The 56,058-nt window shown below is 66.3% G+C and carries 58 protein-coding genes and 2 pseudogenes (2 of these 60 running past the window's edge); 33 read left to right on the top strand and 27 right to left on the bottom strand.

The genetic code is table 11. The features are described 5' to 3' along the window. The 3 genes in view from ABIA65_RS13470 to ABIA65_RS13460 are tightly spaced (at most 38 nt apart) and all read left to right on the top strand, a layout consistent with a single transcriptional unit that may run on beyond the window. Positions 1-428, top strand: partial view of an acyl-CoA dehydrogenase family protein gene (locus tag ABIA65_RS13470; protein WP_354523859.1) — the 3' portion only. The gene continues 814 nt to the left of window position 1, outside the view; 428 of the gene's 1,242 nt are visible here — the last part of the coding sequence; its start codon lies off the left edge, out of view; the stop codon is at positions 426-428. A 38-nt stretch (positions 429-466) separates the two neighbouring features. Continuing rightward, positions 467-808: a DMT family transporter gene (locus tag ABIA65_RS13465; RefSeq protein WP_354523858.1), complete on the top strand. Its 342-nt coding sequence runs from the start codon at positions 467-469 to the stop codon at positions 806-808. A gap of 2 nt (positions 809-810) precedes the next feature. Beyond that, the gene (locus ABIA65_RS13460) at positions 811-1,134 is read left to right on the top strand and encodes a DMT family transporter (protein WP_241405644.1); all 324 of its coding nucleotides are present in this window, start codon (positions 811-813) and stop codon (positions 1,132-1,134) included. On the opposite strand, the gene ABIA65_RS13455 is transcribed toward ABIA65_RS13460, so the two are convergent. After that, positions 1,103-2,302 (bottom strand): MFS transporter, encoded by a 1,200-nt coding sequence (locus ABIA65_RS13455; RefSeq protein WP_354523857.1) that lies wholly within the window; start codon positions 2,300-2,302, stop codon positions 1,103-1,105. The two genes, ABIA65_RS13460 and ABIA65_RS13455, sit on opposite strands and share 32 nt — an antisense overlap. A 21-nt stretch (positions 2,303-2,323) precedes the next feature. Here ABIA65_RS13455 and lysA point away from each other — a divergent pair, with 21 nt between their 5' ends. Then, the gene (lysA, locus tag ABIA65_RS13450) at positions 2,324-3,607 is read left to right on the top strand and encodes a diaminopimelate decarboxylase (RefSeq protein WP_354523856.1); all 1,284 of its coding nucleotides are present in this window, start codon (positions 2,324-2,326) and stop codon (positions 3,605-3,607) included. A 5-nt stretch (positions 3,608-3,612) separates the two neighbouring features. Here the strand turns inward: lysA and ABIA65_RS13445 are convergent, their stop codons facing one another. Beyond that, positions 3,613-4,077: a hypothetical protein gene (locus tag ABIA65_RS13445; protein WP_354523855.1), complete on the bottom strand. Its 465-nt coding sequence runs from the start codon at positions 4,075-4,077 to the stop codon at positions 3,613-3,615. A 57-nt stretch (positions 4,078-4,134) separates the two neighbouring features. On the opposite strand from ABIA65_RS13445, the gene malQ reads away from it, so the two are divergent. The 7 genes and pseudogenes from malQ to ABIA65_RS13410 all read left to right on the top strand — a co-directional run. After that, entirely contained in the window at positions 4,135-6,279 is a 2,145-nt protein-coding gene (gene malQ / locus ABIA65_RS13440; RefSeq protein ID WP_354523854.1) for a 4-alpha-glucanotransferase, read from the top strand. A gap of 65 nt (positions 6,280-6,344) precedes the next feature. Next, positions 6,345-6,764 carry a hypothetical protein gene (locus ABIA65_RS13435; RefSeq protein ID WP_241405089.1) on the top strand — a complete coding sequence of 140 codons (420 nt, stop codon included), beginning with the start codon at positions 6,345-6,347 and terminating at the stop codon, positions 6,762-6,764. 94 nt (positions 6,765-6,858) lie between these two features. Next, positions 6,859-7,758, top strand: coding sequence for a metal-dependent hydrolase (locus tag ABIA65_RS13430; protein WP_241405088.1), 900 nt, complete (start codon positions 6,859-6,861; stop codon positions 7,756-7,758). Next, positions 7,758-8,861, top strand: coding sequence for a PDR/VanB family oxidoreductase (locus ABIA65_RS13425; protein ID WP_241405087.1), 1,104 nt, complete (start codon positions 7,758-7,760; stop codon positions 8,859-8,861). Before ABIA65_RS13430 ends, ABIA65_RS13425 begins: the two co-directional genes overlap by 1 nt. 28 nt (positions 8,862-8,889) lie before the next feature. Continuing rightward, complete coding sequence (locus tag ABIA65_RS13420) at positions 8,890-10,335, top strand: serine/threonine-protein kinase (RefSeq protein ID WP_354523853.1); 1,446 nt, start codon at positions 8,890-8,892, stop codon at positions 10,333-10,335. Further along, complete coding sequence (locus ABIA65_RS13415; RefSeq protein WP_354523852.1) at positions 10,332-11,219, top strand: LLM class F420-dependent oxidoreductase; 888 nt, start codon at positions 10,332-10,334, stop codon at positions 11,217-11,219. Before ABIA65_RS13420 ends, ABIA65_RS13415 begins: the two co-directional genes overlap by 4 nt. Continuing rightward, positions 11,216-11,563: pseudogene (locus ABIA65_RS13410) on the top strand (nuclear transport factor 2 family protein); the annotation flags it as partial. The gene ABIA65_RS13415 and the pseudogene ABIA65_RS13410, both read left to right, overlap by 4 nt. Positions 11,564-11,657: 94 nt before the next feature. Here the strand turns inward: ABIA65_RS13410 and ABIA65_RS13405 are convergent. Further along, positions 11,658-12,125, bottom strand: coding sequence for an NUDIX hydrolase (locus tag ABIA65_RS13405; RefSeq protein WP_354523851.1), 468 nt, complete (start codon positions 12,123-12,125; stop codon positions 11,658-11,660). Positions 12,126-12,141: 16 nt separating this feature from the next. Then, positions 12,142-12,408: a helix-turn-helix domain-containing protein gene (locus ABIA65_RS13400; RefSeq protein ID WP_241405083.1), complete on the bottom strand. Its 267-nt coding sequence runs from the start codon at positions 12,406-12,408 to the stop codon at positions 12,142-12,144. An 86-nt stretch (positions 12,409-12,494) separates the two neighbouring features. On the opposite strand from ABIA65_RS13400, the gene map reads away from it, so the two are divergent. Together map and ABIA65_RS13390 are read left to right on the top strand one after the other, a co-directional pair. After that, complete coding sequence (map, locus tag ABIA65_RS13395) at positions 12,495-13,283, top strand: type I methionyl aminopeptidase (protein WP_354523850.1); 789 nt, start codon at positions 12,495-12,497, stop codon at positions 13,281-13,283. A gap of 25 nt (positions 13,284-13,308) precedes the next feature. After that, complete coding sequence (locus ABIA65_RS13390) at positions 13,309-14,106, top strand: SGNH/GDSL hydrolase family protein (RefSeq protein WP_354523849.1); 798 nt, start codon at positions 13,309-13,311, stop codon at positions 14,104-14,106. Here the strand turns inward: ABIA65_RS13390 and ABIA65_RS13385 are convergent. The 3 genes from ABIA65_RS13385 to ABIA65_RS13375 are packed head-to-tail and all read right to left on the bottom strand — an operon-like array spanning position 14,092 to position 15,915. Continuing rightward, positions 14,092-14,436, bottom strand: coding sequence for a DUF732 domain-containing protein (locus ABIA65_RS13385; RefSeq protein ID WP_354523848.1), 345 nt, complete (start codon positions 14,434-14,436; stop codon positions 14,092-14,094). The two genes, ABIA65_RS13390 and ABIA65_RS13385, sit on opposite strands and share 15 nt — an antisense overlap. A 46-nt stretch (positions 14,437-14,482) precedes the next feature. Next, positions 14,483-15,046 (bottom strand): hypothetical protein, encoded by a 564-nt coding sequence (locus ABIA65_RS13380; RefSeq protein WP_241405080.1) that lies wholly within the window; start codon positions 15,044-15,046, stop codon positions 14,483-14,485. A 59-nt stretch (positions 15,047-15,105) separates the two neighbouring features. After that, complete coding sequence (locus ABIA65_RS13375; RefSeq protein ID WP_354523847.1) at positions 15,106-15,915, bottom strand: nuclear transport factor 2 family protein; 810 nt, start codon at positions 15,913-15,915, stop codon at positions 15,106-15,108. Positions 15,916-16,032: 117 nt separating this feature from the next. Here ABIA65_RS13375 and ABIA65_RS13370 point away from each other — a divergent pair, with 117 nt between their 5' ends. The 3 genes from ABIA65_RS13370 to ABIA65_RS13360 all read left to right on the top strand — a co-directional run bounded on the left by ABIA65_RS13370 (position 16,033) and on the right by ABIA65_RS13360 (position 18,687). After that, complete coding sequence (locus ABIA65_RS13370) at positions 16,033-16,392, top strand: Rv0313 family protein (protein ID WP_241405078.1); 360 nt, start codon at positions 16,033-16,035, stop codon at positions 16,390-16,392. A 165-nt stretch (positions 16,393-16,557) separates the two neighbouring features. Further along, entirely contained in the window at positions 16,558-16,977 is a 420-nt protein-coding gene (locus ABIA65_RS13365) for a hypothetical protein (RefSeq protein ID WP_241405077.1), read from the top strand. Between the two features lie 36 nt (positions 16,978-17,013). Next, positions 17,014-18,687, top strand: a complete 1,674-nt coding sequence (locus ABIA65_RS13360; RefSeq protein WP_354523846.1) for an acyl-CoA synthetase — start codon at positions 17,014-17,016, stop codon at positions 18,685-18,687. Here the strand turns inward: ABIA65_RS13360 and ABIA65_RS13355 are convergent. The 3 genes from ABIA65_RS13355 to ABIA65_RS13345 form a co-directional block, all read right to left on the bottom strand. Beyond that, on the bottom strand, positions 18,639-19,199 hold the full coding sequence (locus tag ABIA65_RS13355; RefSeq protein WP_354523845.1) for a hypothetical protein: 561 nt from the start codon (positions 19,197-19,199) through the stop codon (positions 18,639-18,641). The two genes, ABIA65_RS13360 and ABIA65_RS13355, sit on opposite strands and share 49 nt — an antisense overlap. 65 nt (positions 19,200-19,264) lie before the next feature. Next, on the bottom strand, positions 19,265-19,531 hold the full coding sequence (locus tag ABIA65_RS13350; protein ID WP_354523844.1) for a hypothetical protein: 267 nt from the start codon (positions 19,529-19,531) through the stop codon (positions 19,265-19,267). Positions 19,532-19,657: 126 nt separating this feature from the next. After that, positions 19,658-20,134 (bottom strand): SRPBCC family protein, encoded by a 477-nt coding sequence (locus ABIA65_RS13345; RefSeq protein ID WP_241405073.1) that lies wholly within the window; start codon positions 20,132-20,134, stop codon positions 19,658-19,660. Positions 20,135-20,788: 654 nt separating this feature from the next. Between ABIA65_RS13345 and ABIA65_RS13340 the strand changes: the two genes are divergently transcribed. Next, complete coding sequence (locus ABIA65_RS13340; protein WP_354523843.1) at positions 20,789-21,430, top strand: peptidoglycan endopeptidase; 642 nt, start codon at positions 20,789-20,791, stop codon at positions 21,428-21,430. On the opposite strand, the gene ABIA65_RS13335 is transcribed toward ABIA65_RS13340, so the two are convergent. Further along, complete coding sequence (locus tag ABIA65_RS13335) at positions 21,427-21,612, bottom strand: hypothetical protein (protein WP_241405071.1); 186 nt, start codon at positions 21,610-21,612, stop codon at positions 21,427-21,429. The genes ABIA65_RS13340 and ABIA65_RS13335 overlap by 4 nt on opposite strands. 154 nt (positions 21,613-21,766) lie before the next feature. Between ABIA65_RS13335 and ABIA65_RS13330 the strand changes: the two genes are divergently transcribed. Next, a complete protein-coding gene (locus tag ABIA65_RS13330) occupies positions 21,767-23,050 on the top strand; it encodes a spinster family MFS transporter (RefSeq protein WP_354523842.1) in 1,284 nt (427 codons plus the stop codon). Here ABIA65_RS13330 and ABIA65_RS13325 read toward each other — a convergent pair. Beyond that, positions 23,047-23,427, bottom strand: coding sequence for a DUF4267 domain-containing protein (locus ABIA65_RS13325; RefSeq protein WP_241405069.1), 381 nt, complete (start codon positions 23,425-23,427; stop codon positions 23,047-23,049). The two genes, ABIA65_RS13330 and ABIA65_RS13325, sit on opposite strands and share 4 nt — an antisense overlap. Before the next feature lie 233 nt (positions 23,428-23,660). Between ABIA65_RS13325 and ABIA65_RS13320 the strand changes: the two genes are divergently transcribed. Continuing rightward, positions 23,661-26,504, top strand: coding sequence for an MMPL/RND family transporter (locus tag ABIA65_RS13320; protein ID WP_241405642.1), 2,844 nt, complete (start codon positions 23,661-23,663; stop codon positions 26,502-26,504). Between the two features lies 1 nt (position 26,505). Here ABIA65_RS13320 and ABIA65_RS13315 read toward each other — a convergent pair whose 3' ends face one another. Next, the gene (locus ABIA65_RS13315) at positions 26,506-28,872 is read right to left on the bottom strand and encodes a Tex family protein (RefSeq protein ID WP_354523841.1); all 2,367 of its coding nucleotides are present in this window, start codon (positions 28,870-28,872) and stop codon (positions 26,506-26,508) included. After that, positions 28,838-30,214 (bottom strand): acyltransferase family protein, encoded by a 1,377-nt coding sequence (locus tag ABIA65_RS13310; RefSeq protein ID WP_354523840.1) that lies wholly within the window; start codon positions 30,212-30,214, stop codon positions 28,838-28,840. Before ABIA65_RS13310 ends, ABIA65_RS13315 begins: the two co-directional genes overlap by 35 nt. 99 nt (positions 30,215-30,313) lie before the next feature. Between ABIA65_RS13310 and ABIA65_RS13305 the strand changes: the two genes are divergently transcribed. From ABIA65_RS13305 to ABIA65_RS13295, 3 genes are all read left to right on the top strand, one after another. Next, complete coding sequence (locus ABIA65_RS13305) at positions 30,314-31,237, top strand: hypothetical protein (protein ID WP_354523839.1); 924 nt, start codon at positions 30,314-30,316, stop codon at positions 31,235-31,237. A 32-nt stretch (positions 31,238-31,269) separates the two neighbouring features. Further along, entirely contained in the window at positions 31,270-32,271 is a 1,002-nt protein-coding gene (locus ABIA65_RS13300; RefSeq protein ID WP_354523838.1) for an alpha/beta fold hydrolase, read from the top strand. 103 nt (positions 32,272-32,374) lie between these two features. Continuing rightward, positions 32,375-33,211, top strand: coding sequence for a class I SAM-dependent methyltransferase (locus ABIA65_RS13295; RefSeq protein WP_354523837.1), 837 nt, complete (start codon positions 32,375-32,377; stop codon positions 33,209-33,211). A 5-nt stretch (positions 33,212-33,216) separates the two neighbouring features. On the opposite strand, the gene ABIA65_RS13290 is transcribed toward ABIA65_RS13295, so the two are convergent. After that, entirely contained in the window at positions 33,217-34,353 is a 1,137-nt protein-coding gene (locus ABIA65_RS13290) for an NADH:flavin oxidoreductase (protein WP_354524213.1), read from the bottom strand. A gap of 128 nt (positions 34,354-34,481) precedes the next feature. Between ABIA65_RS13290 and ABIA65_RS13285 the strand changes: the two genes are divergently transcribed. Then, on the top strand, positions 34,482-35,468 hold the full coding sequence (locus ABIA65_RS13285; RefSeq protein WP_354523836.1) for an NAD-dependent epimerase/dehydratase family protein: 987 nt from the start codon (positions 34,482-34,484) through the stop codon (positions 35,466-35,468). Here ABIA65_RS13285 and ABIA65_RS13280 read toward each other — a convergent pair. The 6 genes from ABIA65_RS13280 to ABIA65_RS13255 form a co-directional block, all read right to left on the bottom strand. Further along, positions 35,431-36,024: a TetR/AcrR family transcriptional regulator gene (locus ABIA65_RS13280; RefSeq protein WP_502919558.1), complete on the bottom strand. Its 594-nt coding sequence runs from the start codon at positions 36,022-36,024 to the stop codon at positions 35,431-35,433. The genes ABIA65_RS13285 and ABIA65_RS13280 overlap by 38 nt on opposite strands. Before the next feature lie 81 nt (positions 36,025-36,105). Continuing rightward, a complete protein-coding gene (locus ABIA65_RS13275; RefSeq protein ID WP_354523835.1) occupies positions 36,106-36,489 on the bottom strand; it encodes a hypothetical protein in 384 nt (127 codons plus the stop codon). Positions 36,490-36,827: 338 nt separating this feature from the next. Further along, on the bottom strand, positions 36,828-37,259 hold the full coding sequence (locus ABIA65_RS13270; RefSeq protein ID WP_354523834.1) for an arsenate-mycothiol transferase ArsC: 432 nt from the start codon (positions 37,257-37,259) through the stop codon (positions 36,828-36,830). Further along, on the bottom strand, positions 37,259-37,933 hold the full coding sequence (locus tag ABIA65_RS13265; protein ID WP_241405060.1) for an arsenate reductase ArsC: 675 nt from the start codon (positions 37,931-37,933) through the stop codon (positions 37,259-37,261). Before ABIA65_RS13265 ends, ABIA65_RS13270 begins: the two co-directional genes overlap by 1 nt. Next, positions 37,930-39,036 carry an ACR3 family arsenite efflux transporter gene (arsB, locus tag ABIA65_RS13260; RefSeq protein WP_354523833.1) on the bottom strand — a complete coding sequence of 369 codons (1,107 nt, stop codon included), beginning with the start codon at positions 39,034-39,036 and terminating at the stop codon, positions 37,930-37,932. Before arsB ends, ABIA65_RS13265 begins: the two co-directional genes overlap by 4 nt. Before the next feature lie 10 nt (positions 39,037-39,046). After that, positions 39,047-39,520, bottom strand: coding sequence for an ArsI/CadI family heavy metal resistance metalloenzyme (locus ABIA65_RS13255; RefSeq protein ID WP_354523832.1), 474 nt, complete (start codon positions 39,518-39,520; stop codon positions 39,047-39,049). Between the two features lie 99 nt (positions 39,521-39,619). On the opposite strand from ABIA65_RS13255, the gene ABIA65_RS13250 reads away from it, so the two are divergent. Both ABIA65_RS13250 and ABIA65_RS13245 read left to right on the top strand, forming a co-directional pair. Beyond that, entirely contained in the window at positions 39,620-39,979 is a 360-nt protein-coding gene (locus ABIA65_RS13250; RefSeq protein ID WP_241405057.1) for an Rv2640c family ArsR-like transcriptional regulator, read from the top strand. 103 nt (positions 39,980-40,082) lie between these two features. Then, a complete protein-coding gene (locus ABIA65_RS13245) occupies positions 40,083-40,892 on the top strand; it encodes an alpha/beta fold hydrolase (protein ID WP_354523831.1) in 810 nt (269 codons plus the stop codon). A 45-nt stretch (positions 40,893-40,937) separates the two neighbouring features. Here the strand turns inward: ABIA65_RS13245 and ABIA65_RS13240 are convergent, their stop codons facing one another. Together ABIA65_RS13240 and ABIA65_RS13235 are read right to left on the bottom strand one after the other, a co-directional pair. Continuing rightward, the gene (locus ABIA65_RS13240) at positions 40,938-41,606 is read right to left on the bottom strand and encodes an SIMPL domain-containing protein (protein WP_354523830.1); all 669 of its coding nucleotides are present in this window, start codon (positions 41,604-41,606) and stop codon (positions 40,938-40,940) included. Positions 41,607-41,805: 199 nt separating this feature from the next. Next, positions 41,806-42,576 carry an IclR family transcriptional regulator gene (locus tag ABIA65_RS13235; RefSeq protein WP_354523829.1) on the bottom strand — a complete coding sequence of 257 codons (771 nt, stop codon included), beginning with the start codon at positions 42,574-42,576 and terminating at the stop codon, positions 41,806-41,808. A 69-nt stretch (positions 42,577-42,645) separates the two neighbouring features. On the opposite strand from ABIA65_RS13235, the gene ABIA65_RS13230 reads away from it, so the two are divergent. The 8 genes and pseudogenes from ABIA65_RS13230 (at position 42,646) to ABIA65_RS13195 (ending at position 51,984) form a co-directional block, all read left to right on the top strand. Then, a complete protein-coding gene (locus tag ABIA65_RS13230) occupies positions 42,646-43,572 on the top strand; it encodes an alpha/beta fold hydrolase (protein ID WP_354523828.1) in 927 nt (308 codons plus the stop codon). Beyond that, the gene (locus tag ABIA65_RS13225) at positions 43,572-44,348 is read left to right on the top strand and encodes an SDR family oxidoreductase (protein ID WP_354523827.1); all 777 of its coding nucleotides are present in this window, start codon (positions 43,572-43,574) and stop codon (positions 44,346-44,348) included. The genes ABIA65_RS13230 and ABIA65_RS13225 overlap by 1 nt, the downstream gene beginning before the upstream one ends. Before the next feature lie 3 nt (positions 44,349-44,351). Further along, a pseudogene (locus ABIA65_RS13220) lies at positions 44,352-45,700 on the top strand (aminotransferase class III-fold pyridoxal phosphate-dependent enzyme). Between the two features lie 63 nt (positions 45,701-45,763). After that, positions 45,764-47,467, top strand: a complete 1,704-nt coding sequence (locus ABIA65_RS13215; RefSeq protein WP_354523826.1) for an MFS transporter — start codon at positions 45,764-45,766, stop codon at positions 47,465-47,467. After that, positions 47,464-48,669 (top strand): amidohydrolase, encoded by a 1,206-nt coding sequence (locus ABIA65_RS13210; RefSeq protein ID WP_354523825.1) that lies wholly within the window; start codon positions 47,464-47,466, stop codon positions 48,667-48,669. Before ABIA65_RS13215 ends, ABIA65_RS13210 begins: the two co-directional genes overlap by 4 nt. Further along, a complete protein-coding gene (locus ABIA65_RS13205; protein WP_354523824.1) occupies positions 48,666-50,129 on the top strand; it encodes a four-carbon acid sugar kinase family protein in 1,464 nt (487 codons plus the stop codon). The genes ABIA65_RS13210 and ABIA65_RS13205 overlap by 4 nt, the downstream gene beginning before the upstream one ends. 18 nt (positions 50,130-50,147) lie before the next feature. Further along, entirely contained in the window at positions 50,148-51,059 is a 912-nt protein-coding gene (locus ABIA65_RS13200) for an NAD(P)-dependent oxidoreductase (protein ID WP_354523823.1), read from the top strand. Between the two features lie 103 nt (positions 51,060-51,162). After that, positions 51,163-51,984, top strand: coding sequence for a class II fructose-bisphosphate aldolase (locus tag ABIA65_RS13195; RefSeq protein WP_354523822.1), 822 nt, complete (start codon positions 51,163-51,165; stop codon positions 51,982-51,984). Between the two features lie 318 nt (positions 51,985-52,302). Here the strand turns inward: ABIA65_RS13195 and ABIA65_RS13190 are convergent, their stop codons facing one another. The 4 genes in view from ABIA65_RS13190 to ABIA65_RS13175 are tightly spaced (at most 42 nt apart) and all read right to left on the bottom strand, a layout consistent with a single transcriptional unit that may run on beyond the window. Further along, positions 52,303-53,580 carry an ethanolamine utilization protein EutH gene (locus tag ABIA65_RS13190; protein ID WP_354523821.1) on the bottom strand — a complete coding sequence of 426 codons (1,278 nt, stop codon included), beginning with the start codon at positions 53,578-53,580 and terminating at the stop codon, positions 52,303-52,305. A gap of 42 nt (positions 53,581-53,622) precedes the next feature. After that, the gene (locus tag ABIA65_RS13185; protein WP_354523820.1) at positions 53,623-53,847 is read right to left on the bottom strand and encodes a hypothetical protein; all 225 of its coding nucleotides are present in this window, start codon (positions 53,845-53,847) and stop codon (positions 53,623-53,625) included. Between the two features lie 2 nt (positions 53,848-53,849). Continuing rightward, a complete protein-coding gene (locus ABIA65_RS13180) occupies positions 53,850-54,644 on the bottom strand; it encodes an FAD-dependent oxidoreductase (protein ID WP_354523819.1) in 795 nt (264 codons plus the stop codon). Further along, positions 54,641-56,058: the 3' portion of an NAD(P)/FAD-dependent oxidoreductase gene (locus ABIA65_RS13175; RefSeq protein ID WP_354523818.1), read on the bottom strand. It continues 37 nt past the right edge of the window; only the last 1,418 of its 1,455 coding nucleotides appear in the window; the start codon falls outside the window, past its right edge; the stop codon is at positions 54,641-54,643. The genes ABIA65_RS13180 and ABIA65_RS13175 overlap by 4 nt, the downstream gene beginning before the upstream one ends.

Here is a 56,058-nt window from a genome sequence, read left to right as displayed (position 1 = left end):
CCCGCTCGCGTCCATGGCAGGAGGCAGTCGACGCGGGCATCGAGCGCGCCGAGAATGAGCCGCACGTCGTTCGTCGCTTCGGTGAGTTCACCGCGCGTCTCTATGCCCTCGAGGCGCTACTCGCCCGCGGCACAGCACTCGTCGACGAGGCATATGCGCTACCCGAACTCACCAGGGAGGCCGCATCGGAGGCGACTCTGAGCGTGGCGGCGGCCAAGGCCCTGGCACAGGAGTTCGCCGTCGAGATCGCCAGCGGCATATTCGAACTGACCGGCACGTCGGGCACCGACAGCGCGGTGAACCTCGACCGGCACTGGCGCAACGTGCGCACCCACACACTGCACGACCCCGCCCGCTGGAAGTACGTGCATCTGGGCAACCACACGCTCTCGGGTGCCACGCCCCCGCGGCTCGGCCTGGTCTACTAGGCGGCAAGAACACGGCGCGTTCTCCGTTAGGTTGAGGCGTGCGCAAGTGGGTGCTGCTGACTGCAGCCATCGTCATGGAGGTCGCGGCGACGTTATCGCTGCGGGCATCGCAGGATCACCCGGCGTGGCTGGGTGTCGTCATCGTCGGCTACGTCGGCGCCTCCGTCCTACTCGCCCTGGTGCTGCGCGAGGGCATGGCGGTCGGTGTCGCCTACGGCATCTGGGGTGCCTCGGGCACGGCGCTCACCGCGGTCCTGGCCGCCGTGCTGTTCCGTGACGCGTTGACGTGGGCGATCGCGGCAGGTATCGCCTTGATCATCGCCGGTGTGCTGTTCGTGGAACTCGGGTCCCGCTCGCATGCAACGGATTCCACCTCGTGATGATCTGGCTCGCGCTGGCAGGGGCGATCGGCATCGAGGTCCTCGGCACGTTGGGCCTGCGGGCGTCTGACGGCCTCCGCAAGAAGGTGTGGATCGCGCCCGTGATCGTGGCGTACCTGACGTCCTTCTACCTGTTGTGGCTGGCGTTGAAACTCGGCATGCCGGTGGGCATTGCCTACGGGATCTGGACGGCGTGTGGTGTCGCGCTCGTCGCGGTCATCGCCAAGTACCTGTTCGGCGACCCGCTGACGGGCAGGATGATCATCGGCATAGGCCTCATCGCGGCCGGTGTCCTCACGATCGAGTTGGCGGGCGTCGTCCACTGAGGGCCCCCGCCGCGGCGATGACGGCGAGACCCGCGGCGGGCACCACGAGCAGACCGATCCGCAGGCTGGTGGCGTCGGCGATGGCACCGACCACGGGCGGCGCGGCGACGAAGCCCAGCCGCATCAGCCACGCCACTGCGGTCAGCCCGCTACCCGCACGCAGGCCGGGTAGTCGGTCGGCGGCGTGCATCGCCGCGGGTATCACCGTCGCGATACCGATACCTGCCGCAGCGAACCCCGCGATGGTGCTGGGCACGCTGGGAAACAGCAGCGCGGCACCCATACCCGCCGCGGTGATCGATCCGCCGGCGCGCGCCACCGCGCGCTCACCGAACCGGTCGACCAGGCGGTCACCGGTCATCCGTCCGACGAACTGGAACGCCAGCAGCGCGACGTAGCCCAGAACGGCGACGCCACCGGCCGCACCGAGGTCGTCGCGCAGGTACAGCGTCGCCCAGGAGCTGCCGGCATCCTCGACGACGGAGCCCGCCGTCGCGATCACCACCAACAGCGTCAATGTCAGATAGACCCGTCGGCCGGCCCCGCGGCCCCGGCGCCCGTTGACCGAATCGTGCTCGTCCTCGACCGCGTCGGGGCCGTGCAGCAGGTAGCGGTAGGCCGTCACCGCGACGCCAACGAAGAGGACGCCGGTCGCACCGATGTGCAGTTCGCGGGGCACATGGAAGGCGATGGCACCGGCGGCCATCACGCTTCCGAGGACGGCGCCCAGGGACCAGATGCCGTGCAGCGAGTTGATGATGGAACGCCCGTGGGCGCGCTGCACCCGGAGCCCCTGCGTGTTCTGCGCCACGTCGACCACGGCGTCGCATGCACCCCCGGCGAACAGGGCGACGGCGACGAGCAGTGTGGTGGGTGACGCAGCGGCCGCGAAGGTCAGCAGCGCGATGCCCGCCGTGCCAAGCACCGCGAGCCGTGCCGAGGTGAGCCGGCGGATCAGTGCGGCCGCGGCCAGCCCGGCGGCCAGGGCGCCGATGGGATACGCGGCGATGACGGTTCCGTAGGCGGTGTTCGACAGTGCGAGGTCGGCCTTGATCTCCGGCAGACGCGGGGCCAGGTTCGCGAACAGGGCACCGTTGGTGAGGAACAACGCGGCCACAGCGCGCCGGGCCCCGCGGATCTGCGCCTCATTGCTCACCACTGGCGCCATGCCGGGGACGATACTGGGTCGGTGACGACCGGGTTCGAGCCGACTGACGCCGACCTACTTGGCCTCTTCCCGCCTGGTTCGCGGGTGGCCGACGATGGCGCGCTGGTGGTGGGCGGTTGCCGGCTCGAGGACATCGCCGCGGAGTTCGGCACGCCGGTCATCGTGGTGTCGCGGGACGCGCTGGTTCGGCGGGCTCGCGAGTACCTGTCGGCGTTTCGCAGTCGCTGGCCGCGCGCCGACGTCGCATTCGCGTCGAAGTCGTTCCCGTGCACGGCGGTTCAGCGCGTGATGGTCGAGGAGGGCCTGCACCTGGACGTCGCGGGTGCTGGCGAGATCCTGACCGCTTGCAAAGCCGGGGTCGACCCGGCGCGGCTGATCCTGCACGGCAACGCCAAGACCGACGAGGAGATCGAACTCGCCGTCGCGCGAGGCGTCGGGCTGATCGTCGTGGACAACTTCGATGACATCGACCGGTTGGAGCGCACCGCGAGCGCGGACCGCCCGCAGGCGTGCCTGGTCCGCGTCATCCCCGGTGTCGATGCCGATACCCACGCATCGCAGGCCACCGGTCACGCGGGGTCGAAGTTCGGGCTCGCGCCGTCCGATGCCCGCGATGCCATCGAACGGATCCGGCGCAGCCCGGTGCTGCGGCTCGACGGTGTGCACACCCACGTCGGCTCACAGCTGCTGGATGTCGACCAACTGGCCGCGGCGGTCCGGCCGATCGCCGCACTCGGCACATTCGACACCTATGACCTGGGTGGCGGCCTCGGCGTGCGCTACACCTACGACGAGAACGCCCCCAGCCTGGACTCGTATGCCGCGGCCATGATCGATCAGGCCAGGGCGCTGCTGCCTGCGGACAGTCGCGTCATCGTCGAACCCGGCCGCAGCATGGTGGCCGGCGCGGCGTGCACGCTGTACCGCGTCACCACGGTCAAACGTGGGCAGGTCACGCACGTCGCCGTCGACGGCGGGATGGGTGACAACCTGGAGGTGTCGCTCACCGGCCAGCGGTTCGAGGCGGCAATGGCGAACAGGTTCGGTGTCGGCGGCGAGGTCGTCACCGTCGTGGGCAGGCACTGCGAATCAGGCGATCAGCTGGTCGACGGCATCGCGCTGCCGGACCCCGCCGTCGGTGACCTGCTCGCGGTGCCCGTGACGGGCGCCTACTGCTACACGATGTCGAATCAGTACAACGGTGCGCGGCGGGTACCGGTGGTCTTCGCCGAGAACGGCGCGGCGCGGCTGGTGGTCCGGCGTGACACGTGGGATGACCTGCTGTCCCGCGACGTCGAGCCCTAACCGCGTCAACCGGTGGGCGGCGCGGGCTCCGCGGGCAACTCGGGCGGCGCGGGCAGCTCGGGCAGGGGCCTGCCGTCGGCGTCCTGGTCACGCTGACCGAGCAGCCCGCCCTCGAGCCCGCCGTCCTGGTAGCTGCCCCAGAGCCGACGCAGGTACTCCCACTTCGAGACGTCGGCGTTCTCCTCCCCCGGTTCCACGCCGACGATCTGTCCCTGACCGGGGGCCGACGGCTCGGCATATTGCGGCAGTAGATAGGCGTTGTTCAGCGGGTTCTGATTGGGCCGCGCGACCGGTTCCGCCCCGGGCGGTGAGGGAACCGCGTGCTGCGGCAGGAGCAACTCGCCCTGGTTCAGCGGCGCCGGGACGGTCGGCACCGCGGGTACCTGCGGCGGCGGTTCCGCACCTGCCTGCGCGGCGAGCGCGATCGCGGCCGCGACGGCCAGCGCGGCGGGGATCGGCAGGACGTGCACGCCCCGAACGTAGCGGCCAACCGGCGCGTCGGCGGCACAACCGGCAAGATTGCGGGCATGAGTGAGCTGCCCCCATCGTTGGTCGAACTGGCTCACCGCTTCGGTGTCGCGACCGGCTTCGACGATTGGACCGGTGGGCACCGGTCAACGCCGGAGGCGACGTTGGTGGCTGTGCTCGCCGCGTTGGGGGTGACGGCGGACAGCGAAGATGACAGGGCCGCAGCGCTTTTGGCACACGATCGCGAGTACTGGTCACGCTGCGTGCCGCCCACCGTCGTGACTCGCAGCGACCGCACGTCATCGTTCTGGGTCCACGTCACGCACGGCGATCCGGTCGGGGTGTGGATTCGACTGGAGGACGGCACCGTCCGCACCGGCCTGCGTCAGCTGGAGAACCTCACGCCGCCGTATGACCTGGATGGTCGTCCGATCGGCGAGGCGACATTCGAGTTGCCCGCGGATCTGCCCCTGGGCTATCACCGGCTGCATGTGCAGGCCGGCCCGCAGGATGCCTCGACGCCGCTGATCGTCACACCGGCCACAGCTCGGCTGCCCGCGCGACTCGGGGCGGGCCGGACCTGGGGTCTGGCGACACAGCTCTACAGCGTCAGGTCCGAGAAGTCCTGGGGTATGGGCGATCTCACCGACCTCACCGATATGGCGGTGTGGTCGGCCGCGCGGCACGGCGCCGGTTTCATCCTGGTCAATCCGCTGCACGCGGCCGCACCGATCGCCCCGATGGAACCCTCCCCCTACCTGCCGACATCGCGCCGCTTCACCAATCCGATCTACCTGCGCGTCGAGGCCATTCCCGAGTACGCCGACGCGCGTCACCGCGGCAGGCTGCGCAAGGCCCGTGCGGCGGCCCAAGCGCATGCCGAGACCTCGGAGCTGATCGACCGCGATGCGGTCTGGAAGGTCAAGCGCGCGGCGCTGCGGGCTGTGCATCTGGTGCCCCGTTCGGCGGGGCGCGATCTGGCCTATGCCGCGTTCCGCGCGCGGGAGGGCGGCAGCCTCGAAGACTTCGCCACGTGGTGCGCGCTGGCCGAGGAGTTCGGCGGGGACTGGCATGACTGGCCCGCGCAGTACCGTCACCCGGCATCTGCTGCGGTCGCGGACTTCGCCGCCGAGCACCACGACACCGTCGACTTCCACCGTTGGCTGCAGTGGCAGCTCGACGACCAACTCACCGCCGTGCAGGCCACCGCGCGGCAGGTCGGGATGTCGCTGGGCGTCATGCACGACCTCGCGGTGGGCGTGGACCCCGACGGCGCGGACGCGTGGGCACTGCAGGACGTTCTGGCGCTCGGCGTCTCCGGTGGTGCCCCGCCCGACGAGTTCAATCAGCTGGGGCAGGACTGGTCGCAGCCGCCGTGGCGTCCTGACAAGTTGGTGGAGGCTTCCTACGCCCCGTTCCGCGCGGTGGTCAGTGCCGTGCTCCGGCACGCGGGCGGGGTGCGGATCGACCACATCATCGGGTTGTTCCGGCTGTGGTGGATACCCAGCGGCATGCCTCCGACCGAGGGCACCTATGTCAGATACGACCACGAGGCGATGATCGGGATCGTCGCGCTGGAGGCGCATCGTGCCGGGGCGGTGGTGGTCGGTGAGGACCTGGGCACCGTGGAGCCATGGGCGCGTGACTACCTCAGGGAGCGGGGTCTGCTCGGAACCTCGATCCTGTGGTTCGAGCGGGACGGCTCCGGCGGACCGCTGCCCGCAGCGCAGTGGCGGGAGTACTGCCTGTCCGCGGTCACGACGCACGATCTGCCGCCGACTGCCGGTTACCTGGCGGGCGAGCACGTCCGCATCCGGGAGGAACTTGGCCTGCTCACGCGTCCGGCCGCCGAGGAGATCGCCGATGACCGCGCCGCGCAGGCTGCGTGGATGTCCGAGCTGCGACGGGTGGGGCTGCTGGCGGACCGGGACGGCGTGGAGCCCACGGTCGAGCAGGTGGTGACCGCGCTGCACGCCTATCTGGGGCGTACCTCGTCGCGGCTGCTCGCCCTCGCCCTGCCCGACGCAGTCGGCGACGTGCGGGCCCAGAACCAGCCGGGGACCACCGATGAGTACCCGAATTGGCGGGTACCGCTGACCGGGCCGACAGGCAGTCCACTGCTGCTAGAGGACGTCTTCACGGATGCTCGCGCTGCGGCGCTCGCCGATGTGATGCACCATCAGGTAACGATCTCCCCCGAGTGACCGTAGTTCCTCACGGGAGTTAACTGCGATATGTTCGCAACCGCACCGCGACATCCGGAGGTCACGTGAAGAAGCTTGCCGTTCTTGGAGCCGGCGCCATCGCCGCAGCTACGGTGGCCCTGCTCGCACCCGGCGTCGCCGACTCCAGCCCGGGAAGCGCGGCCGCCCTCAACGTCGTCGGTGAGCCCTATGGCCGTGCGTTGTCCATTCTCAAGAGCCAGGGCGTCAAGGCATTCTTCGGCGGAGCGGTCGGCAGCGACTACCCGCAGGCCGAGTGCATCGTCGCTCAGCAGAAGATCACCAGCGGCGGCCGGATGCTCCTGAACCTGGACTGCACCGAGGCAGCCGTGCTCGGAGCCCAGAGCAACGCCCCGGCAGGTGGCGGCGGCGGAACCGGCGGGCCCAATGTCGGCGGCAACGGTGTCACCACCGTCACCGCCACGCCGGTCGGACCGCAGCCCGGGATGCCCATCCCCGGCGCGTAGCGTTCGACACCCTGGACCGCGGGTACCCGCTACCCGCGTTCCCACCTAACCCGTAGACTGGCCCCCATCACATTTCCTGATGAGGAGGCACGTCATGTTGCGTCCACAGCGGTTCGACACCGAGGTCGACCCTGGTCCGGTGCAGATCCAGGCCCGTAAGGTCCACTTCGACGTGGCCGACGCGGCGTTGGACTGGATCCCGAATCATCCCGTCGCCTCCAATATGGTCAGCCTGCTCAACATCGTGCTGCCCGCCGCCGAGCGCTGGTTCGTCACCACCTACAACGAGGCGCTGCCACTGGTGAAGGACCCGAAGCTCGCGGAGGACATCCGCGGCTTCATCGGGCAGGAGGCCACGCACGCCGACACCCACGACAAGGTGCTGCACGAGTACATGGTCGCCAACGGCGTCGATGTGACCTCGATGCTGGAACTGGTCGAGTACGTGTTCGAGAAGATGCTGGCGCCCATCGAGACGGACGATCCCAAGCGTCGGATGAACAACCTGTGCGATCGGTTGTGGTTGATCGCCGCCATCGAGCACTACACGGCGGTCCTCGGCGACTTCTCTCTCAACTGCACCTGGGACGACCACGGGGCCGACCCCACCGTCGTCGACCTGTTCCGGTGGCACGGCAGCGAGGAGGTCGAACACCGGATGGTGGCGCACGACGTCGCGGCGTACTTCCATGACAGCTACTTCGAGCGCATCCGGGCGATGACGATGGCCGTGGCGATGATGTTCATGTTCTTCCAGCGCGGCACCTGGTATCTGATCAAGAGCACCCCGAGCAATGACATCGGCTGGTGGCGGATGCAGCGGTTGCGCATGCGCGACTCCAAGCTCGGACTGCTGCCCAAGTACCGACAGCTGTTCGGCTCCAACACCTTTGTGTACTTCCGACCCGGCTTCACGCCTGAGGAGATGGGATCCACGGCGCAGGCCGTGGCGTATCTGGCGAGTTCGCCTGCGGCGCGGGCCGCGCATCTCTGATGCGGCTCGTCTCGCGGCTACGGGAACTGCCGCCGATGCCCGGCCGGAGCCGCCCGGCGTGGTCGGTGGGTCTCGCCGATGCCGCCGTGACCGGTCTGTTCGCGTTGTCAGGTGTGACGCGCAGGGTGGCGCCGCCGGTTGAGGTCGACCGCCGCATCGCACTGACGGTGTCGGATCGCACCGTCGTAGCCCACGATCAGGACGTCATCGCACTGCGGTTGACCGCAGCCGACGGTGGTCCGCTGCCCCGTTGGCATCCGGGCTCGCATATCGACGTGCACCTGCCGAGCGGCAGGCTGCGCCAGTACTCGCTGTGCGGCGACCCCGACGACACACACGCCTATCGGATCGCGGTTCGGCGCATCCCCGGCGGTGGCGGCGGCTCCGTCGAGATTCACGACGACCTTGCGATCGGGTCGACGATCACGACAAGTGGTCCGCGCAACGCGTTCCCGCTCACGGTGCCCGGCTACGGTTCGCCCACCCAGCGCGTCCGGTTCATCGCAGGCGGTATCGGCATCACGCCGATCCTGCCGATGCTGGCCGCCGCACAGCGGCTCGGTGTGGACTGGTCGATGATCTACGTCGGACGCAGCGCCGACAGCCTGCCGTTCCTCGATGACGTCGCCCGCTTCGGTGATCGCATCCTGATCCGCACCGACGATGAGTCCGGTGTGCCCACGGCCGACGACCTGCTCGGCGACTGCCCGGACGGCACGACGGTCTATGCGTGCGGGCCCGCCCCGATGCTCACCAGCGTGCGCACGCACCTGATCGGGCGCGACGACGTCGAGCTGCACTTCGAACGGTTCGCCGCGCCGCCGGTGGTCGATGGCCGCGAGATGACGGTGTCCGTCGCGTCCACCGGTTCAACGGTCCGGGTGGGCGCCGAGGAGAGCGTGCTGGCGGCGTTGGTGCGATCGGGTGTGCACGCGCCGTACTCCTGCCAGCAGGGCTTCTGCGGTACGTGTCGCACCCGCGTGCTGGCCGGCGCTGTCGACCACCGCGACACGCTGCTCACCGAACCGGAGCGCGAGGCCGGGATGATGTTGGTCTGCGTGTCCCGCGCCTCGGATGACGACGGCCTGGTCCTGGACCTCTGACGCGCCCAGTCCGGCTACTATTTCGCGCATGCCGCTGCCCGATGGGACGACGTTCGCTGGCTACACCATCATCAGGCGGCTCGGATCCGGCGGTATGGGCGAGGTCTACCTGGCTCGGCATCCACGGCTGCCGCGCCAGGACGCCCTGAAGGTGCTGCGCGCCGAGGTGTCTGCCGACAGCGAGTACCGAGATCGGTTTCACCGCGAGGCCGATATCGCCGCCGCCCTGTGGCATCCCCACATCGTGGGCGTGCACGACCGCGGCGATTTTGGTGGCCAGCTCTGGATCTCAATGGACTACGTCGACGGCACGGACGCCGGTGAGCGGCTGCGCGAGCGCTTCCCCACCGGGCTGCCACCGCGAGAGGTCGCCGAGATCATCACCGCGGTCGCCGATGCGCTCGACTACGCCCACGAGCGCAACCTGTTGCACCGCGACGTCAAGCCCGCCAACATCCTGTTGGCCAACCCGGATTCGCGGGAGCGACGAATTCTGCTGGCGGACTTCGGGATCGCCCGATGGGCCGATGACCCGAGTGGGCTGACCGCCACGAACATGACGGTCGGCACGGTGTCCTACGCGGCCCCCGAGCAGCTGATGGGCGATGAGCTCGACGGCCGGGCCGACCAGTATGCGTTGGCGGCCACGGCATTCCACCTGCTCTCCGGTTCGCCGCCGTTCTCCCACTCCAACCCCGCCGTGGTGATCAGCCAGCATCTCGGCGCGGCCCCGCCTGCGCTGCGGGATCGACGTCCGGAACTGTCCGCGCTGGATCCGGTGCTGTCTAAGGCGCTGGCCAAGATCCCCAACGAGCGCTTCGAACGGTGCGGCGACTTCGCCCGCGCCCTGGCTCACCGACTCGGCGGCGATGTCGATCCCGGCGTCGATCCCGGTGTCAGTCCCGGCGTCGACCCCGAGGCCACTCAGTTGTCACCGATTGCCGCACCCGCCCGGCGCTCACCGGTACGGGCCGGCGTCGTCATCCCGGCGGTCCTGGCGGTGCTGCTGATCGTCGCGATCGCCGTGGCGGCGTTCGAGTTCACCCGGGCCGATGACGAGCGCTCAACGCAGGCAACGAATGCCAACACGACCGACGCGAGGGCCAGCACTACCGCCACCACGCCGTCGACCATGCCTCCACCGAGCCCGCTGCCGCCTCCGCCACCGCCGACCACAACCACCACGACCACCGCACCGGCAGCGGCGGCCATCGGTGCCGACTGCTCTCCCGAGGGCAGCACGGCCACCACTGCCGACGGCAGCACCGCCTACTGTTCGACGCTGCAGGGCACCGCGGCGACGATCTGGTCGCTGACCCCCGGTGACGTGCCGAGCCCGACGGTGACGGTCGACCCGACCGAGGAACCGCTGCCGTTCGGCCAGGAGTCGCCCGTGCGGGTGTGCATGCAGCAGACGGGCCAGACCCGCCGCGAGTGCCGTGAGGACATCCGTCGCAGCAACGAGCTGCCATGACCGGCCTGCCGAAGTTCGCCGTCGTCGCCCCCGTCGTCGCGGGCGTCACCGCCGACCCGGTGTGGATGACCGAATTCGCCCGGCACGTCGAGGATTGCGGCTTCGAGTCGATCGTCGTCGTCGAGCACACCGTGCTCATGACGCAGTACTCGAGTGTGTATCCGTACGACCAGTCGGGACGCGTGGAGATCCCGGCCGACTGCCCCGTCCCCGATCCGCTTGACCTGCTGGCCTTCCTGGCGGGCCAGACCACTCGACTCGGCCTGGCGACCGGCGTGCTGGTGCTGCCCAACCACCATCCCGTAGTGCTGGCCAAGAGAGTCGCCACCATCGACGCGCTGTCGGGCGGGCGGCTGCGCCTTGGCGTGGGCATGGGTTGGTTGCGTGAGGAAGTCGAGGCGTGCGGTGCCCCGTTCGACGAGCGCGGGCGGCGCGCGGACGAACAGATCGATGTGATGCGGCTGTTGTGGGCCGACCATCCCGAGGGTGTCAGCCACCACGGCGAGTTCTTCGAATTCGATTACGCGACATGCCATCCCAAGCCCACTGGCCGCCTGCCCATCCACATTGGCGGGCACAGCAGGGCCGCCGCGCGCCGGGCGGGTCGGCGCGGCGACGGATTCCAGCCGCTCGGGGTCAGTGGCGACGCGCTGACCGAACTCGTTGCGTTGATGCGCGAGGAGGCCCAGCGTGCGCAGCGCGACCCCGATGCGTTGGAGCTCTCGCTGGGACATCTGGTCACCAAGATCGACAGCGACCGGGCCGGCAGGCTCGCGGCCTCCGGCGCGGACCGCGTAGTGCTGGCGATGCCACCGACGGCCGACCTCGACGAGGCGAGGGACGTCGTGTCGGCCTGCGCTCAGCGACTGGCGTTGACATCGTGACCCTGGCCATCGCCGACCGTCTGGCCCTTGCCGATCTGGTCCACCTCTACGCCGCCGCGGTCGATGACCGACGGTTCGGCGACGTCGCCGAGTTATTCAGCGAGACAGCAGAACTCCGCCTGCCCGACCCACCCCGGTCACTGGAGTCCGTGCACTCCCACCGCGGCCGAGCCGCGATCCGCGGTGCCATGACGGCACTGGCAGGTGTCGAGCGCACCGAGCACGCGATCGTCGGCGAGGTCTACGCGGCGGGTCCCGAGCCCGGGTATGCACTCGGACGCATCACCTGCATCGCGCATCACTGGACACGCGGCGAGGGCGGCGGCGCGCAGGACGTCGTCTGGCACCTGCGATACGACGACGAGTATCTCCGGACAAAGACCGGATGGCGCATCCACGGCCGCGCGTTGACCATCAACGCCATCGAGGTCAGGCAGATCAGCCGCCTGCGACAAGCTCCACCAGTCGGTCCAGTAGCGGCTGCTGACCCTTCAGCAGCTTCGACCGGGCCTGCGCCACGGATAGCCATGCCACCCGGTCGATCTCGGGATACTCCCTGATCCGACCGGAACCCCTCGGCCACTCCAGTTCGAAGGTGTTGCTCACCGTGTCGGTGACATCGAGGTCGCCGTGGACCGCGAATGCCGTGACGATCTTGCCGCCGGGCTGCTTGACCGGTGCGAACTCGACGCGTGGACCATCGGGCACGTCCAAGCCGATCTCCTCGCGGAACTCGCGCTGGGCGGCCACCCAAGGATCCTCCGGCTCGGTGTACTCCCCCTTCGGGATCGACCACGCCCCGTCGTCCTTGCGCGCCCAGAACGGGCCACCGGGGTGTGCCAGCAGCACCTCGACGCCGTCATCGGCGATGCGGTACAGCAGCACACCCGCGCTCAGTTTCGGCACCCGGTAACCCTAGGTTCTAGATGGCCATCCGCTGGACGTCTGTCCCCCGCCAGGCGTCGACGGCATCCTGCAGGGGCATGCCGAGCGCGTTGCAGAGTCCGATCACCGTGCCGAAGCTCGGGCTGGGCATTCGACCGACCTCGATCTTGCGCAGCGTCTCAGGCGAGATACCGGCGTGACGGGCGATCACCTCGGGGTCGCGACCGGCTCGGGCTGTCCGGATCAGCGCGCCGAGACGTTGCCCGGCCTTCACCTGCTCGGGGCTCAGAGGCACACGCACCATGCCGGTCAGCATAGCCGGTATTCAAATACCGATCTCTGCTACCGTCGTGTCGGTATAAAAATACCGACCCTGAACGGAGAGCATGTGTGATTGAACTCAAGACCGCCGACGAGATCAACAAGATGGCGGCCACTGGCGCGTTCGTCGCGGACACCCTGGCCACGCTGTCGATCGAGGCGGAGCCGGGAGTGAACCTGATGCAGCTCGAGCACCGGGCCCGCGCACTGATCACTGCTCGCGGCGCGGAGTCGTGCTACTGGGACTACGCGCCGTCATTCGGTCGCGGTCCGTTCCGGAACGTCATCTGCCTGTCGGTCAACGATGCTGTGCTGCACGGCATGCCACGCGACTACGCGCTGCGCGACGGCGATGTGCTGAGCCTCGACCTTGCGGTGTCGATCGACGGCTGGGTGGCCGATGCCGCGGTCACGGTCACGGTCGGTGACGAAACCGACGCGGCCGACGCAGCCCTGATCTCCTCGACGCAGAGAGCCCTTGACGCGGGGATCGCCGCGGCGGTCCCCGGCGGCCGCCTCGGTGACATCTCCGCCGCAATCGGCGCGGTCGCCACCGCGGCCGGATATCGCGTCAACGCCGAGTTCGGCGGTCATGGCCTGGGGCGCACCATGCACGAGGATCCCCACATCCCCAATCGCGGAAGACCCGGGCGGGGGCTGCTGTTGCGGTCGGGTATGACGTTCGCGCTTGAACCGTGGTGGGCACGGGGCAGTGATCGGCTGGTCATGGATGCGGACGGCTGGACCCTGCGCTCGGCCGACGGCTCGAACACCGCGCACTCCGAGCACACCATCGCCATCACCGAAACCGGCCCTCGCATACTCACTTCGCCAAGTGGCGCGCACGCGGCGAGCTGACGGCCGCGCCACTACAGTTTCGATCGTGGCTGACACAACCGGGGGCTACACCCGCTACGTCGCACTCGGCGACAGCCAGACCGAGGGTCTGTGGGATGGCGACGACTCAACGGGCCTGCTCGGTTTCGCCGACCGGCTTGCCATGCTGCTCAACGAGCACACCCCCGGTGTGCGATACGCCAATCTCGCGGTGCGCGGCAAACAGATTCGCGATGTCATCGATCACCAGCTGCCCAGAGCGCTGCAGATGCGTCCCGACCTCATCACCATCTGCGTCGGCATGAACGACGTCACCCGGCCGGCGCGGAGCATCGACCGGGCACTGGAGGATCTCGACCTGCTGCACGACCTGCTCGCCGAATCCGGGGCGACGATCGTCACGACGACGTTTCCCGACCTCGCCAAGATCCTGCCGGTCGGGCGACTGCTGGCGTCGCGGGTGCAACAGGTCAACGAGGTCATCCGCGTCGCGGCCGACCGCCACGGGTTCCGACTGGTCGATCTCTATGCCGCACCGTCGATGACAGACCCCGAGACCTGGAGCCCCGACCGTGTGCACGGGTCGCCCAGGGGGCACGCCCTGTTCGCCGCGGCGGCGGCCGAGGCGCTCGAGCTGCCCGGCAGCAGCCACGACTGGACGGTCAAGCGGGCCCACGTCAAGCTGCCGGGGTTCCGGTCCCGGATGTACTCGCAGGTGCTCTGGACGCAGAACCTGCTGATGCCCTGGGTGTGGCGCCACCTGCGCGGACGATCCAGCGGTGCCGGGCGCGAGCCCAAACACCCAAGACTGGAACCCGTCTCGCTGCGGCTAGAAGCCGAGTAGTCCCAGCGGCAGCGGATTCTGGCCGTTGCCGAGAGATGCCATGACACCGGGGCAGAACGCCGAGATTGCGAGGCCGGTGAACATCGTCGCGGGACCAAGCGACATACCCGCCGTGTCGGCGACCTTGGCGGCGGCATCGGCGGCGGACTGACCGGGTTCGGACAGCATCGGGCACACCGACTGACCGAGCGCGACGGCGTCGGCCGGGTTGGGCATCCCCACACCGGAGTTGCCGAGCGCGTCGATGAAGGCGTCGTCAATGGGGTCGGCCTGGGCCGGCACAGCGGTCAGCAGCGCCGCGGCCGACACGCCGGCGGCGAACACTGACACACGTCGGATGGTTGCGGTTCTGAAAGGCACCGGCAAAGCCTACGGGTCAGACGCCCTGCCACGTCTCGTCGAGTTGCTGCGCGACATCGATGACCTTGGCCTTGCTGGATGCCGGGCTGTCGATCTCACCGGCCACGTGTGCGGCGATGAAGCGCTTGATCTCGGCGTCGATGCCGCCGATGATCCGCACCAGCTCGGCGCGCAGTGTCTTGGACGTCACATGGATCGCGATATCGGAGGGCCGCGGCTTGTGGACGTCCAGGACTATCAGCAGGGGTTCGGCCGCGAGTGCCTCGGCGCGCAGCGCGATCTCGCCGAAGACTATGAACCGCGGTTTGTCGATGCGCAGGTCCACGACCATGTCGATCTCGAGCGGAATCTTGATCGAGAAGGTGATCAGTTCGCCGACGTGCCTGGTGACCACCGGGGTCTGGATCTTGACCCGCGCGGTGACCTTGGCGATCTTGCCGGGACCCTGCGCGATCGGGCCGATCTCGAACTCGTCGCCGGCGATCTGGGCGATGGCGTCACCGACCCGCTGTTCGGAGACGGCGACCTCGAAGAACTTCCGGCCGAATTCCTCGTAGGTCAGATTCTGGTGGTCAGACATGGTGTTCCTACCGTCTCATGTCCACGTCGCGTTCACCGGCACCACACCCTGAATCGTCATCACGCCTCGGGGAACAGGCGGATCCGGGTGATCGCCGTTGGGCCGGACTCCAGATCGGCGAACAGGATGCCGCGCTGGCCGTCGGCCTCCACGCCGACGATGACCGTGTGCCCTGCGGCGATCGACTTGTGCCACCGTCCGCCGCGGAGTCGGTTGACCAGATCCGACGCGGAGATCGCGACGTCGTCGCCAAGCGTGATCGACACTCGGTCCCCGAGCAGGCGCCGGACGGCGACCTCGTCGCCCGCGCACACGACATCGACGAGCTGCTCGACATGACGCTTACCGCGTCCACCGACCCCGCGGAAACCCGCGGCGAAGCCGACCGCGCCCAGCGGGCCCTGGTTGCGCAGCAGACCACCCGCAAGACCAAGGCCCGCGGGGACTGCCCCGAGGCCGGCCCGCGCGAACTGGACCACCATCGCGGGAAGCTCCCAGTACGCCCGCATGCGGGCGAATCTCAGCGCGGCGTCCGCAGGTTCCATGTCGTAGCGCAGGTAGGCGGGAATGTTCATCACGACTGACGTCCCCATCCTCACCTCGAGCGTGACATCGCGGACGACCGAGTGGTCGGAAACCACGTCGAGGTGACGGTGAAAGACGATGTCCCGGGGCGCGATGAACGTGTCGTAGAAGCGTTCGATCTGCTCCCGCCCCCGATGCGGCTGCGACCCGACGGGGTCCTCGACGCGTCCGTGTGGCGCGAACAGGTCGACCCAGCCGCTCCGGTCGTGGATTCCCAACGCCGCGGGTGACCGTTCGACGGCGGCGATCAACTCGGCACGGGTGGGTGCGGACTGGTCTGACATCCCCCCATCGTCCCTCACGGGCAGTCCGAGAAGAGCATCGTGGCGGTCCCCGCAGTTCGCGCGCACACTGGAGGCTGTCGCCGGCGATGGGCCGGGCGACCGTACGAGGAGACCGCCATGAGCCAGAACGGACCGTTCGGTATCGACCCGGAGGACATCGACCGGGCGCTGCGCGAGGCCGGTGAGGGGCTGCGCGACGCCCTGGGGCGCGTCGGCCAGGGTGCCGGCTGGACCAGTCTCATCAACGAGTTCACGCGCTCGACGCGGCCCACGCCCGAGCCCGAGACCACCGGCCAGACCGGCGACGGAGTGTGGTCGGTCTACACCACCGACGACGCGGGCGGCGCGCACATCGAGGAGGTCTACCCCACCGAACTGGATGCCTTGCGCGCCAACAAGAACAACACCGACCCCGCCCGGCGGGTGCGGTTCCTGCCGTACGGGATCGCGGTGAGTGTGCTCGACGAGACCGAGTGACGGCCTGAGCTGGTCCCCCGTCGCTTCGCTCGCCCTGTGCCCATTCCCCGTCGCTTCGCTCGCCCTGCGCCCATTCCCCGTCGCTTCGCTCGCCCTGCCTCGAAAGCGCTCCGCCCCACGGCTAACCCGTTAGGCTTTGCCGCAACGTCGAGGAGGCTCATCAGCATGTTTCGCGAACTGACGATCGCAGGCGCGGTCGCGGCGGCTGCCATCGCACTGGCCCCGACCGCCATCGCGGAACCCAACGACTATCCGGACCCGTCCGGCCGGTATCCGACCGACGTTCCCGGGATGAACTACGACGCGGCGCTGAGCGCCCCCTGCGACAACTACCAGGTGTTCACCTTCGGGCGCGGCCGTGGCGGCGAGCCGCTGAAATGTCATTGGATCCCGAATCAGTGGCCACCCGTGTACACCGGTTTCTGGGTGGCGTCCTACCCGTTGCACGGACAGCAGGAGATCGGTGCGCCGTGTCCCGGACCGAAGTCCGCGGCGCAGGCGCCCGACGGCCGTCCGATGGTGTGCCTGGGGGCGCAGGGCTGGCAGCCCGGCACGCTCACGGGCGCGGGCTTCTTCCCCGGCTGACCATACAACGCGCGCGTCAATGTACGGTCGTCGATTGTGAGCGATGTCAGCGGTGACGTGAACTTCAACCTGTCCGAGGTCTTTGGCTCGGTGGCCGACACCATCCCGGACGAGACGTTCCTGGTGTGGCGTGGCCGCCGGATGAGTTACGGCGACATCGACAAGCGCGTCGACGGCTTCGCGAACTACCTGACCTCGGTCGGACTCGGCTGCCACACCGAGCGCGACGCGCTGGCCGGCCACGAGTCGGGTCAGGATCATCTCGGCATCTACCTGCGCAACGGCAACGAGTACCTCGAGGCCATGATCGGCGCCTACCGAGCCCGGGTGGCGCCGTTCAACGTCAGCTACCGCTACGTCGAGGAGGAGCTGTGCTATCTCCTCACCGACTCCAATGCGCGCGCGCTGGTCTACCCGTCCGAGTTCGCGCCGCAGGTGGCCGCGATCCGCGACCGTCTCCCGAATCTGTCGGTGCTGATTCAGGTGGCCGACGACTCGGGCCATCCGCTGCTGCCCGGGGCCGTCGACTTCGAGACCATCCTGTCCACCCCCGCCCCGCCGCAGGGCAGGCCGACACCGTCGGGTGACGACCTCTACATCCTCTACACCGGCGGCACCACCGGCATGCCGAAGGGCGTGCTGTGGCGTCAACACGACATCTTCGTGTCCTCGATGGGCGGGCGCCCGTGGGGCAGCGACAAGGCGATGACGTCCTACGAGCAGCTGCGCGCTCAGGCCGGCGGCTCGCCGGGGGCGATGTCGCTCCTGATGATCCCGCCGCTGATGCACGGCGCTGCCCAGTGGGCCGCGTTCAACACGGTGACGATGGGCGGGCGGCTGGTGATACCCGACGACGTCGAACGGCTACGCGCCGACGCGGTGTTGCGGCTCGCCGAGCAGGAACGCGTCATGAGCATTCCCGTGGTCGGCGACGCGATCGCCCGGCCGCTTATCGATGAGATCGAGGCCGGCGACTACGACCTGTCCGGCCTGTTCGCCATCACCAACGGTGGCGCGCCAATGTCACCGACCGTGCGGGCGCGCATTCTGGCGGCACTGCCCAGCGTGATGGTGATGGACGCCGTCGGCGCGTCCGAGTCCGGCGCGCAGATGAGCACGGTCAACAGTGCCGGCGCCGAGGAGAGGGCGGCGGTCTTCACGCCGCAGTCCGACACCGGCGTCGTGTCAGCCGACCTCGACCGGGTGCTGGAGCCCGGTGAGGGGCCGGGATGGCTGGCACGCCGCGATCTCATTCCGCTCGGCTACCTCGGCGATGCCGAGAAGTCCGCACGCACCTTCCCGACCATCGACGGCGTGCGCTGGTCGGTGCCCGGCGACCGCGCCAACGTGCTCGAGGACGGTCGCGTCGAACTGCTCGGCCGGGACTCGGTGACCATCAACTCCGGTGGCGAGAAGATCTTCGTCGAGGAGGTCGAACGCGCCGTTGCCGCGCATCCAGCGGTGTACGACGTGGTGGTCGTGGGTCGACCCTCGGAGCGCTGGGGCAGCGAGGTCGTGGCCGTGGTGCAGTTCGCCGACGGCAGCTCGGCCACCGACGACGAACTCGTCGAGGTGTGCCAGAAGTCGATCGCGCGCTACAAGATGCCCAAGGCGTTCATCCGCACCGACAAGGTGGTGCGTTCGCCCGCGGGTAAGGCGGACTACCGCTGGGCCAAGGACCTCGCGACCGACGGCGTCAGGTCCGAGTAGCCCGCGAGCAGCGAGGTGGTCCGGCCACGGAACACCTCAACCGGGTCCACCGATTCCGCGATGCCGATGGCGAGCAGCGCCCGCGCCTTGAACGCGCGCGCGGCGGCGCTCAGTACGTGGTGGACGGATTCGACACCCGGGATCGGTTCGGCGAGGTCGTCGCCCCACACCGTGACCTCACCGAGGCCGCGCCTCACCACGCGCAGCACCTCGGCCCGCAGGTGCTCGTCGTCGGACAGCGCCTGCGCTGATGCCGCCAGAGACAGCGACCGCAGGGGTGCCGCGGTGTCGTCGTCGGGCTGCTCGACACGGCTGTTCACGCCGAGGATGCGCAGCGGCGCGGTGTCGCAGTCGTCGGTGAGGACGACGGTGATGCACCAACCGGCCATGGACCTGTCGACGAGCCAGCCACCGGCGGACCGCACGACATCAGCGGCGTCGCGTGCCGTCACCTGAAGGTGGTACTTGCCCAGCGTGCTCACGACGTGGGATCGCTGTGGGCGCTCAGACATTCTCCGACTCGAACTCGACACCCCATGAGCGTGACACTTTAACGGCAATCTGTAAAGGATCGATATCATCTTGGGACTGCCGTGAGATGCCGGAGGTGATCCCTGCCGAGTGCGGCGACTCCCCCAACACCCATGAGTAGCAGCGCCTTCCGAGTCTCCTCGGCAAGAATGGCAAGCACTTCCTCGGCGCCCTTGGTCGAGAGGCTGGCGGACGGCGAGACCGTCTCCGAGTTGACGCGCGGCATCAGCGACGCGATGGGTGCATCCGCGGATGGGTACACCAATTCCGGCAGGCGTGGCGAGGAGCTGATCGCGGCCGGCCGGCGAGCCACCGCGGAACTGAATGACTATCTGCGCGAACCGATTCCGCTGACGGCGAACCGCGCTCCCGCCGAAATCTGGGCCCCCGCGTGCAAAGGGACGTCCCTGTCGTTACCTTCGCCGCGCAACGACCCTGGTTACGGTCTCGACGCGAAGGTTCGGCGGATACCCGCGAGCATCTCGGCATGCGCGGCCACCGCCTGCCGGATCGTCGTCGCGGCCAGTGGGCGGGGTGCCTCTATCCGCAGCCTCTCGGTGATCCGGGTTCCGCCCTCGACCTCGTCGAATGAGACGACCCCGTCGAGCCGCACCCCGGGGAACTGACGGGCCTGCGTGCGCACATCACCGCTGTTGGGTACGTCGAGTCGTGCGGTATACGTAATCGGCATCGTGACCGGTCCAAGCGGTATTCGGTCGCGCACCCGGTAGGTCTGGACGTAGCCGTCGGCCCGCTCCTGACGATCGACGGATCGCACCTCGACAACCAGTGGATGGACTTCTCGAATGTTGTTCAGATCGACGTAAAAGCGCTTGACGACTTCGGGTTTCGCCGCAACCGTGTCGCTCACCGTGCGGTCGGCGCATCCCGTCCACCATCGCCCATTGCGTGCCATGCGTTCGAATCTATCCGGCGCACAGGGTGAGGAGACACGAAACCGCTGCGGTGGTGCACACCTCGAACGCTTTGGGTTGTCCACGTTGCAGATTCGATGCTGAATTGTTGCCACATTCGTATCGCGCATCGACAGAGGTTGCACATCAACCAATCACACGGCGTGACCGATGTGGCAGATGTGAAAGCGGGCCATGGCGGCCACCTTTGACTCACGCGCTCTCGCGACGACGCGACGAGAGGTCTCCCGACAAGGATTTTCGGCCGCTTCACGGTGTTCATCCACCTCACAGCAGTTCCAGAGCCAAGCAGCAGCGAATCGGGCGGTCTTTATCGATTCACCGACCTCCCTTCGCTACCCCGAAATGCAATTTGAGCAACAACTCTCACGAGAACCGGAGCGAGATGCCAAGGCGGGACGCAACGTGATCGCGGCCACCCGCGAAATCACTTCTGAGCTGGTACGTTAGTCTCACAGTCAGGTTTTGACGGGTAGGCGCTAAAAGCCGACGGAGTGCGGGTACTCTTCAACCACACGGCGTCGAGATGGCAACGCGCTCAAGGTGATTTGTTACTCGGCCCGAGAAATCGCCCGAAAGTGATGGGTGCCACATATTTTGGTCGATGGCAAATTCCATTGCTAGTGTCCCGCCGCATGATTGGTTTCGCGACCGCAACACTGCTGACACTCGTCAACCAGGTCTCGGGCACGCCGTACATCACGGGTGGTGACACCCCCGCGGGTACGGACTGCTCAGGACTCGCCTCGTGGGTGGCCAACGCAGCCACCGGCCGTCCCATCTACGGCGACCGGTTCCACACCGGAAACCAGGAGTCCGCGCTGCTGGCCCGTGGCTTCCGGTACGGCAGTGCGCCCGGCGCGCTCAACATCGGCTGGAACTCCGGCCACACCGCCGTGACCCTGCCTGACGGCACGCCCGTCTCCAGTGGCGAGAGCGGCGGAGTCAGGGTCGGTGGAGGTGGCGCCTTCCAGCGCCAGTTCACCCGTCACATGTACCTGCCGATCAACGAGGTCGACGGTGCCGAGGCCGCACCTGCCGACCCATTCGCACCGCCGCCGCCGCCGCTCGACCCATTCGCGCCGCCTCCGCCGCCGCCTGCCCCCGAATTCGTCACCGCCCAGTTCGTGCCACCGGCGCCCGAGGCCGCACCCCCGGCGCCGGAATTCGTGCTGCCCCCCGCCCCACCCGAGGCCATTCCGGCACCGGCGCCCGAGCTGCTTCCGCCGGGCGATGTCCTGCCGCCCGTCAACGACGTCCCGGTTCAGTCCATCTAGGGTCGGCGGCGCACCGCACCCCACACCAGGCCTAGGCCGATCAGGGCGATGACCGGCCCCAGGATCGACCATGTCGTGGTGTTGCTCATCGGGCTCCCCCCGACCAGGCCGAATCCCTGAAGGGCGAACAAGAGGCCACACAGGGCGACGAACACGCCCACTCCCACGATGGCGATGCGCATACCTTCGACAGTAGTGCCGAAGTCACGTCCCAAGGTCGGTGTTCCGCCGGAAAGGGCCTGACCGCGATCGGTCCGATGCCCGATCGGCGGGTGCTGTGACATTTCGGCGTCAATCTGTAAAGCTACGTCGGCAAAACCCCTGCGAGGAGGGACTATGTCGACGACGGAGGCCACGCTCAGTGCCGACGGCACGCAGCGGCACGAACCGCCGCGCGCCTGGGTGGCCGTGGCGGTGCTCGCATTCGTGGGCACGCTCAACTACGTCGACAGGTTCCTTCCGGCGGTCCTGGCCGAGCCGATCAAGGCCGATCTTGCGTTGTCGGACACCGCGATCGGCGTCATCAACGGCTTCGGGTTCCTGATCGTCTATGCGGTCGTCGGCATCGTCCTCGCACGCTTCGCCGACCGCGGCGCCTTCGGCCTGGTGATCAGCGGGTGCCTCACGCTGTGGGGCGCGATGACGATGCTGGGCGGAATGGTGACCTCGGGTTTCCAACTTGCCCTCACCCGCGTCGGCGTGGCCATCGGTGAGGCCGGCAGCACCCCGGCAGCACACGCCTACGTGGCGCACAACTTCATTCCGGAGCGTCGTGCGGGCCCGCTCGCTGTGATCACGCTGGCGATCCCGCTCGCCAGCGCGGCCACCCTGATCGGCGGCGGCCTGCTCGCCGAAACTCTGGGCTGGCGAATGACATTCGTGATCATGGGCGCGCTCAGCGTCCTGTTCGTACCGGTGGTCCTGATGGCGCTAGGCCGCAGGCAGACGATGGCCTCCGTGGTTGTCGCGCCACAGGAGAGCGTCGTGTGGTGGGTCCTCCTGCGCAAGCCCAGTTATCTGGCCATCGTGACCTGCGCGGCGTTCATCTCGGTGGCAGGCTACTCATTGACCACCTTCGCGCCGGCCTTCCTCATGCGCAGCCACGGCATGTCGCTGGGCGAGGTCGGCCTGCAGTACGGGCTGGCCAGCGGAATCACCGGCATCGTGGGCCTGCTCTTCATCGGTCGCCTGGCCGATGTCCTCGCGGCACGGGACCCGCGCTGGCTGCTGTGGGTCGTGGCTGCGATGACGGCAGTCCTGATTCCGTTCTCGGTACTGGCGTTCGTGGTGGAGAGCCGCCTGCTCAGCGTGTGGTTCATATCGCTGAGCTATGTCGTCGGGATCGCATACATGGCGCCGTCCGTCGCCGCCATTCAGCGCCTGGTTCGGCCCGACCAGCGGGCGACAGCCTCCGCCGTCTTCCTCTTCTTCAGCTCGACGGTCGGATCGGCCGGGCCGTTCTTGACCGGTGTGTTCAGCGATGCGCTCAGCGCTGATCTCGGTACGGCCTCGCTCGGCCGGGCACTGCTGCTGGTGCCAGTGGCACAGGTGATGGCCGTCGCCATGCTCCTGATCGCCGCGCGTCGGTTCCGAAGCGAGATGGTCGAGGAAGACGCCTAGTCGGATGCCCGGGGCCGGCGCATGGCGCCCCACAGCCCCACGCCGATGCCGACGACGGCACCGCCCAGCCCGATGATCTGCTGGCCCCGCTTCAGATCGTGGTGGACGCTCAGCCCGCCCAGCAGGTCGGCCGCGTCCGCACCACCGGATGCCAGGAACCAGCCGCGAGTGTCACGACCACCCATCGCGGCGGCCAGCAACAGGCCGCCGATGAGCGCGTCGCGGTAGCCCATCGACCTCAACAGCAGGCGCGCGGACGGCCCCGGGTCCTCGGGCTCCCCCCACAGCCGGTTCGCGCGCAGCGGATCGATGAGGAAGGAGACGCCGGAGGCGAGACGAATGCTGCCCGCGACGAGCGCGGCACGATCGGTCGGCATGGCAGGAGCGTAGGGCCCGACCCCGCCCACGGTGGGCGAGTTCGGGCCATCAATCTCATTGATCACGTCAACCTGTGAGCAGCCTCAGCGTCGCCGGTGCCTCATCTGGTAAAACTAAGACCGACTAAGACTAAGGCTGACCTAACGCCGTTGTGAGGAGATTCGTCGAGGTGCCCAACTCGCACGTGGAGAGCGGGCGCAGCAACGAACAGCAGCACCGCGGCGGTCTGGCCATGTGGATCCGCCGACTGGCGATTCCCATCATCTTGTTCTGGATCCTGCTCGTCGGCGCCCTGAACGCGACGGTGCCACAGCTCGAGGTCGTCGGCCAGATGCGGTCGGTGTCGATGAGCCCCGCCGAGGCGCCCTCCGTGATCGCGATGAAGCGCGTCGGCACGGTGTTCGAGGAGTTCAAGTCCGACAGCTCGGCGATGATCGTGCTCGAGGGCGAGGACCGCCTCGGCGATGAGGCCCACCGCTTCTACAACGACATGGTCGCCAAGCTCGAGGCCGACTCCACGCATGTCGAGCACGTCCAGGACTTCTGGGGCGACCCGCTGACCGAGGCGGGCGCGCAGAGCGACGACGGCAAGTCCGCCTACGTCCAGGTGTACCTCGCGGGTAACCAGGGCGAGACGTTGGCCAATGAGTCGGTGAAGGCCGTCCAGGACCTCGTCAAGGCGCTGCCTCCCCCGCCCGGTGTGACGGTCTTCGTGACCGGCGGCTCGGCGCTGGCTGCCGATCAGCAGATCGCCGGTGACCGAAGCGTCCGCATCATCGAGTTCGCGACATTCGGCGTCATCATCTCGATGCTGCTGCTGGTCTACCGGTCCATCAAGACAGTGCTTCTCGTTCTGGTGATGGTCGTGTTCGGCCTGACCGCGTCCCGCGGTGTGGTGGCCTTCCTCGGCTATCACGAACTGATAGGCCTGTCCACGTTCGCCACTCAACTTCTGGTGACGCTCGCGATAGCGGCGTGTACCGACTATGCGATCTTCCTGGTCGGGCGATATCAGGAGGCCCGCACGCTGGGCGAGGACCGGGAGTCGGCGTACTACACGATGTTCCGCGGCACCGCCCACGTGGTGCTGGGGTCCGGTATGACGATCGCCGGCGCGACGTTCTGCCTCTCGTTCACCCGGCTGCCCTACTTCCAGTCGCTGGGCATCCCGCTCGCGGTCGGCATGTCCATCGCGGTGGTCGTGGCGCTCACCCTGGGGCCGGCGCTGATCACGGTGGCGAGCCGGTTCGGGTGGTTGGAGCCCAAGCGCGCCATGCGCATTCGCGGGTGGCGCAAGATCGGCGCCGTCATCGTGCGGTGGCCCGGGCCCGTGCTGTTGGGCACCGTCGCACTGTCGCTCGTCGGCCTGCTGACCCTGCCCGGTTACCAGCCCAACTACAACGACCGCAACTACCTGCCGGCAGATCTTCCTGCCAACCAGGGATTCGCCGCGGCCGAACGACACTTCGACCCCGCCCGGATGAACCCCGAACTGCTGCTCATCGAGAGCGACCGCGATCTCCGAAACTCAGCGGACTTCCTCGTGATCGACAAGATCGCCAAGGCCGTCTACCGGGTGCAGGGCATCGGCAGCGTGCAGGCGATCACCCGCCCGAACGGCAAGCCGATCGAGTTCAGCACGATTCCGGCCCAGCTGAGCATGGGTGGTGTCGGCCAGGAGCTGAACCGCAAGTACAACGAGGACCGCATGGCCGACATGCTGGTCCAGGCCGACGCGATGCAAACCAACATCGACACCATGAAGAAGATGATGTCGTTGATGGGACAGATGTCCGCCACGACGCACGAGATGGTCGCCAAGACCAAGCAGATGGTCGTCGACGTCACCGAATTGCGGGACTACATCTCGAATTTCGACGACTTCTTCCGCCCGGTCCGCAACTACTTCTACTGGGAACCGCACTGCTACGACATCCCGGTCTGCTGGTCGATGCGCTCGATCTTCAACATGCTCGACGGCGTCAACACCATGACCGACACCATGGCCGAACTGGTCCCCATCCTCGAGCGGCTCGACATGCTGATGCCGCAGCTGCTGGAGCTGATGCCTGAGCAGATCGCGACCATGGAGAAGATGAAGGACATGATGCTGACCATGAAGGCGTCCCAGGGCGGCCTTCAGGATCAGCAGAAGGCCGCCAGCGAGAACCAATCGGCCATGGGCGACGCGTTCAACGACTCCTGGAATGACGACACGTTCTACCTGCCGCCGGAGATCTTCGACAACGAGGACTTCAAACGGGGTATGGAGAGCTTCATCTCGCCCGACGGTCGTGCGGTCCGGTTCATCGTCAGCCACGAGGGCGATCCGCTCTCCGCCGTGGGTATCGAGCGCATCGACGCGATCAAGAAGGCCGCCAAGGAGGCGATCAAGGGCACACCGCTCGAGGGATCGCGAATCTACCTCGGCGGCACCGCATCGGCCTTCAAGGACATGCAGGAGGGCAACAGCTACGACATGCTGATCGCCGGCGTCGCCGCGCTCGCCCTGATCTTCATCATCATGCTGTTGATCACCCGTAGCCTCATCGCCGCTGCCGTCATCGTCGGCACCGTCGTGCTCTCCCTCGGCGCGTCGTTCGGCGTGTCAGTTCTGGTGTGGCAGCACATCCTTGGCGTTCCGTTGCACTTCATGGTGATGGCCATGGCGGTCATCATCCTTCTTGCCGTCGGCGCGGACTACAACCTCCTGCTCGTGGCACGTCTCAAGGAGGAGATACACGCGGGGGTGAACACCGGCATCATCCGCGCCATGGGCGGTACCGGATCGGTGGTCACCGCCGCGGGTCTGGTGTTCGCGTTCACCATGATGGCGATGGCCGTCAGCGAGATGACCGTGGTCGCTCAGGTCGGAACGACGATCGGCCTTGGCCTGCTGTTCGACACACTGGTGATCCGGGCGTTCATGACACCGGCCATCGCCGCACTGCTCGGACGGTGGTTCTGGTGGCCGCAGATCGTTCGGAAGCGTCCGGTCCCGTCGCCCTGGCCTCAGCCGCAACAGGCCCGGGCGGGAGCGGGAACGCCGTCCGACGGCGATCCCGCATCCCCCTGACTCAGCGCCCGAAGCCGGCGTCCCGTAGCGCCTGTGCCATCGATCCGGCCGCGGCCGGTGCGGCGTCACGGCGGCCGGAGTTCTTGTCCCGACCGGGGTTTCGGCGATCTGGAGCGCCACGCTTACTGTCGTCGCGTCGGGGCTTCCCCGCACCGTCAGCCGGCTTGGCCTGGCCACGCGCAGGCGTGTCGTTCAGGCGCAGCGTCAGCCCGATGCGTTGACGGTCAACGTCGACCTCGAGGACCTTCACCCGCACCACCTGCCCGGACCGCACCACCTCGTGGGGGTCGGAGACGTAGCGGTCGGCCATCGCCGAGACGTGCACGAGACCGTCCTGATGCACGCCGACGTCGACGAACGCACCGAACGCGGCGACGTTGGTGACCACGCCCTCCAGGACCATGCCCTCCTTGAGGTCGGAGACCTTCTCGACCCCGGCGGCGAACGTGGCGGTCGAGAAGGCGGGCCGCGGATCGCGTCCCGGCTTCTCCAGTTCGGCGAGGATGTCGGTCACCGTGGGGATGCCGAACCGGTCGTCGGCGAAGTCGGCGGGTCGCAGTGACCGCAGCGATCGCTCGTCGCCGATCAGTTCGGCCAGCGTCACGCCCGCGCGGTCCAGGATGCGACGAACCACCGGATAGGCCTCGGGGTGCACGCCCGACGCGTCGAGCGGGTCGTCGCCGGCGTTGATCCGCAGGAAGCCGGCGCACTGCTCGAATGCCTTGGGGCCCAGACGCGGAACCTTCAACAGTGCCTTGCGGTTGGGGAACGGTCCGGTCGACTCGCGGTGCGCGACGATGGACTCGGCGAGGGATTCCGTGACCCCCGAGACGCGTGCGAGCAGCGGGACGGATGCCGTGTTGAGGTCGACGCCGACGGCGTTCACCGCGTCCTCGACCACGGCGTCCAGGCTGCGCGCCAGCGTGCCCGCCGTGACGTCGTGCTGATACTGGCCCACCCCAATCGACTTGGGTTCGATCTTCACGAGTTCGGCGAGCGGGTCCTGTAGCCGTCGCGCGATCGACACCGCGCCACGCAGTGTCACGTCGAGAGTCGGCAGCTCGTGGGCGGCATACGCCGACGCCGAGTACACCGATGCGCCCGCCTCACTCACCATCGCCTTCACGGGGGCGTCGGCACCGGAGGCGCGGATATCGGCGATGAGTTCGGCAGCCAGCGCGTCGGTTTCGCGGGATGCCGTGCCGTTGCCGACGGCGATCAGCTGGACGCCGTGCCGCGCGACGAGCGCCCCGAGCGTCGCCTTGGCCGCGTCCCACTGCTTCTGCGGTTGGTGCGGGAAGATCGCGCAGGTGTCGACCACCTTGCCGGTGCCGTCGACGACGGCCACCTTGACGCCGGTGCGGAAGCCGGGGTCGAGGCCCAGCGTCGTGCGGGTCCCCGCGGGGGCTGCCAGCAGCAGGTCCTTGAGATTCTTGGCGAACACCGCCACCGCGTCCTCCTCGGCGCGTTGACGCAGCCGGATACGGGCGTCGACCGAGGCGGAGATCATCAGTTTGACGCGCCACGCCAACCGGACGGTGGTGGCCAGCCACGCTGTCGCCGGGGCCGTCGAGGACAGATCGATGCCGAGGGTCTGGGCGACCATCGCCTGGTACACCTCGTCCTCCCCACCGCCGAGGTTCAGCGCCAGGATCTGCTCCTTCTCACCGCGCATGACGGCGAGCACTCGATGCGACGGCATGGTCTCGAGCTTCTCGGAGAAGTCGAAGTAGTCGCGGAACTTCTGTGCGGCAGGAGTTTTGGCGACCTCCTCCGACAGGGGTGAGGTGCGCACGGAGCCGTCGGCCCAGAACTTGGCGCGCACGGCGCCGACGAGCTCGGCGTCCTCGGCGGCCCGCTCGATGATGATGTGCCGCGCCCCGTCGAGGGCTGCCGCAGCGTCGGCGACCTCCTCACCGAGGAACTCCGCGGCCACCTCGTCGGGAACCAGGGTCGGATCGGCCAGCAGGCGATCGGCGAGAGGTTCCAGGCCGGCCTCGCGGGCGATCTGCGCCTTGGTGCGGCGCTTCGGCTTGTAGGGCAGGTAGATGTCCTCGACCCGCGACTTGGTGTCGGCGGTCAGCAGGGCGGCCCGCAGCTCTGGGGTCAGCTTGCCCTGCTCGTCGATGGAGGCCAGCACGGCGTCGCGGCGCTGGTCGAGCTCGCGCAGGTAGCCGAGGCGCTCCTCGAGGGTGCGCAGCTGGCCGTCGTCGAGGCTGCCGGTGACCTCCTTGCGGTACCGCGCGATGAACGGCACGGTCGCGCCCTCGTCAAGCAGCCGCACCGCGGCGCTCACCTGCGTCAGTGCTACATCGAGTTCCGCAGCGAGACGGTCATTTACGGGTTTGACGGTTGGGCTCGAAGTCACGCGAGGACCCTACCGAACTCCTCTGACGGCGCGGCGCGGGCGCGCCTGGCGTGTTGGTGCCGGCGCACACTCTAGCGGCCGCGGCGGTGGCGAGGAAGCAGCCCAGCGCGGTCCAGCCCCCCACGTCGTCCAGGCCGTCCTTGGCCATCAGCACGAGCGCCACACCGGCGACGCAGATCAACGCCCCGGCCCCGGTCGAGCGTGCGCCGGTGGCCCCCACCGGTCCGTCCCACCACGGCAGCCGACGATGCTCGAGCGGTGAGAGCAGCCAGAACGTCACGCCCATGACGATCGCGAACACCAGTGCCCGCAGCGCGAGCAGACCCCAGAAGCCCGGGGCGTGCACGTCGTAGGCGTCGAGGCCGAACGCGTGCAGCGTGAACATGGCCACGGCGATCGCGGGGATGTGCCAGAGGTAGATGGTCATCGCTCCCCCGTTGCCCACCGAGACGACCCGCCAGACCCGCGGCCGCGCCGCCCACCGGCCGATGGCACCGGCGGCGGCCACGAACAGGCACGACATCCAGGTGCAGTGCAGCGCGAGCAGCAGCGTCGGCGGGGACACATTGGACATCCGCTCCGCCCCGGTCACCACGAGCGCCACCTCGTAGGGCCCCGTCACGGCCAACGCGATCTGGGCGATGAGCGCACTCGCGGCGACGACGAGCGCCGCGCGGGGGCCGATCAGTCGGCGCGCATAGGCAACGCCGATCGTCATCGGGATGAGCCAGACGATCACGAAGTTCGCCACCCCGGACTCCGGCGTACCGACGGCCATCCGAACACCGTCGACGGCCGCGGCGGCCACGAGCAGGGACACGATGAGAACGGCCAGGCCGCGCCACGTCTGCAGGCGGGTCAGGGCTGGCACGAAGGCGAGCACCACCAGGTACACGCCGAGGAACCACAGCAGCGCCACCGACTCGCGTCCGATGCCTGCCGCCGACTCCGCTCCCAGGATCATGCGGGCGCCGAACAGGCCCACCGTCCACGCCGCGAGGTACCAGAACACGGGTCGGCACAGGCGCTGGGCGCGGGTCACCAGCCAGGTGCCCCACGGCGTGCCCGCCCGCCAGCTGTATGCGCCCGCCGCGCCGCCCGCGAGGAAGAACAGGGGCATGACCTGGGCGACCCAGGTGAGCGGGGCCATCGCGGGGATCTCCCCGAGCAGGTTGCCGATCTGCAGGCCGTCGGCGTTGATCGTGGCGAGTAGCAGGAAACAGTGGCCGAACATCACCACGACCAGCGCGCCGAGGCGGGCCACGTCGACGGCGCGGTCCCGTCCGGTGACGGTGTCGCCCACGGCGTCGGCTGCGTCGAGCGTGGGCTTGTTGGACGGCATGTTCTCAGCATGCCGCGTTGCAGGTGATCGCGGATGAGTAGGACTACTCGTCGTCCTTCTTGGCGTCTTCCCTTAGTCGGATGCTCTAGATTCCAACCAATGCGTTTAGCAATGATTCTTCTGGCCGTGCTGGTGGGCGTGGTGGCCTCACCGGCCGCCCCGGCAGGCGCCGAGCCCTTGGCGACTGGTCCCACATCGGCGCCCGACCTCAGCGGCTACACCGAGGTGAACCCCGACGCGTTCGTGGCTAGTGGCGAGGCGTACTTCCAGACCCCCGACGGACTGCTCTGCGCCATCCAGCCCAACCGTGGAGCCGCCGGATGTGACGGCCGGCTACCAGCGACACTGCTCGGCGTCAACGAGATCGTCCTCGCCGAGGACGTCAACGCGCGCGGTCTGCGGGCCACGTCCAACCCGCGTTTCGTGAAGCCATCCGGTGGCGCGGCCCCGGTCCTGCAAGAGGGCCAGAAGATCGTGCTCGGTGACTTCGAGTGCGCCGCGGCCCCCGGAGCGGTCACCGCGTGCACCAAGGGTGCGCCGGTCTCGCAGTGGATGGTTGTGTCCCCCGCGAGCACCGGTATCGGCCCGGCGACCGAGGGCCTGCCCGCGGGATTCCCCGATCCGAACGACTTCGTCGTCGGCGATGACACCTACATCGTCGGCACCGGCGCCAAGAACTTGTTCCCCGTGTTCACCGTCGAGGGTGGACTGACCTGCTCGATGATCATCTTCAGCGGTGGTGAGATCGGGTGTGACGGCCCGCTGCCGCACGTCACCGGCGGCCAGAACCAGGTCTTCACGCAGCTGCCCGGCGCGAGCGGCATCCGCCGCGCCGACGACAAGAAGTTCAGCACCCCCGCACATCCGGGCAACATCCGGCAGCTGCCCGTGGGGTACCGCGTCAACGCAACGGGCTCCACCTGCATGGCCATCAAGGGAGGTGTGGCGTGCTACGGCACGCTGGCCGGTGCCACGCAGGGCTTCCAGGTCTCCCCCACGGGCACCACGACCTTCCCCGAGTAGGGATGGCACCGCCTCGGGCGAGGAGGGCATCGATGGATCGCCGTCTCGGACGCGTCGCGGTCGGGCTGGTCGCCGCGCTCGTCGTCGCGGGTGGCCTCACCGCCGGCCCCGCGCCGCAGGCCGTGGCGTCGCCGGTGACCGGTGACTTCTCGGGTCTTGTCGATATCGGCGGTCGATCGCTCTACCTGGAATGCCGAGGTCAGGGCAGTCCGACGGTGATCCTGGAGGCCGGCGCGAATGGCCGCGGCGATGTCTGGAGCCGCGACAATCTGCGGCCTGCCGGGCAACGGTTGATGGTCCAACCGGGGGTGGCCAGGTTCACCCGGGTGTGCGCGTATGACCGTCCGGGCACACTCGGCGAGGTCAATCCCGCACTCGACCCGGACGGGCCGGAGTTCTACCCCAGCCGCACCGACCCGGTCCCACAGCCGCGGACGACGCGAGAGTTGATGACGGACCTGCACGCGTTGCTGACCGCCGCGCAGATCCCGGGCCCCTATGTCCTGGCCGCGCACTCGGCGGGCGGTTTGGTCGCCCGGCTCTACGCCAGCACCTACCCGGACGACGTGGCCGGGATGGTTCTCATCGACACGACCAACGAGAACATCTGGCACCACTTCCAGGACGCGCTGACCCCGGCGCAGTACCAGGCCTTCGAGGCGTCCACCCTGGACAACAGCGAGCTGCTGGCGGCCTATCCGGAGGCCGAGCGGTTGTGGATCGCGCCGCTGGCCGACACGCCGAGTGTCGTGCAGGTACGGCAGGCACGTCAGGATGCGCCGATCCGTCCGATGCCGGTAGTCGTTCTGGCACATGGTATCCCGTTCGCCGCACCGGTCGCGGGCTGGCCGACCGAGAAGATGGAGTCGATCCTGCTCGACTCGCAGCGCGACATCGCCTCACTCGTCCCCGATGCACGTCTGGTGATCGCCACCGAGAGCGGGCACAACATCCACCAGGATCAACCGGAGCTCGTCATCGACGCCATCGAGCAGGTGGTCACTGCGGTGCGCGACCCGGGCACGTGGCCCTGACATCCCCGCCGAGCGTGAACATCTTGGTGAGTTGAGCGCGATTTCTCGCAATCGTCTTCACGTTGGGCGTGGAGGTCGCACGCACCCAGGTAGCGTCGTGGCGGTGGATCACGCAGACGGCGACAGGGCCCACGCCGGCACCTTGACCGGGGTCTCGGAGACCGCGTTACTGACGCTCAACGGCAGAGCACACCAGGCCCGCCACCCAAACGCCATCATCGATGATCCGATGGCCATCCAGCTCGTCGATGCGATCGACTTCGACTTCGACAAGTTCGGCCGCAAGGGCCAGGAGATGGCATTGCGGTCGGTGGCATTCGATCGCGCCGCCGTCCAGTATCTGTCCGAGCATCCGTCGGCCACTGTCGTCGCCCTCGCCGAAGGCCTTCAGACCAGTTTCTGGCGCCTGAACAGCAGGCTGCCGAACGCCGAATTTCGTTGGCTCACCGTGGACTTCCAGCCGATCATCGAACTGCGACAACGCCTGCTTCCGCCCTCGCCGCGGATCACCAACCTCGCGCAGTCAGCGCTCGACTACACCTGGATGGACAGGGTGGACACCAGCGATGGTGTCTTCATCACCGCGGAGGGTCTGCTGATGTACCTGCAGCCCGACGAGGCGATGAGCCTGATCACCGAGTGCGCCAGGCGTTTTCCGGGTGGCCAGATGATCTTCGACCTGCCGCCGGTCCTGGTGAAGAAGATCGCCCCGAGAGGACTGCGATCCTCCCGGCGGTACCGCGTTCCGCCGATGCCGTTCAGCCTGTCGGCATCTCAGCTGGCGGATCTGGCCAACACCGTGCCAGGTGTCCGCGCCGTGCACGATCTGCCGATACCCCGAGGCCGAGGCCTCATCTTCGGCAAGCTCTATCCCGCCTTCTGGCAGCTGAAGCTGGCCAAGCAGCACCGCGGCGCGTTCACCCTGCTGGAGTTCGGCTGACGCCGCTAGCGCAGCACGCAATGCGTGCCACCGAAGATCGTCGCCATGCACTTCGTGCAGTGCACGCACAACCCCTCACGGGTGGTCTCGGCGCGAAACTTGTTGACCAGATCGGGATCGCGTAGCAGGGCACGGGCCATGGCCACGAACTCGAAGCCCTCGGTCATCGCGGTCTCGACGGTGTCCATCGTGTTGATCCCGCCCAGCAGGATCAGTGGCATGGACAGCGTCTCGCGGAACTGACGGGCCTGGGGCAGGAAGAACGCCTCTTCGAACGGATAGCTGCGGAACATGCGCGAGCCGATGACGCGCAGGCCCAGACCCACGACGGCCGGCTGGGACGCGATGAACTCGGCCATCGGGACGTCACCGCGGAAGTAGTACATCGGGTTGAACAGCGAACTGCCGCCGGTGAGTTCGAGCGCGTCGACGTGCCCGTCGGACTCCAACAGCCGTGCCGTGGGCAGGCTGTCGGTGAGCCAGAAGCCGCCGCGGACGCCGTCGTCCATGTTGAACTTGGCGGTGACGGCGACGCTGTCCCCCGCCTCGTGGCGCACCCGCTCGAGCACCCGACGACCCAGTTCGGCACGCCGCGCCATGTCACCGCCGTAGCGGTCGCTGCGCTTGTTGAGATTCGGGCTGAAGAACGAGCTCACCAGGTAGCCGTGGCCCAGATGCACCTCGATGGCGTCGAAGCCCGCGTCGACGGCATTGCGTGCGGCAGCGCCGAAGTCGTCGATGACCTGGTCGAGCTGCCCGAGGGTCGCGCCGCGCACCAGGCCCATCGCCGGCGCACTGAGCCGGGTCGACGGCGCCAACGTGCGCGTGCGGTTGGAGCGGGTGTTGGCGACCAGACCGGCGTGGCCGATCTGCGCGCAGACCAGCGCGTCCTCGGCGTGCACGGCGTCCGTCAACCGGCGCAGCGCGGCGGCGCGGCGACTGTCGAGCACCATGGTGTCGCGGTGCACCCGGCCGCCATCGGAGATCGCGCAGTAGGCGACGGTCGTCATCGCCGCGCCACCGCGCGCCACCTCGACGTGGAAGTCGATCAGGTCGTCGGTGACCTCACCACGAGGCATCCGGCCCTCGAAGGTCGCGGCCTTGATGAATCGGTTCTTCAACGTCAACGGACCGAGCCTCATCTGCGTGAATGCCGCAGATGAGGCGGTGGGGCCGACGTCGACGGACGCGGAGATTAGTTTCGCTGCCATTGGCATCGTAAGGTAGCACGCACGAATGACCTGGCCAAGGCACTCGCCCAAGGAGGACCATGCTGATCGCTGTCACCGGCGGAACCGGTTACGTGGGTGCGCACAGCGTGCGCGCCCTGCTCAGCGCGGGGCATCGGGTGCGACTGCTCGTGGGGCCGGACGCGGAGGGCGCCACGGTCCTGCGTCATCTCCGCGAATTCGACGGCGTGGACGTGATGTCCGGCGACGTCAGGAATGCCGCGACCATCGAAGCCCTGCTGGATGGTTGCGATGCGGTGCTGCACGCCGCGGGCGTGGTGGGTACCGACAACCGCCGCAACGCGCTGATGTGGGAGATCAACGCCCACGCCACGGAGGCTGTGCTCACGCGCGCCGTCGAGAGGGAACTCGACCCGGTGGTGTCGGTGAGCAGCTACAGCGCCCTGTTCCCATCGCCGACCGGCGTCATCGGTCCCGACACCCCGACCGCCGAGGGGCGCAGCGCGTACGCCCAGACCAAGGGCTACGCCGACCGCGTCGCGCGTCGACTGCAGGCACAGGGTGCACCCGTGGTCGTCACCTATCCGTCGAGCGTCGTCGGCGAGGCGTTTCACACCGCACCCGGTGTCACCGAGCGAGGGTGGGCGCCGATCGTGCGGTTCGGCGTGGCGCCCCGGTTGCGCGGCGGCATGCAGATGATCGACGTCCGCGACGTCGCCGCGGTGCACGCGGCGGTGATGACCCCCGGCCGCGGCCCGCGCCGCTACGTCTGCGGCGGGGAGATGGTGCCGTTCAACGACATGATCTCAGCGCTGCAACGCGGATCGGGTCGACCGATACGGCGAATACCGCTGAGCCCCGGCGTCTTTCGTGGCCTGAGCCGGGTGGGCGACGCCCTGGGCGCAATCGTGCCGATGGGCGACGGCCTGAGCTATGAGGCGGCGCTGTTGCTCACTGCCGCAACGCCAACCGACGACACCGCGACCTTGGCCGACCTCGGCATGACGTGGCGCTCCCCCGTCGAGGCCATCATCGCGTCATTCCCGCGGGCGCCACAGCACTGGTGAGCACCTCGATCACCCGGGCGTGCAGCGCATCGGTGTCGTCCTCCAGGGCGACGGTGGAAAGCAGCAGCGCCGCGCCCACCCCCATCGCGAGTAGGGCACGGGCATCGCGCTCGGCATCGGCCGGGTCGCCGGGACTGGACGCGGTGAAAAGCGCCACCGCGGGCCCGCTGAAGTCCGTCCACAACCGGTGGCGCAGATCTGGGTTCTCGGCCATCGCGAGCAGCAGCCCGGGAACCGCTGCCCGCACCTCGGGGCGGGTGAAGAGCTGACGGCTGCCACGTGCCACCCAGTCCACCCATCCGGCGCGGTCGGTGCCCGCGAACGGTGCGAGATCCGGTGTGGCACCGAGGATCGCGTGCAGCACGAGTTCGGCCTTCGATGACCAGCGGCGGTCCAGACTCGATCGACTTACCCCCGAGCGGGCGGCGATCAACCGCATACTCAGGTCATCCCAGCCCGTCTCCACCAGCAGCTCGCGGGTGACCGCGAGGGCGCGTTCGTCGATCGACGCGTCCCTCGGGCGTCCCGCCGACTTATCGTCCTCCACAGTGGCCATTGAACCGCACCAGAGCTCGGCGGTGGCGGACACGCGGGTGCCCGTCGCGTCACAATCAGCCTGGAGAGGGTACGACGAGTGCTACTCGTGGTTCACGTCGACGACGAACGCGTCGATGTTGCCGCCGACGATCTCGTGGCTCCACGCGGCGATGATCGAGAACAGCGACATGTACTCGATGTCCATCGCGGCGGCGGTGCCGGCCTCGTACATCCAATCCACCTTCTCGACGCCAGCGTGCAACTCGACGCGCAATTCCAGGGGAGCGACCTTCACAGAACCGTCCCTGGCGGGAGCACGGAGCGCGGCGTGAATGTGCCGCGCCGCGGCGTCGACGTTGTTCCTCGGGTCGTCGTTCAGGTTCCACAGCGCCGTGAATGCTGCGGCCTGATGCTCGCCGAGATGTGCGGTGTACTCCGCGCACGGGCGTGGGAACACCTGTCCGGGGTGCAGTTTCGGCAGCATTCGGTTCTCCAGCTCGATGGCAGCTCGGACCGAGCGTATGCGACTTCGTCTCGCACGCGTGCCGGACGGTCAGACGGCGCCGGGGCCTCGGACGCACCGACCCGCGCAGCACCATCACGGCGCTCATCGCGCCGATTCAGGAAGCGACACCGCAGCAGCACCGCGGCTGGGACCGCCATCATCGACAACACCTGCAAGAGGTCAGCTATAGACCCTTGATCTGCACTCACAACCGAAGTCGACACGATACGGATGTCATCGACAACGATCCAAACGCAATCCTTACGGTCACCGCCCGGATCGGAACGGAATTGCATCGAGTGGACGTCGCGCCGCCATCACCCGTTGGGTGCCGCCCCCAACTGGTCAATCAGACGGCGGACGCGGTTCTCGATGTCGTCGCGGACGAGGCGCATCCGCTCGATACCCCCGATCCCGCGATCGGAGGGCTCGTCGGTGTCCCAGGTCTCGAACCGGGTTCCCTCGACGGGCTCGACGTGGGCCTCCCGGCCCAGGATCACCACGACGTCGACATTGCGCAACAGCGCGGAATCGATGGGCTTCGGCGTCTGATCGGTGATGTCGATCCCGCCTTCGGCCAGTGCCGCGGCCGACAGTGCATTGATCGCACCGCCCGGCCTGGTACCCGCGGAGTGCACCTCCACGGTGTCGCCGGCGATCGTTCGCATCAGCCCGGCGGCCATCTGGGACTTGCCTGCGTTCTTGACGCACACGAACAGCACGCTCGGCACGTGATTGGATGCAGACATCAGCCGACGGGATTGATACCGAGTTCGTCGAGAAGTCGGCGGACCCGCTCCTCGACGTCGTCGCGGATGGGACGGACGGCATCGACACCCCTGCCAGCGGGGTCGATCAACTCCCAGTTCTCGTAGCGCTTTCCAGGGAAGAACGGGCAAGCGTCCCCACACCCCATGGTGACGACGACATCGGCGGCTTGAACGATCTCGTCGGTCCAGGGCTTGGGGAACTCGCGTGTGATATCGATGCCGACCTCGGCCATCGCCTGAACCGCCGCCGGATTGATCTCGGTGCCCGGTTCGGACCCACCCGACCAAGCCACACCCTGATCCCCCGCGAGATGGTTGAAGAAGCCGAGCGCCATCTGGGACCGGCCTGCGTTGTGCGTGCACAGGAACAGCACAGTGGGCTTGGTGTCGGAGATCTTGCCCTCGACGCGAGCCAGGGCTGTGAGGCGTTGACGAGCCCACCTTTCGGCCAGCAGCGGCAAGAAGTTTGGGATTGTGGCTCGCCCGGCGAACTGATCGTAGGAGGTGTGGAGGAACCGCTCGACGGTCTCGACACCGAAGTGCTCACCAAAGTCGGCGTGCAGACGACTGGCCGCCGTCTTCAATGCATGCCTCTGGTCGATTGACAGGTCCCGATGCGTGTGAGTCGTCAGAGGGGCCGGGCTGTCGCTCATGGTGCGCTCCGATCGGAAGCGGGAGTTGGTGATTCCGCGTCGGTCGTGAACCGGCGCCGCAGGGCCAGCGAGACGTAGACCAATCCAACGAGCACTGGGACCTCGATGAGCGGACCGACGACGCCGGCGAGCGCCTGCCCAGACGTGGCGCCGTAGGTGGCGATGGCGACGGCGATCGCGAGTTCGAAGTTGTTGACCGCGGCGGTGAACGCCAATGTCGTGGTGCGCTGATAGCCCAGGCCGAGGACCGCGCCGAGCAGGTAGCCGCCGCCCCACATGACGGCGAAGTACACCAGCAGCGGCAACGCGATGCGTGCGACGTCCAGCGGGCGGCTGGTGATCTGATCGCCTTGGAGCGCAAAGAGAATGACGATGGTGAACAACAGGCCGTACAGCGCCCACGGGCCGATCCTCGGCAGGAATGTGGCCTCATACCAGGGGCGACCCTTGACCCTCTCCCCCACTCTGCGTGACAGGTAGCCCGCCACCAGCGGAATCCCCAGGAAGATCAGGACCGACTTGGCGATCTGCCATGGCGAGGTGCTGATGGTGGTCTGCTCCAGGCCGAGCCACCCAGGTAGCACCGAGAGGTAGAACCAGCCGAGCAGCGCGAACATGACGACCTGGAAGATCGAGTTCAGCGCGACCAGGACCGCCGCGGCCTCCCTGTCGCCGCAGGCGAGGTCGTTCCAGATGATCACCATGGCAATGCATCTGGCCAGGCCCACGATGATCAGGCCGGTCCGGTACTCGGGCAGGTCCGGCAGCAACAGCCAGGCCAACGCGAACATCAGCGCGGGGCCGAGCACCCAGTTCAGGATCAGCGAGCTGATCAGGAGCCTACGGTCGCCGGTGACGGTATCTAGTCGGTCGTAGCGGACCTTGGCCAGGACCGGGTACATCATGATCAACAGGCCCAGCGCGATCGGCAGCGAGATGCCGTCGATCTGAACGCGATCCAGCGCGGTGTTCAATCCCGGGATCTGCCGCCCCAGCAGCAGGCCAACGACCATCGCCAGGCCGATCCACACCGGCAGGAATCGGTCGAGCAGCGACAGCCTCTCGACCACGGCGGGGTGGCCGGCCTCTACCGGGGTGGTCATGCCGGGAGTATCAGCAGCAGGCATTGCTCGGCTTCACCGCTTCCGCAGCCGAACCCCCGCAGCAGACACCGCCCTCAGCAGTTCCGCCCTCGGCGTGTTCGGGGCTGGTGCCGAAGGTGTCGGAGTCGGCGAGCACGGTGTAGACCTCCCACTTCTCTCCGGCGGGCCCGGTGACCCAGACCTTGTCCTGCGTGGCGAAGCAGCACGTGGTGCCGATCTCCTCGTCGGTGAACAGCCCCTCGCCGGTGAGCCGGGCGATCTCCGCGTGCACGGTCTCGCTGGACTCCACCTCGACACCGAGGTGGTTGATTGTGCCGCCCTTGCCGGGGTTCTCCAGCAGCACCAGTTTCAGCGGCGGCTCGGCGACCGCGAAGTTCGCGTAGCCCTCCTTGACCTTGGCGGGCGGGGTGTTGAAGAGCTTGGTGTAGAACGTGATCGCCGCATCAAGGTCATCGACGTTGAGGGCGAGTTGCATCCGGGACATGGTGAGCCTTCCTACCTGTGCGACTTATATCGAAGTAGCGCGCCACGGCCAGCATGCCACCTTTTTGATATATGTCAATCTTCGTGGCATCATCAAGGAATGCCCAAGGCTCTGCCGACCATCGACATGTCCGCTCCGGTCTGCTGCGCGCCCGTGGCGGCAGGTCCCATGAGCGACGAGGATGCGCTCGAGGTCGCGTTGCGGCTCAAGGCGCTCGCCGATCCGGCGCGGGTGAAGATCATGTCCTATCTCTTCAGTTCCTCAGCGGGAGAGGAGAACAGCGGCGACCTCGCGGCGGCGCTCGGCCTGACGGAGTCCACCGTCAGCCATCACCTCGCCCAGCTCAGGCGGGCCGGCCTCGTCGACTCCGACCGGCGCGGCATGAACGTCTACCACCGGGCGCACCGCGACGCAGTGGTGGCGCTGTGCACCGTGCTGGACCCCAACTGCTGCACCTGATCGCTCGGCTCACCTGATGTGAGAAACGATGACGATGGCCAACCTCACGCCGTTTCGAGATCCAGGAGCAAGAGCGCGATTCCTTGCGAGTTACGAATCGGTCATGGATGACTGGCCCGTGCCCCGCGAGGACATGGAGGTCGCTTCGGCGTTTGGCCAGACGCACGTCGTGGTCAGCGGCAGTCCCTCCGCTCCGCCACTCGTCCTCCTGCATGGCGCGAACACGACGTCCGCGGTGTGGAGGCCGATCATCGCGGCGCTCAGCAGTTCCTATCGCTGTTTCTGCATCGACACGATCACCGATGCCAACAAGAGCGTCGCCACCAAACCCGTTCGCCGGGCGGAGGACTACGTCAGCTGGCTGCGGCAGACCTTGGACGCACTTGGTGTCGATACGGCGAGGCTGGCGGGCTTCTCATATGGCGGATGGTTAGCGGCCCTCTTCACGCTGCAGGCGCCAGAACGGGTGAGCCATCTGTCGGTGCTCGGCCCCGCCGCGACCCTGGACCCCATCCCTGTCCACTTCTTCCTCAGATCGTTCTCGACGGGACTTCTGCGTTCACCCGCCCTGGCGGATCGTTTCCTGCAGTGGATGTCGGCGACGCCCAATGCGACGTCGGACCCCATCATGGCGCTGATCGCGGACTGCATGACGGCCTCCAGGCCATTACGCCGAGAAGTGCTGCCGCCGAGAGTGTTCAGTGACGCTGACCTCGGACGACTCACCGTGCCGGTGACCGTCCTGATCGGCGATCAGGACGTCGTTTACCGGCGCGGACCCGATGTCGCCCTGCAACGGGCACGCACCCACATTCCCAATGTGCACGCAGAGATGCTGCCGGGCGCGAACCATACCCAGATGCTCGACTGCCCCGACCTGGTCGTCACCGCGATGATGTCGTCCATGGCCTGAGCCGCCCGGTACGGCCGACCGACTCAGGCCTCCGGCCGGTGGTCGCTACCCGGCCGCGAACCGCGCATCCACCGACGCCGAGATCTCGATGTCCTCTGGCGCGAACTCGACGGTCGCACCCGGGGCGGACATCGCGCTGGCCCGAAGGTATCCACCAGCGGGACCACCCGGGGGTCGGGGTTCGACGCCGAGCATCCCGGCGTCGGCGATGGCAACAGGACGTATTGCACCAAATCCGAGCGCATCGGCGTACTGCTGTGCACGTGTGATGGCATCGACGACGGCCGCGGTCCGAGCGTCCTTGAGCAGCTCGTCTCGACGCGTCGACGTCAGCGCCCAGTCGATGCGTTCGACGCGAAATCCCTCGATGGTGGCGATGTGCTCGCCGATCCACCGCGACAGCGCACTGAAGTCGCGGAACTTCGCCTCCACACCGACACTGGCGTGGTGGACGAGCGGCAGTTGCTTGCCCTCGTTGTTCCACGGGCGATTCGACCAGGTGTGCAGCTGCTCGGCCGACCACCAGGTGACCTCACCGCGGCTTCCGTCCATGAGTGGGACGATCGACGCCTTCACGGCCTCCAGGTCGCGTGCGACCCGCTCGAAGACCGAATCCATCGCGGGGCCCTCATAGGCGATCGATGTGTGGACCGTCGCCCTCTCGGGGGGTTCAAACGCCGAGAAGGATCCGCGCACGGTGATGTCGGTTGGCATGAACGAAACCTAGCCGCCTCGAAATGATGATGACTTACTCACAAGTCTAGTAGGTGGTGATGAATTGGGCCGCCAATACAAGAAATAGACCTAGTAGGTAGCGAGTGCTCTCGGAGGAATCAGTGTCCCGAACATGAACAAGAACCTGCCCGCCAGTTAAGATTTCGCGCGCTACGGGATTCAGAGCCATTTCTCCGCTCTATTGAAGCAATGGTGAAGGCACCCGGGCAAGGTCCCGGCTGACGGCGGCCGCGGCTGCGCGGACAGCTGGTACGGCCGACCGTTCGGACATGCGTTCGGCGCTTCCGGATAGAGCCAGTGCTGCGACGACTTCACCGCGGTACATGATGGGCGCCGCGATTGACCTCGTACCGATCGCGAACTCCTCGTTATCAACTGCGAACCGTTCGACACGGACACGCGCCAGCTCGCGTCGTAGGTGTAATGGGTCAGTAATCGAACGAGGCGTCCGGCGCACTAGTTTGCAGTCATCAAAGATGCTCTGCTGCAGTTGATCTGAGGCGAAGGCAAGCAGTAGTTTTCCGGAACCGGTGCAGTTCAGTGGCTGGCGACCACCAATGCGCGTGTCCAGACGCATGCTTCGCCGCCCCGATATCTTCTGCAGATAGATGACCTCGTTCCCCTCACGTACGGCGAGTTGCACTGTTTCGTGGGTGATTTCGTAGAGATCCTCCATTGATGGCAGAGAGGCGTCACGTAGCCCTAGCCCGCGCTGCTCGGCAAGCACCCCGAGCTCAAACAGGCGCATACCCAATCCCAATCCACCCTCAACTGGTTGCAATAGCCGCATAGCAACCAGGTCGGCAACGATGCGGTTTGCGGTGGCTTTGGGCAGCTGCGTAGATGTGCAAATCTGGCTCCGAGACACAACGGGTCCATGAGACGCGACAGCTTCAAGGATCAATACGACCTTGCCCAGCATCGAGGCATCTTCCCTTGACTGACTCACTCAGTGAGTCTACCGCTTCCGCCACGTCCTTCCGCTGCCTATCGTCGCTCTCCACCACTCACAACAAGATTGGAGAACACCGACGTGACAGCAACTGAGGCCCGGCCGCGCGACGTAACGACCGTGGACCTCTCGACCGTCAACATGGGCTACGAAACCGACGGGACAGCAGAGGGAACACCTTTGTTCCTCTTGCACGGCTTCCCCGACACGGCCGCGACATGGGATGGCGTGGTTGACCATCTTCCGACGAGCGATCTCTTCATCGTCCGTCCCCACATCCGGGGCCACGGACTGACCCGCATTCACCCGGGGAAGACGGTCTCTGCCGAAACTGCCGCGTTGGCTACCGACGTCATTGAGCTGGCGGACAGTCTCGGACTCGACAGCTTCCACATCGTCGGCAGTGATTGGGGCTGTCGCGCGGCGTACGCACTGGCCGGACTCGCTCCTGGTCGCGTACGGTCCATGGTCACATTGGGCACAGGTTACAACGAGGCAACACCTGTCTCGGATCTGTCCCTCGACCAAGTGAGTTCGTTCTGGTACCAGTGGCTTTTCCAGACAGAGCATGGGCGAGAACTCCTTCAGGACAACCGCGGAGAGTTCTGCCGCCACCTCTGGGGGAAGTGGTCACCAGAGTGGGAGTTTAGTGACCAGGATTTCGCCGAAGTTGCCACCGCTATCGAAAACGACCAGTTCGTCGACACGGTGTTGCACTACTACCGCTATCGGTGGCGCAACGCACCGATTACCGAGCAGTACAAGGACGCACAGCGGCTAGTCGACGGCATGCCCGCCATTACCGTCCGAACAACGCACATCCAAGGCATGGAAGACCACTGCACCCGTCCTGACACAGCCCGCCGATGGGAGGCCCGGGTCACCGGTCAGTACCGCCGGGTCGACTTGGCTGGGATCGGTCACTTTCCCCAACGCGAAGTACCCGAGCGAGTAGCCGCAGAGATTCTCCGCACAATCCGAGGTGAGGCGTGATGATCTCGACGGTCAATAGCTCTCCAGTTGCCGATGGCACATTGGTCGTCACGGGCGGCGGCAGGGGCATAGGCGCTGCCGTATCGAAAGCCGCTGCTAAGCGCGGCTTTTCGGTGGTGGTCAACTATTCTCAAGACGCCGCCGGAGCTTTGCGAGTTGTTGAGGACATCGGCAACGCCGGGGGGAAGGCCATCGCGGTCGCCGCCGACGTATCCGTCGATGCTGACGTCAGGCGGCTCTTCGATACAGCCGTATCGGACCTTGGTCCTATCGTCGGTCTCGTCAACAACGCCGGCGTGACAGGCGGATTTACCCGCGTCGATCAACTTGAAGCCGCCACGGTTGAACGTGTGTTCGCCGTCAACGTCGTCGGCGCGTTTCTGTGCGCGGGCGAGGCGGTCCGTCGCATGTCCACCAGACATGGCGGCGCAGGTGGTGTCATCGTGAATGTCTCATCCCGCGCAGCCGAACTCGGTGGGGCCGGCGAGTGGGTTCACTACGCAGCAACTAAGGGTGCAATCGACAGCCTCACGGCCGGCTTGGGTCGAGAAGTGGCTGCCGAAGGTATCCGCGTCAACGGTGTTGCAGCCGGTCTCATCGAAACTGACCTACACGCAGCGGCCGGTAAACCGACCAGAACCAAAGACCTTGCCACTGGCATACCAATGCAGCGCCCGGGGACTGCGAATGAAGTTGCTGACGCCATTATTTGGCTGCTGTCGCCCGAATCTTCGTACGTCACGGCAGCAACAGTCGCTGTGGCTGGGGGACGCTGACATATGGCGGGTCTGGCGGGATCCGGCCGAGTCACACGAACTGGCGAAAGTAGTGACCGCTTCTTGACGCCCTGGCAGATTCAGGGTGCGCAGAGGTTACCCGTGATTGTGCGTGCTCAGGGCTCATACCTGTACGACCAGAGCGGCAGAGCGTATTTCGATCTTTCCAGCGGTTGGATCTGCACGAATCTCGGATACAGCAACCCGCGCATTGCCTCGGCCATCGCTGCGCAGGCCAGCACGCTGAGCTACGTGGCACCCCACCTGGGATGCGATGTACGCACGCAGTTTGCGCAACGCCTCAGCGAGTATGCACCCTGGGCTGAGAACGCCCGTGTGCATTTCACCTCAGGAGGAGGCGATGCCAATGACGACGCTATACGCATAGCGAGGCGTCTAACCGGCCGCTCAAAAGTGTTGGCGGCGTACAGGTCCTATCACGGCGACACCTTAGCATCAGCCGCGTTAACCGGTGGCGCCCGTCGCTGGCCAGCGGAGCCGATGATTCCGCCTGGGGTGGTGCGGTTCTTCACCCCAGGCGGGACAGCACCGGCGTTCGACTCTCAGGACTCCCGAGAAGAGACAAATCGAGCACTTCGTCACCTGGATTCCGTTATAGGACTCGAGAATCCAGACAGCATTGCTGCCTTGATAATTGAGCCAGTGCTCGGATCGGCGGGTCTTATAGCCTACCCAACAGACTACCTACGCGGCCTACGTGATCTCGCAACTAAGTACGGCATCCTTCTAATTCACGACGAAGTAATGTGCGGCTTTGGTCGCGTCGGTGAAATCTTCGCGTCCGCGCGTTTGGGGTTGAACCGGACATCGTCACCTTCGCAAAGGGTGTCACGGGAGCTCACGTCCCCCTTGGCGGCTTTCTGATTCGCGAGTCGTTGGCCAACGCATTTGACCAACGGGTGTTTGACTGTGGTCACACTTACTCCGGTCATCCAGTCGCGATGGCGGCCGGCTTAGCAGCGCTCGACGAATACGAGCACGGCGGACACTTCTCGAGTGCCTACCGGATCGAGAATTGGCTTACGTCAGGTTTAGCCGACCTGAAGAAGGACATCGACACGATCGGTGATGTCCGAGGTATCGGCGCCTTTATCGGTCTCGATCTGGTCCGAGATCGCGCAACCATGGAACCAACCTCCACCTCCGAGTCTTCAGCTGCCGCAGCCGACGAGTTCATCGCCGACCTGATGCGAAGCGGGGTTTGGCTGTACCACCGGAACGGATTGTGCATTTTTGCCCCACCTCTGAACTGCACTGAAACCGAAATCAACCGTGCTCTAGAGGTTTTCGGAACGACCCTCAAACGCCACCAAGCCGCCATCATCACCTAGCCGACTGCCCAAACTTTCGAGCCCCGACAGCATCCGTCGCGGCGTGAGCGAACTGGAACACTCATGACCAACAGCGATACGAGCAGTATAGAAACGTCCCCGCCAACGACGGCGCGGCGTGTGATTGCCGCGTCTACAGCGGGAACCGTATTCGAGTGGTACGACTTCTATCTCTACGGCGCCTTGGCAGCTGTTGTTGGACAGAAGTTCTTCACGGCTGTCAGCCCTGCCGCAGCGCTCATCTTCGGGCTAGTCGCGTTCTCGATCGGCTTCGTGGTACGGCCCATCGGCGCGCTCCTATTCGGGCGCTTTGGCGATCGCGCCGGGCGGAAACGGACCTTCCTGGCGACCATTCTGATCATGGGCCTGGCAACCGTCGCCGTGGGTCTGCTGCCCACCTACGAATCAATTGGCATCTTTGCGCCCATTACCTTGATCTCGCTGCGGGTACTACAGGGACTCGCAATTGGCGGTGAGTACGGCGGAGCTGCGGTTTATATCGCTGAGCATTCCCCCCGCGGCAAACGTGGTGGATACACGAGCTGGCTGCAGACAGCCGCCACATTGGGACTCCTGCTATCGATAGCAGTCATCACGCTGTGCCGACTTTCGATGTCCGACGAAGCTTTCGACGCCTGGGGCTGGCGGATCCCATTCGTGGGGTCGGCGGTCTTGCTCGGGATCTCGGTGTGGATCCGGCTGCGGCTGCACGAATCTCCCACCTTCCTGAAGATGAAAGCTGCCGGGGCAACCGCCAAAGCCCCCATCAAGGAGACCTTCACGAAGTGGGCCAACCTACGGCTTGTGCTTCTAGCGCTATTCGGACTGGTCGGTGGTCAGGCGGTCGTCTGGATCGTCGCGCAGATCTATCCACTTCTCTTCCTGACCAACACACTTCAGGTTGACCCCACTGACGCGAACATCATGACGGGTGTCGCGCTTGCACTGGGTGTCCCATTCTTCATCGGCTTCGGTTACCTGAGTGACCGTACGGGCCGGAAGCCGCTGATTGTCATCGGATGTCTGCTCGGCGCCTTGACGTACTTCCCGACATTTTCCGCGATCACCCACTTCGCCAACCCCGCATTGGAGCAGGCGCGCACCTCAGTGCCGGTCGTGGTCGTGGCAAATCCTAACGAGTGCTCGCTGCAGTTCGACCCCATGGGGCGTTCAGAGTTCACGTCGTCGTGTGATGTCGCCAAGATTGCTCTCGCGGAACGAGGTATCCCGTACGCGAACGAAACCGCCACTGAGGGAACCACCGCGATAATTCGGGTCGGTGATCGAGAGATCGCGTCCTATAGCGCGGGCTCTTCTGGCGACGATGCCTTGGTCACCGTATTCAAGAATCAGCTTGAGCCCGCACTACTCGATGCAGGGTACCCACTGGGTGCAGACGACGCCGAAATCAATCACGTCATGGTGGTGCTGCTGCTCTTGTACTTGATCATGCTGGCCGCCATGGTTTTTGGCCCGATGGCAGCAGCTTTGACCGAATTGTTCCCCGCACGCATCCGCTACACGGCAATGTCGTTCCCGTACCACATCGGCAACGGATGGATTGGGGGCTTAATGCCCGCATCGATCGTGGCGATCCAGAGTGTCAGCGGCGATATCTACACCGGCCTGTGGTACCCCGTGATCGTTGCAGGCGTCACAGCTGTGGTGTGCTTAGTGTTCATACCTGAACCATCCAAATTACCTACGGCCAACGACATGTCGGCTGATGTGGACACTGAAACCCTGTGTCAGGACTCCGACCGATGAACGCAACTGCTGCCAGCGAAGATCTCGTGGCTATCCGGCGAGACCTTCATGCACACCCTGAGATCGGCTTGAACACGGATCGCACCGCCGACATCGTCGCGAACGTGGCTCGGCGTGTGGGCGCGGACGAGGTTCACGTTGGTATCGGCGGCGCTGGAGTGGTGGCGATCATCCGGGGACGTGAAGCGGATTCCGGCACCGCCGTCGGTTTGCGCGCCGATATGGACGCGCTACCCATCCACGAGGCGAACGACGTGGGGTACCGGTCCCGGCGCGACGGTGTCATGCATGCGTGCGGCCACGACGGTCATGTCGCCATCCTCCTGGGGGTCATCGAACAACTGGCTCGTCACCGCGACTTTGCGGGAACGGTAGTAGCCATCTTCCAACCGGGTGAAGAGGGCCATCGCGGAGCCAGAGTGATGCTCGACGACGGTCTGTTCGAACGGTTTCCAGTTGACGCGATCTACGCACTGCACAACTGGCCCTCCCTTAACGCAGGGCAGATCGCAGTTGCACCGGGACCGATCATGGCCGCGCGAGATGACTTCTGGATCCGCATGTCAGGAAGCGGTGGGCATGGCGCCCAGCCCCACCTCGCGATTGACCCAGTTGTCGCCGCCGCACAGTTCATTACGGCTGTGCAGTCGGTAGTCAGCCGCAACGTTGATCCTTCAAGAGGTGCCGTGGTCACCGTGCACTCAATCGATGCTGGCACCCAAATCAGGTTCGGAGAATCTACGCCCAGCGTCACCATCCCGGTATCGGTGGAACTCGCCGGCACCGCCAAGTGGACCCATCCCGATGTTGGACACCTCTTACGGAAGAGGATCTCCGAAATCGCCGAAGCCATCGCGCGCGCTTTCAGCGTCGACGCCGAGACCGCATATGAAACCTTCCTGCCGCTTACGGTCAACTCCAGTTCGCACGCTGAACTGGTTGCCGCTGTCGCAGGTGAAATTGTGGGGCAGAAGCACGTGTTACAAACGCTCCCGCCGAGCATGGCTTCCGAAGACTTCGCGTTCTTTCTTGATCACGTTCCCGGCGCATACTTCCACCTTGGAACAGGTGGGGCTCCGTTGCACTGCCCGGACTTCGACTTCAACGACACGGTGATTCCAGTCGGGACGGCGCTCTTGGCCGGGATCGCTCGACGGGCCCTGAGCCGCTCAGGCGGCACGGCAGATGGAGCCAACCAATGAGACAAACCTCGATCACTCGCGAAGAACTCGTCGCCGACCTTCCGCAGCTCCGCCCATGCGGCTTAGCGGAAGTCAGTGCTGCGATCCGCGGAGTGCGCAAGCTCGTCGTTCTTGACGACGATCCCACCGGTACCCAAAGCGTTATCGACCTGCCTGTGCTGACGCAATGGCGCGACGAAGACCTCACATGGGCACTCAGGACGGACACCCCAGCGTTCTTCGTTCTCACTAACACGCGAAGCCTTACAGCCCCCGAGGCGGAGGCGGTGAACCGAGACGTGCTGAGAAATCTGCAGAGAACCGCTGCAGCTCTTGGCATCGACTACGCAATCGCCAGCCGCAGCGACTCGACCTTGCGCGGCCACTTTCCGCTAGAGACCGACGCAATCACAGATACCGAACGTGCCGCCGGGCGTGCTGTCGACGGCGTCATTGTGGTCCCCGCATTCCTCGACGCGGGCCGGGTAACGATCGACTCCACCCATTGGCTGACCACCGACACCGGCTTAATCCCAGTGTCTAAGAGCGAGTTTGCGCGCGATCCTAGCTTTGCCTACTCGCATTCCGACCTGCGGGCTTGGGTGGAAGAGAAGAGCCACGGACGTATCCAGCGATCGCAGGTCCCCGCCATCACACTGCGCGACCTGCGATGCGGCGGACCGGCCCGTGTAGCGGAACTGCTCGCCACGCTCACTCTTGCTCAGGTCATCGTCGTCGACGCACTCGATGAAGACGACCTACGCGTCCTTGTGCTCGGCATCCTTCACGCCGAAAGGGAAGGCCTGCGGTTTGTCTACCGCACCGGGCCGTCATTTGTCCGAGCGCGGTGCGCACAGTCCCCCGCACCGCCGATCGCTCTCGAACGCCTACGGACCCTGCTCGCCCCAGCTGACACCGACAACCGTCCAGTCTCTTCGCGTGGCCTCATCGTCGTCGGATCCCACGTGGGTATGACTACACGCCAACTACAGCTGCTGCGCGCAGAAGAGGAGATCACCGCGCTTCAAGTAGACGTCCCTCGGCTCATGCAGTCTCAGACGTCAAAATCGCACTGTGCTGAGATCGCCGCTGCAGCTATTGAACATCTCGGTGACCCCAACAGCAACGCGGATCTTGTCATCGGAACCAGCCGCGAGGTCATTTCAGCGGAAGATCGCGATCGCAATCTCACTGTTGCGCAGACCGTTAGCAGCGCCTTGGTGACTATTGTCCGCGACGTGTTGGCCAGTGTGCGGCCACACTTCGTGCTCGCAAAGGGAGGGATCACCTCGGCGGACATAGCCTCCAAGGCACTAGACATCAGCCGAGCGTGGACACGCGGAAACCTCCTGCCCGGCGTCGTGTCCCTCTGGGAACCCGCCACCGGACCTTCACGTGGAATCCCCTATGTGGTCTTTCCGGGCAACGTCGGTGGTGAAGACGGCTTAGTCACTGTCGTCCGCACCCTTCGTCAAATCTAAAGATAGGAAGCCAAGATCATGGTCAACACCTCGCAGAGGGATATCGCAGTCGTCGGATTGGGTGCGATGGGGCTGCCAATGGCAACACGTCTTGCGTGTAGGTTCAGCGTCACCGCCTGCGACATCTCCTCCGATCAGCGCGCGAAGGCCTCGCAGGCCGGCGTCCAGGCCGCGGCAAGCCCGGCAGCTGCGGTAGCAAACGTGCCAATCGCATTGCTGTCGGTTCGCACCGCCGATCAAGTCGACGCCGCGCTCTTCGGTCCCGACGGTCTCGTCGAGGCGAACCAGCCTCCCCACACCGTCATTCTCACCAGCACGGTAGGACCGAAGGCGGCCGCAAGGATCGGCGGCGAGCTTCACCGGAGAGGCATTGAACTGATCGACGCGCCCATCAGCGGTGGGCCGACCCGCGCGGGTTCCGGCGAGCTGCTCATCATGGCAGCGGCGCAGCCAGAAGTTCTGGAGCGAGCCGAACCGTTGCTCAGTCACCTAGGGAAGACCGTCACCGTGGTGGGCACTAGAGCCGGAGACGGGCAAGCAGCGAAAGCCATCAATCAATTGCTCGCTGGCGTCCACATTGCAGCCGCCGCGGAAGCAGTCGCCCTGGCCCACAGCCTTGGATTGGACCCCACGGCGATAATCGAGGCCCTGCAGGACGGAGCAGCAGCATCCTTCATGCTCGGCGACCGAGGCCCACGCATGATTCAAGCGCTAACCGATCAGACCGAGGTCCGGTCACGCCTGGACATCTTCACCAAAGACCTGGGAATTGTCTTGGATATTGGACGGGAACTGGCCGTGGCACTTCCAACGACCGCGGCTGCACACCAGTTGTACCTAGTCGGCGAATCACAAGGATTGGCGCAGCGCGACGACTCCAGCATCGTCACCATCCTCTCGCCGGCAGAAGCTAAGCGAGAAACACCGTAGGTCAGCAGGTGCCGACGTGTTCATGTCTGAACATGCGTCATCGGGCGGTCTGATACGCGCCCGACCTCGAAAACCGCACTGCTGCATTAACAGGGAGAGACCCATGCTGACGCCGATTCATGAAATTTTCTCAGCGACCGGTGTATTGCCGTCCTTCACTTGCTACAACTTCGAACAGGTGGCTGGTGTCCTTTCAGCATCCGAGCTCAGCGGCACTCCGGTCTGCATTCTCATATCCGAGAAGGCATTCACCGGCAGGTATGGCCCGCGTTTCACCAAGATGACCATTGCGCTCGCCCAAACAGCCTCAGTCCCAATCGCTGTACAGCTCGACCACACCGGCGATCTGCACCTGATCGAGGCTGCACTTGATTTCGGCGTCAGCGCCATCATGGCCGACGGTTCGCACTTACCGTTTGAGGACAATGCCGACCTCGTACGACGGGCCTGCAAGATCGCCCGTCAGTACGGCGCCTCGGTGGAAGCCGAGCTCGGACACATTCCTGGGAACGAAGACATCGCCCACTCACACCTCAGTCAAGAAATGACCGATGTCGATAGCGCCGTCAGGTTCGCAACCGAGACCGGTGCAGACCTCCTGGCGGTGGCTATAGGCAACGTACACGGCAGGTATAAGTCACAGCCCACACTCAACATCGATCTGCTATCTGCTCTCACAGAACGTGTTTCGGTACCCCTGTCCCTCCACGGCACATCTGGGATACCTAACGACCAGATCCTCTGCGCATTGCAACACGGGATCCGGAAATTCAACATCAACACGCAGTTGCGTGAGATCTATTTTGCATCGGCACAACAGCAGTTCGCGAACACCAACGATACAGTCAACCTTCTCGTCGCCGTAGACCGCTTGGCAGACGCAACCGAACGGTTCGTAACGTTGCTACTTGCCGCAATTCACTAGCAACGTCCACGCTGTTGGCACGTATAATCAAGAGCCCCTTCGGAACTGGGGGCAGTAGTCACCCGGTGGTCGTGGTGGCCCAGTCCCGGCCGTCCCCTCGCCCGACGTGTCGGTGGCCCCGCGTTCCTGGAGGCAGGCTACAAGGCGTGCATAGTGCACTGAAATAGGACACGACAGTGAGAATTTCCTGTGGCCTTAGGTGAGAATTCCTAGAGACGGCCAGTTCAATGGCCGCGTTTTGGACATAAGGTTTGAGAACCTACACCTCGGCCCGTGCCCGCTGCGATGCCGGCAAACTACGTCGAACGTGATGTCGTCCTATGTCTGCGGGACCTCGACCCCATCCACATCATCGATCTCGTCTGCGGCGTGTTGTGCGCGTTCCTCTGCTTCCTGTTGTGCGCGTTCACGTTCGATGCGCTGAGCCGTGGGAACCGCGATCCACACCGCAAGCAGCATCGCGGTGATGCCTGCGACGATCTTGCCGATCATCAGCGGACCGATCAGGTTGGGCTGGAAGTTGGCCGTGAACGCCAGGTGGTCACCGATCAGTGCCGAACACGTGGTCCCGAACGCGACGACGAGAACCTTGTCCTTCGCCGGCATGTCCTTGATCAGGTGGAATGCGGCCAGCATGTTGGTGGTCGCGGCGAGCAGCCCGGTCGTGCCCTCTGTGCTGATGCCCAGCCGCTTGCCGACCGCGGTAAGCGGCTTGTCGGCATAGGTCCGAATCGCGTAGACCAACGGGAACGCACCGGCGAGGACGATCGCGACATTGCCGACAACTTCGAGTGGACGCATCTGATCGTCGGCTGTGGCGATGATCGGCTCGAAGCCCCACCAACTGAACGTGGAGCTGAAGATGCCGGTCACATGGTCAACGATGGAGACCGCCAGGACCAGGTAGATCGCGGCGTTGAGACCCCTGCCGAACCAGATGAATCCGGTCACCATCGCCCGGGTGAAGAAGTAGAGGCCGATCGCGATCGCCACGGTCACGAGCATCACCGGCAGCAGGTTGATCAGCACGTCCCAGAACGAGAATCCGTCGAGGGTGGCCGTCGACGGGCCATCGGTGCTGACGGTCGGGCGCAGCGGCGTTCCCGTGACGAGCAGGATGCCCATCGTCACGATGACACCGACGGGAACGGTGAGGATGCCGCTCATGATGCCCAGCGCGAAGTACTTGTGGTCACGGACATCGAGGATCGCCAGCCCGACCGGGATGATGAACGAAATCGTCGCACCGGCCAGGAATCCAGTGATGGACGCGGTGATCCACGCGCCGGTTGAGTCGGCCGTCAGCTCGGCGAGTTGGTAGGCACCCATATCGCTCGCGATGAGGGTGGTCGCCGCCATCGCCGCATCCGCACCGAGCGGTTCGTACAACTTCCCGAGTACGTGCTCAACGAACCAGGCCAGATAGGGCAGGCCGGCCATGATGCCCGCGACCGGGATGAACAGCGGGCCCAGGGCGTACAGCCCCTCCTTGAACTCGCGTCCTATCCCCCGATCACCACGGAATGCCAGTGCGCACGCACCGATGAGCACGAACGCCATCATGAGATAGATGACGGCATTGCCGAGTTGGGCCATGGGCGGTTCTTCCTTCCGAGCGTTGAATGGTGGGTGGAGCTGTTAGACGTTGCGGTGCTTGAGTTTCCGTCGTCGTCCGACGACAGCTCCGAGCAGCGCACCCGCCACTGCGGCGAGTGCACCGATCCGGGCGGCCGGAGGTATGTCGGCGATGCCGACCTCGATCCGGGCCGGCCAGGTGCCCATTCGGCCTTCGGCGACCAGGTGTGATCCCTCGATCCGGATTCGTTCGAAGGTGTAGGGGAACTCGCCGACGGGCGATGTCACTTTCATTGGGGTAGTCCGATCCTGGGAGTGACTGGAACATGGGGCAACTGGTGGCCGGCTAGCGCGAGGGCTTGATGCGCGGACCGTATTCCGATCCGGCCTGCGGGCTCGTGCTCATCGGTGAGGCGCTGCGCGAACACGACCGGTGCGTCGTCGAGGATCGCGCCGTCGATGTTGCGATACGGCACCGGAGCCGCACCGAGGATCAAACAGTCGCAGGCGAGGTGTCGACTCTCGGTCTCGGACTCGACTGTCACACCGGCGATCCTGGGCATGCCATGCGTTGCCGAGATCCGGGCGCCCACACCGATCGACACGACCGACGCCGCTGGCGACGGACCCGAGTTCAACTCGGTCGCGCATTCGGCCGACCAGTGCGACGTGCCGGCGATGATCACGTTGTCGCCAAGGTGGACTTGTTGTTTGAGCAGATGCAGGGCCAATGTGGCCGGCAGGACGCCGGCACACCTGTCTCCGTTGATGCCGAGTTCAGACCGCGTCGATGGCCGGTGCCCGGTGGCGACGACGAGTGCGTCGGCGGGCGCGATGCCGCCCCGCTCGCCGACCGCGAGCAGTCGATCACCCTCCCAGCGGATCACCTGAGTGCCCGCACAGAACCGGACACCGTTGGTGATGGCCTGGCGGACGAGACGGCGGTGCTCGACATCCTCCCAGTGCTCGCCGCCCGGAACGGGAAGCCGCTCATAGACGGTCACGTCGGCGGAGGCGCTGAGGGTGACTGCACTGTGCAGGCCGGCCAATCCGGAACCGGCTATGGCGATATGCGCTCTTGTCATTTCGTGTCGGCCTGCCACTGAGACTCCGGTTCGCCCTGGCGGATCTGCCCCGGTTGTTCGCCGGTGGACGCCGAGAGGATGAAGCTGACGCCGACCGAGCAGTACGCGCCCTGACACCGCCCCGCCATCGCACGTGTCCGCTTGCGGATCCCGTCGAGTGAGGTGGCGGGCACCGGGCCGCGACATTCGGCGGCGATCTCCGCGGCGGTGACGTGCTCGCAGGCGCACACGACCATCGGGTGCTCGTCGGGCGTGGCGCACGGGCGAGCGACGAAGCCGATGACCGCGTCATCGGTGGTGGTTTCGGCCAGCCGGGGCAGCGCGGCGACGGCTGTCTTGGCGTCCGCCTTGGGGGTCAGCTCGATGATGTTGCGGTTGATGAGATCAGCGACGTACCGCGCCACCGCCGGTGCCGACGATACGCCGGTCGAGCGTATTCCGTTGGCGTGTACCAGGTTGGACACCTTCGGTGACACCTCGAGACGGTAGGTCGTATCGCTGGCCGGGCGCAGACCGGAGAAGGCCTTGGTGACGTAGCGGCGGCTGATGTCCGGGAGCAGTCGCTGGGCGCGTGCCCAGACGGAGTCGAGCGTGTCGGCGTCGGTCGTCTTGTCGGCGCGGTCCAGTCCGTCAACCGCGGTGGGACCGACCAGGACTGTCCGGTTGGTGGTCGGAACCGCGTAGATCCCGCGGGTGTGCGGTGTGGGTGCGGTGCACATGATCTTGGGGACGAGGTGCCCCACCGCGCGGTCGAGCAGCAGGAACTGGCCCTTGCGTGGCCACATCGTGAACGGCTCGGCATCCGCGGCGTCGGTGATTTGGTCGGCGTTGACGCCTGCGGCGTTGACGACCGCGCCGACCGATACCGCCCCGCCAGGCGTGACGACGTGGCTGATCTCGCCGGAATCGTGGTGCCAGAAGCCGGTGACCGGCGCGCAGCGACGCAGGTCCACGCCGTTGGACACCGCGAGTTTGGCCAGCCCGATGGTCAGCCTGATCGGATCGATGATGCCCTCCGCGGGCACATGGAGCGCCTGCACTGCGGTGGGCGCGGCCGTCTTGGCCTCCCGCCGCAGCGCGGCACCGGACAGGAACTCGGTGTCGACGCCGACGTCTGCGGCCTGGGCGGCTAGCTGCAGCAGGGAATGCGCGTCGTCGTCATCGAAGGCCAGCGATAGCGCGCCGATGCGGCGGAACGGTACATCCAGTGCGCGGCAGAGGTTCTCCCAGTCGGGGTTGGACTCCAGAATCAGTTGTGATTCCAGGCTTCCCGCCGGCATGTCGAAGCCAGTGCAGGCAATGGCCGAGTTGGCCTTGCTGGCACCCTCGGCGACGTCATGCGCGGCTTCGAACCAGACCACACGCACGTCGTGACGGGACAGTTCAGCGGCGATCGCCGCCCCGATCACACCCG

The sequence above is a fragment of the Mycolicibacterium sp. 624 genome, from assembly GCF_040548615.1.
Classification (GTDB): domain Bacteria; phylum Actinomycetota; class Actinomycetes; order Mycobacteriales; family Mycobacteriaceae; genus Mycobacterium.
Note: the sequence above shows the minus strand (reverse complement) of the source record. Positions and strands in the feature narration are given on the sequence as shown.

Bases quoted from the DNA above. Each gene is read 5' to 3' on its own strand.
- ABIA65_RS13355 (WP_354523845.1), bottom strand. From the start codon at position 19,199: ATGTCTGAGCGCCCACAGCGATCCCACGTCGTGAGCACGCTGGGCAAG.
- ABIA65_RS13370 (WP_241405078.1), top strand. From the start codon at position 16,033: ATGAGCCAGAACGGACCGTTCGGTATCGACCCGGAGGACATCGACCGG.
- ABIA65_RS13255 (WP_354523832.1), bottom strand. From the start codon at position 39,520: ATGTCCCGGATGCAACTCGCCCTCAACGTCGATGACCTTGATGCGGCG.
- ABIA65_RS13200 (WP_354523823.1), top strand. From the start codon at position 50,148: ATGGTCAACACCTCGCAGAGGGATATCGCAGTCGTCGGATTGGGTGCG.
- ABIA65_RS13375 (WP_354523847.1), bottom strand. From the start codon at position 15,915: ATGTCAGACCAGTCCGCACCCACCCGTGCCGAGTTGATCGCCGCCGTC.
- ABIA65_RS13215 (WP_354523826.1), top strand. From the start codon at position 45,764: ATGACCAACAGCGATACGAGCAGTATAGAAACGTCCCCGCCAACGACG.
- ABIA65_RS13210 (WP_354523825.1), top strand. From the start codon at position 47,464: ATGAACGCAACTGCTGCCAGCGAAGATCTCGTGGCTATCCGGCGAGAC.
- ABIA65_RS13305 (WP_354523839.1), top strand. From the start codon at position 30,314: ATGCGTTTAGCAATGATTCTTCTGGCCGTGCTGGTGGGCGTGGTGGCC.
- ABIA65_RS13205 (WP_354523824.1), top strand. From the start codon at position 48,666: ATGAGACAAACCTCGATCACTCGCGAAGAACTCGTCGCCGACCTTCCG.
- ABIA65_RS13275 (WP_354523835.1), bottom strand. From the start codon at position 36,489: ATGCTGCCGAAACTGCACCCCGGACAGGTGTTCCCACGCCCGTGCGCG.
- ABIA65_RS13240 (WP_354523830.1), bottom strand. From the start codon at position 41,606: ATGCCAACCGACATCACCGTGCGCGGATCCTTCTCGGCGTTTGAACCC.
- ABIA65_RS13190 (WP_354523821.1), bottom strand. From the start codon at position 53,580: ATGGCCCAACTCGGCAATGCCGTCATCTATCTCATGATGGCGTTCGTG.
- ABIA65_RS13270 (WP_354523834.1), bottom strand. From the start codon at position 37,259: ATGTCTGCATCCAATCACGTGCCGAGCGTGCTGTTCGTGTGCGTCAAG.
- ABIA65_RS13430 (WP_241405088.1), top strand. From the start codon at position 6,859: ATGTTGCGTCCACAGCGGTTCGACACCGAGGTCGACCCTGGTCCGGTG.
- ABIA65_RS13365 (WP_241405077.1), top strand. From the start codon at position 16,558: ATGTTTCGCGAACTGACGATCGCAGGCGCGGTCGCGGCGGCTGCCATC.
- ABIA65_RS13285 (WP_354523836.1), top strand. From the start codon at position 34,482: ATGCTGATCGCTGTCACCGGCGGAACCGGTTACGTGGGTGCGCACAGC.
- ABIA65_RS13400 (WP_241405083.1), bottom strand. From the start codon at position 12,408: ATGGTGCGTGTGCCTCTGAGCCCCGAGCAGGTGAAGGCCGGGCAACGT.
- ABIA65_RS13195 (WP_354523822.1), top strand. From the start codon at position 51,163: ATGCTGACGCCGATTCATGAAATTTTCTCAGCGACCGGTGTATTGCCG.
- ABIA65_RS13325 (WP_241405069.1), bottom strand. From the start codon at position 23,427: ATGCCGACCGATCGTGCCGCGCTCGTCGCGGGCAGCATTCGTCTCGCC.
- ABIA65_RS13345 (WP_241405073.1), bottom strand. From the start codon at position 20,134: ATGGCACGCAATGGGCGATGGTGGACGGGATGCGCCGACCGCACGGTG.
- ABIA65_RS13300 (WP_354523838.1), top strand. From the start codon at position 31,270: ATGGATCGCCGTCTCGGACGCGTCGCGGTCGGGCTGGTCGCCGCGCTC.
- ABIA65_RS13320 (WP_241405642.1), top strand. From the start codon at position 23,661: ATGTGGATCCGCCGACTGGCGATTCCCATCATCTTGTTCTGGATCCTG.
- arsB (WP_354523833.1), bottom strand. From the start codon at position 39,036: ATGACCACCCCGGTAGAGGCCGGCCACCCCGCCGTGGTCGAGAGGCTG.
- ABIA65_RS13425 (WP_241405087.1), top strand. From the start codon at position 7,758: ATGCGGCTCGTCTCGCGGCTACGGGAACTGCCGCCGATGCCCGGCCGG.
- ABIA65_RS13420 (WP_354523853.1), top strand. From the start codon at position 8,890: ATGCCGCTGCCCGATGGGACGACGTTCGCTGGCTACACCATCATCAGG.
- ABIA65_RS13415 (WP_354523852.1), top strand. From the start codon at position 10,332: ATGACCGGCCTGCCGAAGTTCGCCGTCGTCGCCCCCGTCGTCGCGGGC.
- ABIA65_RS13335 (WP_241405071.1), bottom strand. From the start codon at position 21,612: ATGCGCATCGCCATCGTGGGAGTGGGCGTGTTCGTCGCCCTGTGTGGC.
- ABIA65_RS13455 (WP_354523857.1), bottom strand. From the start codon at position 2,302: ATGGCGCCAGTGGTGAGCAATGAGGCGCAGATCCGCGGGGCCCGGCGC.
- ABIA65_RS13340 (WP_354523843.1), top strand. From the start codon at position 20,789: ATGATTGGTTTCGCGACCGCAACACTGCTGACACTCGTCAACCAGGTC.
- ABIA65_RS13225 (WP_354523827.1), top strand. From the start codon at position 43,572: ATGATCTCGACGGTCAATAGCTCTCCAGTTGCCGATGGCACATTGGTC.
- ABIA65_RS13245 (WP_354523831.1), top strand. From the start codon at position 40,083: ATGGATGACTGGCCCGTGCCCCGCGAGGACATGGAGGTCGCTTCGGCG.
- ABIA65_RS13380 (WP_241405080.1), bottom strand. From the start codon at position 15,046: ATGTCTGACCACCAGAATCTGACCTACGAGGAATTCGGCCGGAAGTTC.
- ABIA65_RS13290 (WP_354524213.1), bottom strand. From the start codon at position 34,353: ATGAGGCTCGGTCCGTTGACGTTGAAGAACCGATTCATCAAGGCCGCG.
- ABIA65_RS13180 (WP_354523819.1), bottom strand. From the start codon at position 54,644: ATGACAAGAGCGCATATCGCCATAGCCGGTTCCGGATTGGCCGGCCTG.
- ABIA65_RS13330 (WP_354523842.1), top strand. From the start codon at position 21,767: ATGTCGACGACGGAGGCCACGCTCAGTGCCGACGGCACGCAGCGGCAC.
- malQ (WP_354523854.1), top strand. From the start codon at position 4,135: ATGAGTGAGCTGCCCCCATCGTTGGTCGAACTGGCTCACCGCTTCGGT.
- ABIA65_RS13250 (WP_241405057.1), top strand. From the start codon at position 39,620: ATGCCCAAGGCTCTGCCGACCATCGACATGTCCGCTCCGGTCTGCTGC.
- ABIA65_RS13265 (WP_241405060.1), bottom strand. From the start codon at position 37,933: ATGAGCGACAGCCCGGCCCCTCTGACGACTCACACGCATCGGGACCTG.
- ABIA65_RS13280 (WP_502919558.1), bottom strand. From the start codon at position 36,024: ATGGCCACTGTGGAGGACGATAAGTCGGCGGGACGCCCGAGGGACGCG.
- ABIA65_RS13310 (WP_354523840.1), bottom strand. From the start codon at position 30,214: ATGCCGTCCAACAAGCCCACGCTCGACGCAGCCGACGCCGTGGGCGAC.